A 41,407-nucleotide genomic window follows, 5' to 3' on the forward strand; every position below is an offset into this window, starting at 1 on the left:
TGGTTCTTATATTGTCAAAGCCAAATATCTGGATGATATTCAGGCATTACAAAAACTAAATGCGATATTAAATAAGCTGGTGGATGATGAAAACATTCCACCCAGAATCCGTCCTGCACTGGCTGATTTGATTTATCGTGTACTTTTGGAGAAGCCGTTAAAGCCACAGTATCGCCGAGTAATTTCAGCTTGGAGTCGATATGGTAATCGAGCTAATCGCTCTCAGAAAATCATCTCTGATTATCAAAAAGCAATTAAGTCACTAAAAAATGCCAAGAAGATTAAGGTAACAGAAAAAGAGCGCGAACAAGTACAGGTACAGATTGATTTACTAAAAAGAAGAGCTGATTCAGAGCGAAATCAATTGAGAAAATACGCTGAAGAAAAAGCACTGTCGACGATCGCTTGCCCCAGATGCAGAACAGTAGGTTCTCATCGTGGTGGAACATGCGGCACTTGTGATGGCAAAGGAGTGTTCAAACAAAGCTCAGAGCATATGTACAATCATTTCCGTCATTGTGATGTCAGAGTGTCCAAGTCTCAATTTATTGAAGATATTTACCCTATGATTGAGCGTACGCTAAATGAGTTGTATAGCCGAGAATCAGATGTCATTAAAGCTATTGATAAAAACCTTGCTTTAGAGCGTATGGTATAGGGTGACATTTGCGATAATCCCATAACTGGGGTAAATTTACCTCAAGATGGAAAGCTGACTTTAACGAGTCGGCTTTTTTTGTGCCTCACCTTTTTAGGTGGGGCTTTTTCGTTTTAGGGGTAATAACAATGCCAGACAAGGCTAACTCATATTTATCTTATTCAAGTGCTTGGATATTTACCGGGTTTGGTGCGCTGACTTTACAAGATTGGGTAAGCATTATCGGCCTGATATTTGTGGGGCTCACGTACTTCAATAATCGGCAACATAAAAAGAAAGTATTGAAAGAGTTAAAGAGACAAGGCTTAGCGGAAGAGAACTATGAAAAAATTAGCAGTTAAAACTGTATGTTCAGTGGCCGCAGTACTGGCCGTTGTATTTGGTATGAATGCTGACCTTGTTACTAGTCAGCGTGGGTTAGAGCATATTGCCAACCTAGAAGGGTGCAGAACACAAGCTTATCAGTGCAGTGCTAATAAATGGACCAATGGACTGGGCCATACTTCAGGCGTTTCAGAAGGTGATACGGTAACCATTGAAGAGGTGGCAACTAACTATGTAGAGGATGTGAAAGCTGCTGAACAGGTTGTGATATCCAATCTTAAGGTAGATGTCACCAATGCTCAGTTTGATGTACTAGTAAGCTTTGTTTTTAATCTTGGCCAGGGGAACTTTAAACGTTCTACATTGCTGAAGAAGTTTAATCATGGTGATGCTACCGGCGCTTGTCAGGAGTTTACTCGTTGGGTGTACGTGAATGGTAAAGATTGCCGCATCGATACGAGTAATTGTTCAGGGATAGTGAAGCGACGAGTAATAGAGCGGGATGTTTGTTTGAACGGGTGGCCACAGTAATGATGTTTCTAAGTAAGATAAAAACATTCTTTGTCATCGGCTTTATTGTCCTACTCGGCATTAGTTTGCTTGGGAACTGGTACGTTGTTGGCCAACTAGAAACGGAAAAGGAAAGGAGCGCGACTCTTTCTGCTGATCTACTAACTGCTAATACTGCAGCAACAAATCTTGCATCAACAATCGAAGCGTTAGAAAAGGAAAAAATAGCGGCTCAAGATAGAGCTGACGACTTTGCGCGTATGCGAAGTGAAAATGAAAAAGCGCAAGCTAATGTGATTACTGTATTTAAAGATAGGATTCAATATGAACCGTGTGCTGATACTCCTTTGCCTGATGATATTGACTGGTTGTGGGACAACTCCGAAACAAACGACGATAGTTCAGTATCAAGACCGCGAAATTAAACCATCTGCATCTCTACTTACTGAATGCCAACGTCCTTTTGACTCAAAACCTTTAACTTATGGTGAAGCAGCAAGTCGTGATCAAGTATGGTTGTGTGCTTGGGAACGCTGCGCCTGGCGAATAATGACATTAAGAAAGCAGTATGGTTATTCCGTGAACTATCAACCTCTTTGTGTCCTAGAGCCTGAGCAGACTAAGTAGTATTCGGTTAATACATGTCAAAACGAAAAGTGTATGACTGGGTGGCTCTTCAACAGGAGTATATTCAGGCATTCAATGCAACATCAATAACACTCTCAAAGTGGTGTCGTCAAAAAGGCATCAACCCTAACTCAGCAAGAAAACACATCCGATCCCAAAAAAACGAAACTGATCCGAAATGTGATCCGAAAGTAGTGGGAGGCGAGATAGGGCAAGGCGTTGAGGCGGGTAGAACGTGTTCGGATCGGGTAGTGGAAAATGTTCCCATGATGGCCGTTGGTGATGGGGCAATTGTTACTCCTTTTGTGGTTGGGAATAAGTACGCTGAGAAACATGGTGGGTACAGTGAGATTATCGATGCACAGCATTTTGCTAAGGCGTTGGATATACCGGTTAATAGTCTAGAAGCTGAGATTGTTTTTATGCGCTCGAAGTTGTTTCAAATATTTGAAAGCAAAGCCTCGGTTCAAAAACGATTAGCTGAGGTTATTGGCACTGACAAAACCGATGCTCTTGAATCATTGATGAATATGCAAACTGCTCTAGATGAATCTGAAGAACGAATTACCGCTCGCATAGAGTCATTACAAAAAACGGCAAAGAACAATGAGTCTATGACGATGTTGGACCCACTTAAGGCAGTCAAACTACAAACTTCAGCTGAGAAAGATAAAGCTCAGACAGATGCGGCCAAAGTAATGATTAGAGAGAAGAGTCAACGACTGGATATCCAAGAGAAAGGTGGGCAGGTTGTTTATGAAATTAATTGGTAGTAGCCAATTAATTGATATTGCCGTGTCTAATTTTCTCTTAAGTATATAGATTCATCATGCGAATAAAATATATAGCTTCACCAACATTTAAGACAAAGGTGCATAGGCTTAGACCACTTGTGACTGCAATTCGTGGTCCTATTGGCTCTGGAAAATCTGTAGGGTGCGTAATGCACATGAAGAAGATTGCCATGGAGCAGGAGCCAAATGAGGATGGTGTTCGTAAAACTCGTTGGGTCTGTATTCGTAATACCTATCCTGATTTAAAAGGTACGGTGATTAAAACCTTTCAGGATTGGTTGCCGCAAAGCATCTGCCCCATTGTCTACGATGCCCCTATACGGGCCATGTGGAAACAGCATCACCCAGACGGAAAGACTCGCATTGAATGCGAGTTTTTCTTTTTGAGCCTAGATAAACCTAAAGACATTTCAAAACTCATGTCCTTGGAATGTACCGGTGTCTGGATTAACGAAGCGCAGTTTATGCCTAAGGCTATTGTGCTTGAAGCGTTATCTAGAGCTGGACGTTATCCATCTATGCGAGATGGTGGCCCTACCTGGTATGGCATGATTATGGATACCAACTCACCTGATGATGATCATTGGTGGTATGACTTTGAAGAAGGTATCGATGAAGAAACAGGTAAGCGGCTATGTCCCGATAACTGGGAATTTGTTGTTCAGCCTGCCGGTATCACGGAGATATCTGGAATACCCGAAGGGGCGTTGTCAAAAGACCAACGAGAAATGATTCGAAAAGGATTGTTTGTTGATTATCTCGGTAAACGATTTGTCGCCAATCCTGATGCTGAGAATGTCGCTAACCATAAGAACGGTTTTGGTTATTGGTTAGAGAAGGTTCAAGGGCAGACGCTTAACTGGATTCGGTCACGGATGTGCAATGTATTTGCGACAGTCGCGGATGGAAAACCAGTGTTTGGGGACTCATTTAATCGTGAGATTCATGTTTCAGCAAATAAGCTGCTTCCGGTTAAAGGGTGGACCACATTAGTCGGTCTAGATTTTGGTTTAACACCTGCAGCTACATTCATTCAAATATCTCCTGTCGGGCAAGTTCGAGTTATTGACGAAGTTGTATCTGAGTCTATGGGTATTGAACGCTTTGCAGAAGAGCAGCTAAAACCGTTGATTGCATCTAAATATCAAGGCTGTGATGTTAAGTTCTTTGGTGATCCTGCTGGCGTTCAACGAGCTCAAACCAATGAAACTACCTGCTTTGAGATATTGGAGGAGGCTGGATTCGATGTGCAGCCAGCTCATAGCAATGTGATTACCGCTCGCCTTGAAGCTGTTCGTTACTTCCTCCACCGGCTTATTGGTCGTGGGCAACCTCAGATAGTTATCAGCCCACATTGTCGTCAACTTATTAAAGGTATGGAGACTGGTTATCAATACAAGCGAATGAATGTATCTGGTCAGGAGAAGTACAGCGATAAGCCTGACAAAAACATGTATTCACATCTTAACGATTCATTTCAGTACGTTTGTCTTGCGGCAATGCCTCAATTGCACCGTGAAAACGTCATTAAACAAGCATCCACTGGGCATAAAGCTCTCAATACAACTACAGGTTACTAATTCATGGAACAGCAATCAGAAGACAATTCCCTCGTTTCTGCGATGGAAGGGTTCGGTAATACGTTACTAAGACTACTTCAAACCCAGCTAGATGAACGACGTCCAATAGAAGAGCGTTGGGTAGAAGAAATGCGCCGGTACAAAAGTAAGTACGAAGACCAGGTGTATACCAATGCCAAAGAGCAAAAGCTGTCATCTGTGTTCGTTGGCTACACTCGTAGTAAAACGGATTCTTGGGTTGCCCAGATGACCGACATGCTCTATCCCGCTGATGATAAGAATTATGGGATATTGCCTACGCCGGTACCAGAGCTGGATAAAGAACTAGAACAAGATCCTGATTTGCAAGGTGATGCTGCTGCTCTCGCAAAAGCAGAAAAAGATGAAGCAGTCGCCATTGCGAACGCTATGGAAACACAGATAGATGACCAATTGCTGGAATGTGACTTTGCTACTGAAGGTCGTTGGATGCTGCATTATTCTGGTGTGCTAGGTACCGGTATTATTCGAGCTCCCGAAGTACAAGTGAAGTCAGAGGCGAAGTGGGCGCCAGTTGAGCATACCCAAAGTGGGGAATGGGCCGCTCAAATTGGCTATAAGCAAATACCCGTAGCTCGATGTGTTATGCCGTGGGACTTTGTGCCTGATATGAGTGCGACAAACCTAGATGATGCAGAGTTTGTGTTTGAACGTTCTTATGTAAATAAAAAATCGTTACGGTCAATGCTCAATGATGAGTCCAAAGAAAAAACCAATATCGTCAAGCTACTGAAGCAGGAACCTAAATCTACCCATGCACATACTGGTGATGTGTTGGGTTATGTAAATCAGCTTCGTATGATGACAGGGCTGCAGCCAACGTATAAAGAATCTCGATATGAGATGTGGGTGTATCACGGTCCAATTCCTCATATGGTGCTGGTTGAAGCAGGATTATTGGAGCCAGATGAACTGTCGGATGTAATGGAAATGGATGGTGTGGTCCACTTTGCAGGTGACGGGACGGTTGTTTCAGTAAATCTCAATCCATTTGATACTGAAGACTGGCCATATTCGGTTTACTGTTGCGAACCCGATGTATCGTGCATTTTTGGTTATGGTATCCCTCATCTTTGTAAAGATTCTCAAGACATTCTTAATACCGCCTGGCGTTCAATGTTAGATAACGGTGTCACGACAGTAGGTGATCAAATAGTAGTAAATAAATCAGTGCTGCAGCCTGCCGATGGTAACTGGGAATTTTCACCTAGAAAGGTATGGCAAACCACCGACTCCACTAAAAATATGGCGACCTTTGAAGCGCAAAAAGCGTTTGGGGTATTTAGCTTTCAATCACGACAACAAGAGTTTGCTAATGTGATATCTATGGCTAAATCGTTTATGGATGAAGAGTCTGGTCTTCCTATGATTTCGCAAGGCGAACAAGGACAAGTAACGCCAACATTAGGCGGTATGTCTATGTTGATGAATGCCGCAAATGCTGTACGTCGTCGACAGGTTAAGGAGTTTGATGATGCCGTAACGAAACCATTAATCAGCCGATTTTATGCCTGGAACATGCAGTTCAATCCTAGACCTGAAATTAAAGGAGATATGAACGTAGTAGCCAGAGGTACCAGTGCGTTGTTGGTTAAAGAGATGCAAACCGCTCAGATAATCGAAATGTTTGATAGGTTCTCAGGTCATCCGAATTTAGCACCAGCGTTTGATTGGTATAAGGGCGTTGAGTCGCTGGTGAAATCAATGAGTCTTGGTGTTCAGACAATGCTAAAACCTAAATCAGAATATGATCAGGTGATTAAGCAGCAACAAGAGCAGGCGCAAAATCAGCCGCAAGACCCAACCATTGTTAAGGCGCAAATGGATCTAGAGCTACAGCAGCTTAAACACCAGCAGTCTATGGAGCTTGAGCGACTGAAATCAGAAATGGATATGCAGGTTGAACAGCTTAAGATGCAAGGTAATGTTCAAACTCAAGAGCAGCGAAACCAAGAGATTATTATGAAGTATGAGCTGGAGCTGGCGAAACTAACCCAGCAGAAAGAAATCAAGCTTTATGAGCTATCTCAGCAAGACAAATGGAACACAGAAAAACTGGTGACAGAACTTAGGAAGCTGCGTTCGCAGCAAGAACTGGATATGAATAAATTTGTTAGTGAGCTGAAGCTTAAGCAGATGCCTGTTTCCAATCCGACGAGCAATTATGGGTTGGAGTAGTGCTTTATATGTTTCACAGTCCATTAACTAAATTCAAGCCAGATCCAGATTTAATTTGACTTGAATTTAGATTTATTAGCTAATGATAAACTTGATAGACGAAGAGTATTACCTTCTAGAGAAAACTATAAGCCCATTAAGCATTCACCATAATATTGTGATGGAATTAGCTTACCAAAACTGACAGTATTTCGACTATGAACTGATTCTCCCGAATCGATCACTATCGTTGTGGACATTACGTTTTTAACGCCAGTAACTTCCAAGAATGTTAGTTGCTCATCTGTACCGGTAGATATAACTTCTGCACTACCATTATTACCTAGTATATATGATTGGCCTGTTTTCTTATCGATGAGAAACTTTAAGTTGAAGTTTGACTCTGTTTTATGTAAACCGTCTGGTTGTGCGAATTCAGTATAAGTGCAGTCTATAGTAATAGTATCAGCGAGAGCTAATGAGGGGAGGAGTGCTAACAAAGCGATTAACTTTTTCATTTTTTACCTTAAAAACAACTCATATTTAAAGGCCAAGAATGTACATTATGTTCATGGTATGAAAATGTGATGAACGTTAAGGTATACAAAAATAGAGATGGTGATATTTCGTGGGTGTAGAAATAGAAGACCTATAAAACGCTTTGAATGCAAACCAGTGATGAAGGAATATACCGTTATATGAATTGGATAATTAAGATAGTACTGCTAGCTATGATGATGATTTGTTTTAATTTTGGGTACAATGAGTATAAAAAGCGAAGCTATTGTATTGCTCTTTCTGAGAGCCAAGACTTCCCTAGAAAGTCAGTATTACCAAGATATATTTATGAGGTTTCTGGAAAACTTGAACTTCCTGAAGAGCTAAAGAATCAATTGGATATTGAAAGAGAGCTTGTTTATAAAAAATGTTTGGTTGTACATTAGACTTCATAGTGGAGTTTCTTTAGTTTATGGATTGTATATTAAAAGCTTTATTGTGCAGGAATAAATCGCGATGACAAAACAGATGGCGTATTTGGTTCTGCGATACTGTGTCCAGTTTTATGTAGTGTACAAGGATTTTAGATGTTAAGTCATATTGATCATGTAGTGTTGACCGTTTCTGATATCGAGATATCGATGAATTTTTACTGTCGAGTTTTGCTTATGGAGAAAGTCACTTTTGCTCAAGGGCGTAAAGCGTTGAGATTTGGGAATCAGAAAATTAATCTTCAAACATTAGGGCAAGAACCTAGAAATCATGCGCAAACAGGTTCCGGTGATTTATGCTTCATTACCCAATGGACTCTAAACGATGTGGTTGCTCATCTTATTAAAGAAAAGGTAGAGATTGTAGAAGGTCCTGTTTGTAAGTCTGGTGCGGTAGGTGAAATTGAATCTGTTTACTTTCTAGATCCTGATAAAAATTTGATAGAAATAAGTACGTACATTCGTTAAATCTTTTCTAACAAGATACTTGTTATTATTTGATGCAATTGATTGAGAACCAAATTACTACTCAAAAATGAGTCAGAGTGAGTGGTTTTACTAGCTAAAGTAAGAAGTTGCATCGTGTTTAAACAAAACGGAAACCGAATGAGGACAGTGGAATGTATGTACGTTTTGTTATAGACGAACTGGATGAAGACTCAAACCAAAGAACAGGTGTGTTTCAGGCTATTAGACTGATGAAAAAAGAAGATTGCTTTTGTTCTTATGAACTTGATTATATTGAAGAGGTCATGAATTGGTTTGATGAAAACCTAGAATCACCTTTTGATTACCTTAATAAACATAGGCTTAGAAAATCAGGTGTGTCTATTAGTTGGTTTAAAGAGACCGTTCACGAACATATAGAGAAAGTCAGAGAGTTTGTTCATATTTTAGAAAATAATGGAGTTGTGGTTGACATGATTGTGACTGATAACCCTGGGAAAATAATTTATTCAGATGAGTTTCAAATTTTTGCTAACCCTTATAGAAAATTCTAATGAAAGCATTGCGTGTTTACAATTGTTAACATATTAAATACTTGTTGATTTGCTTGTTGATTCGGAGTAAAAATACACCAAAAATCACTATTCAAAGAGTTGCAATGAAATTTAGTCACAAAATAGCATTAGTGTCTTCTATTCTATTATTGTTAACGGTGAGCCTCTTATCCGTAAAACAATATTTGACAGTGAGTGCTACTATTGAAGAAAGGACAATAAGTAGCGTTAATGACATTATGGACGGTGTCAAAAATAATATTGCTGCTGACATAGAAGGTCGTGTTAGGTTAGCAGAATATTCTACCAGTCTTATTAATAATGACCTGAGCAAAGAAGCTATTGCTAAAGTTATTAACCAGCGACCACTAAAGGAAGCGTTTCCAATGGTTGGTGGTGGCTTCGAAGTAGATGGTAAAGCATTTTCTAATGATGCGAACTGGGTACCAGCATCGACCTATGATGCAAGGATTCGTTCTTGGTATATGGAAGCAAAAGCAAAAGACGGTCTTATTATCACAGAGCCTTATGCTGACGCTGTTAGCCAAACTATACTCGTCTCTATCGGTTTACCTATGAAAGATAAAGGTCGATTCGTTGGGGCCACTTTTTATGATGTTAGCTTAGCCGGCCTAGCAGATATTGTTAATAAAGTAGATCTGTTTGGTGCAGGTATATTGTTTATTGTTGATAAAGACGGAACTACGATTGCCCACCCAAATGAAGGGAATAACGGTAAACCATTATCTACTTACTTGCCAAATGTTCGCATAAGCGAGCAAGCTGAATTCCAAGAAATCGATGGTATTCGGTATGGCTTTCATTTTGTGAAAGTTCCAAATGTAGATTGGTATGTTGGCGTTCAAATCAATGAAGATATTGCTTTAAATGTGGTTAGTGAACTTCGAAATAACTCTATTATTTATGCGCTTATTGCTCTGATTATGTCGGTGGCCATACTCGTATTTGTGATTAACAAATTGATGGCCCCTCTTGGTACTCTTGACAATGCTATTCAAGATGTTGCTTCTGGGCAGGGAGATCTAACGCATCGTCTCAGCACAAATACAGATCCAGAATTTGCCCGATTAGCTGATGGTTTCAATCGATTCATTGAATCTCTTCAAGGACAGATCACTCAATTGAAAGGAATTAGTGGTGAAGTTAAACAAGGCATTACTCATACTATTGATGTTTCGGGAGAAGCTGCCAGCGCGATTACTACGCAGTTGCAAGAACTAGAACAGTTAGCTACTGCGATGAATGAAATGGCTGCTACTGCGAATGATGTGGCTGGTAATGCACAAGGAGCAGCTGCGACTACTCAGAAAGCTGATAATGCAGCAGAAAATGGGGTTGAAGCGGTTAATGCGACTACGGCGTCTATTCATCATTTATCAGAACGAATAGACCAAGCAGTCATAGAGGTTAAGGCATTAGAAACAGCGACTGGAAATATTGAACAAGTTCTACAGGTTATCAATGATATTGCTGATCAGACTAATTTACTTGCATTAAACGCAGCGATTGAAGCAGCTCGAGCAGGAGAACAAGGAAGAGGCTTTGCTGTAGTTGCTGATGAAGTACGCTCTTTAGCACAAAGGACGCAAACGTCTACAACAGAGATTCGAACAATGATCGAACAGCTTCAGACTGGTGCAAGCTCAGTAGCTTTGGTTATGGGTCAAAGTAAAGAGGGTGCAGAAGACACAGTTATTAAAGCTCAAGAAGCAAATAAAGCTCTTGATATAATTCGTGATGCTATTCGTAATATTACAGATATGACTTTGCAAATTGCCTCTGCAGCTGAAGAGCAGAGCTTGGTTGCGGAAGAAATTAATGGTAACACAATGAATATAAAAGATCTCTCGCTTCAAGTAGCAGAAGGGGCAAAAGCTTCGGCGAATGATATGCAAGCTCAAGGAGAGAATATAAATGAACAGAATCAGATTCTTGACAAGTTTATTGTTTAGCTTCACTTGAGTAATCCCGATAACTGATGTAAATTTACCCAAAGATGGAAAGCTGACTCTAACGAGTCGGCTTTTTTTATATCCAAATTTAAGCCCTGCCATTGAGCGGGGCTTTTTTGATCTGCGGTCTAAGGAAATGAATTATGGAACTCTATCTTGGATTAAAGCTGGTTAAAGCTTCCTTGATGACAAGAGAAGCATATAACCAGTATCGAGGTTGGGCACTGCCAGAGGACGAGAAACACTTGGCAAAAGAACAAGGCTATTTGGTGGAGTATCTTGATGGTGGGACAGCCAATCATCCTGATCATAAAGGTTATATTTCGTGGTCACCAATGAATGTGTTTTCTGTAGCTTATAAGCGCAGTGGTTTTCTTAATTTCTCTCATGCCTTAGAGCTAACTAAACAAGGTTATCGTGTTTGTCGTCCTCATTGGGGAAATAAATTTCTGTTTATGATGGATAACGTTGAACGGGTTCGTGGTCGCTTGGGTCTTGAACCTAATAACTATTTAACCATATCAGGCAAGAATACAACCAATCGACGATGGGACATTAATCAAGAAGATGTGATGGCTAATGACTGGGAGATAGTGCAATGAGTAATGGATTGCTGCAAAAGCCAATAGCAAGCTTGATTCAGGTTGCGCTTCATGAACGCTTGGGAGAGCAGTTCTTGGTGTTGTGTAACCCATTTAAAGAATACTCAGATGTGCGGGAGAGAATAACCGACCGTCAACGTATGGCCGAGCTCTGTATTGCGATGAAATTTAAAGGGACACGTGAATTAGAAAAAGCCGTATGCAGCTAAATGCATCGGTTAAGCGAGAGCTAAAAACGGCCCTTGATGCTGAAGTGAGCGCACTAAAAGACTCACTTGCCTTACCACAAAGTGAATTGGATACCGCGATGTTACGTGGAAGGATTCAAGCATTAGAAGAGTTTAAAAATAAGATTGACGCGTCTTAACTTGCGTCAGTTATCCAATCAGAGCCTCAGTATTTGCTGAGGCTTTTTCTTGACCGCTAACAACTAGCCGTCTTAATCATCTACTGCCGCCTTTAAAGGCCGCAAGGAGAACAGTCTATGTCGACTGAAATTGACCGCCAAGATGAACTTAATGAAACCGCCGCTTTTGAAGCCGCAGTATCAGAAGTTGAAGGCGGATCATCTGATGGACTTTCAGCCATCGTAAATGAGCCTCATACTCAGGAAGAAAGCAACGACAATAAACAGCATACAAGTGACGATACTTTAGACGATGGCCACGTCGAACATGCGCGTAGTGTTGATGTACTTCCAAAAGACGCTGATGACAATGAGCTAGAAAAACTGCAATCAGAAAACCGACGCTTAAATCACTCCTTATCTAGTCAGATAGGAAGAACAAAAGCCGCCGAAGGGCGATGGAAGAAGGCACAAGAACAGCTAGGCAAGTTAAAAGAAGCCGGCGCAGATATGGACAGCTTATCTTTGGTTGATGAAGAGTTTGCTGAAGATTATCCAGATCTTGCTGAAGTCATGGGCAAGACCATGACCAAAAGTCTTGGCGCAGTTCAGGAGCAGCTTAATTCCATCACCGAACCGCTGCAAACCATAGTAGATGGTCAGGTGGAGTCTATTGAAGAAACTAGAGATGCACAAAACCAGGAAGCAGTACTCGATGCCATTCCTAATGCATTCGAAATCGTTAATAACCCCGCATTTGATGATTGGCTATCTAAGCAGCCATCAGGAGTACAAAACATGGCTGGTGGCGATGATCCACAAGATGCCATTTATGTGCTTAATCAGTTTAACGCCCAATCTCCAGATAACTCTATTCGTAAGAAGCGAGACAATCAACTTAATGCCTTGACCAGTCTGCCAGCTGGTCGAGGTGGTCCTCGTAATACCGAATTATCAGCAGACGATGAAGATGCATTGTTTGCTGCAGCTGTTAAGGAGATTGAAGGGTAGTTTATTTAAAGGATTCATTACATGTCTACGACTGTATATGGTGATATCTCACCTCGCGTTGGTATTGTCTCCAAAGCGAAATTTTTAAAACACGCAGAGCCAATATTGGTTTTGTCTAAATTTGGTCAGACTGAACCGGTACCGAAGAACCGTGGTCAGATAATCAAATTTCGTCGTCCTGTGCCTTTTGCGCCAGCGACCACACCTATCACTGAAGGTGTTCGTCCTGCATCGCAAAAAATGCAGTTCCAAGATGTTACTGGCAATTTAAAGCAGTACGGCTCTTGGGCTGAAATCACAGATATTATTCAAGATCTCCATGAAGACCCTATCTTGAATACCCATGTTCAACTTAGCGGCGAGCAAGCGGCAGAAACTGCTGAGATATTACTATGGGGAGTTTTACAAGGCGGTACTGCCGTAGTATATGCCAATGGTGTGGCTCGAAGTGAAGTGAATAAGAAATTGTCACTGACTAAGCTTCGCCAAGCGACTCGTACTCTTAATAAGAACCGAGCTCGCAAGAAAACCTCCATGGTATCGTCTAGTGCCAATTACGGAACCGTGTCGATTGAAGCGGCCTATATTGCCGTGTGTCATACCGACCTTGAGCCTGATATTCGCGATTTGCCAGGCTTTAAATCAGTGGCTGATTATGGCTCTCGTAAAGTGTTGTGTCCTGAAGAGTTTGGTACTGTGGAAAATGTTCGATTCATTACCACTCCTTTATTGGACCCTGTTACTGATGCCGGTGGTACTGCGGCGACACACGCAACATTATCTACCACGGGTACCAAGTCAGATGTCTATCCGATTATTGTCTTCGGACAGGACTCATATGCCAACTGCCCTTTAAAAGGCAAGAACTCTCATGATCTTCTTGTTCGTAACCCGGGTAAACCTGAAAAAGGGGATGAACTGGGTCAAACCGGTTCAGTAGGTTGGAAAATGTACTGGCTGGCTATGCGTCTTAACGAAGCATGGATGATTCGTATAGAAGTTGCGGCAAGTAATCTTGCCTAATGAATTCCTGCCTGGACCGTAGGAACATTTGCCCCGTGTAATGCGGGGCTTTTTTATTGGAGACAAACCATGTCCAAATACAAATTTATAGATTTAGATAAGTCTCAAGAAGCAACATTAAAAAAGCACCTTAAAGAGGCATGCGGTGTTGAACCTGCTGCTGATGCGACTAGAGAAGCATTAGTAGAAGCGATAATGGTATTTGAAGAGAACAATGAGTTGCTTCGTCCTCAAGAGTTGTTGCCAAAAGAGATGAGAACCGACCTGGTTGAAAGTGCTGAAGCCACTATCAATACAGAAGAGGTTCATGTACCGATTGCAGCAAGACCTAAAGTCCGAGTGATTATTACGGTAAATGGAGAAGCACATAAGAAAACTCAAGAGTATTTTATGCTTAACGAGTGGAACGCCATTATTAAATTTGGTGAAGAAGTGGATATTCCTAAGCCTGTTTACGACATGATCCGTCAGGCCAAAGAAGTCCATTATGACCAAGAAAAAGATGGCACCATTACACCGAGAAAAGTAAACAGTTACCACATGGATTATATCGGGCTAGTGTCAGAACTTGACGCTAATGATGCGTAATTTATCGTGAACTTTTTAGAGCTTAGTCAGCGCCTGCATCGAGAAATGCGAGATTCAGGCACTGGCATGACATCGGTAGAAAATCAGCGGGGCCGATATTTAGAAATGGTTGAAGCGGTACAAGAAGCTTGGACCGGATTGCAGGGAAGTAAAGCGTGGGATACGACATTTTATGGGAATAAACCCGATATCACTCCAGTGACTCAGTATTCTCAATACGACCCACAGATCTTAACGAAAAGTCTAGATGTCCCTTACCTTCCTGAGCAGTATCAATTGGTGATTGTATGGAAAGCCATGATTGGTCCAGCGATTCGGATGAATGCCCCTGAGTTACTTCAAAAAGCGCAACTAAAGCACGATGAATTAATGATGCAACTTTGTAATCGTTATATTGGTGTTGGCTTTGGCGCTCAGTTGAAGCCTGGCATAGAGAGCATTCCTAAATGAATGGGCTTAAGAGTCAACATATCTCACTAAACGGTACTATCGATCTTGTTACACCACCTATCGCTAAGAAGTCAGGAAATGCCATTGTTGCTGATAATGTTCAGCCTAAATGGGGCGGTGGTTTTGGTCGCATAGAAGGGGTAGAGCCAATTGATGGTGCTTCTCCTGCGAGTGATTACAGTTACTATCGTGTGGTGCTTAAAGGTGATGTATCTATTGACTGGGTTGGTCGCATATTCACTTTAAATGGTAACTCAGGTGTTATTACTGGCGTTGAATTAGATTCGCAATCGCTTCGTGTTGCGGCAATATCATTTGAACTAATTGGTGAAGCTCTGGCGAGTATTTCTCCTGATATTTCTGTTACTGCTACTCGCATTGCGCCATTTGGGTTTGGCAGCAATGCTGAAGAGCAAGCTAGATATCTGGCTGAAGCACATAAAGTCATTATGGATAAGGTAACCCCACCGCTAGGTAGTGGTGTGTTAAGAGGGGTGGTAGAGCTAGATTACACACCACTAATTGCCTTTCGTGATAATGGTGATAGGTGTGCGGTCAGTATTGCTCAAGAGAATCATAATTGGCAGGCGGCACCGGCGACTTATAAATTAATGCTTGGTGAGGTAAGTAACCCAGCTCTGTTCGTGGAAGGAGCGACGATTGTCATTGGGGCAACAAGTCGAGTTTTAATTGCCAGTGCTTTTTCAGCAGATGGTCAATCTGGTCATTTGATACTTGATGGTGAAGTGACAGATGTATCTGGAAGTGATGTAAAAATAGATAACCAGCTGTTAGCCAAGTCTACGAGTGTTAGCACTGAAAATGCGTTAACCAGTGGACGAAGTTGGACGTTTATCTATCATAACTTTTACGCCAGCAGTACCACTCGCTATGCCTACGGCACCAATGGAAAAGAAGTCATTGAAGTGCGTCCAAATGGTGTGATTGTACCGATAATGATTAATGATAGCCGAGAAATAACGGATATTGAGGAGCATAAAAACCATCTCTTTTTGTCTTTTGTCGGTGGGCAATATGGTCATTGTGTGGTGGGCGAGCCACTTAATTGGCAGGTACTGCTGGGTGCTGAGCAATTTGGAACAGGGGATGAGATCACCGCTTTACAATCACTTGTAGGGAATTACCTGCTGGTTGGTTGTAAGCATGCCATCTACCTTTTAAGTGGCACAACGAAAGATGATTGGAAAATGAGTGCGCTTAACACTCGAATTGGTGTTACTGCAGGGACATTAACATCAACGTTTATTCCTATTGCTCATTCTCGTTATGGATTTATTAATGTTCAGCAAACTCAAGCATACGGCGATTTTGTGGCTAGCGAGTTAAGTGCGAACGAGCTATTAGGGGATGCTGCGTTAAAAGAAGGGCTGACACAGTTCTTTGCTCATTCCCACAATCGAGATAATAACCAGGTGCGTTTTTATCAAAAAGGCGCAAATAAGCATGTGGTTATTCAACTGCTCAAAGATGGTAAAACTCGAGCAACATTTTTCAAATACCATAAAGTCATCAGTGATGTATGGGATACCGTTAATAACACCTATCTTGCGTTTGATGACGGTCGAATTTACAGGCAAACCACAAAGGTACATTCATTCGCAGGGAGTGATATTTTCTGGGCGATTCGCTTTGCATATATTCATTGTGGTAGTCCTAAAGACATTAAGTCATGGGAAGACTTAGAGCTTCATATGTCGTCAGAAGGTTCATTAACTCTTAAATACACTCACTCTCTAGATTACGGCAGTCCAAATCAGGCGCAATCAAATAGTACGGTTGGTGTGGCATTTGGTGGTGGCGGTCGTTGGAATGAGTCAACGTGGAATGATTTTTACTGGTCTAGCCCTGATTACATCACCCCAGCGGCATACCTTGATGGACATAGCAAAAACATTTCTATTCTGTTGTCTGGAAAGAGTAATTTTGAAGCCAATTTTCAATTAGACGGTTACTCGATTTCGTATATCCCAAGGAGGCGTTTCCGTGTCTAAAACAAATGAATTCTATGAACGACAGAATGAGTTTGATCCATTCACTATTGCTCGTGGTGATGCAGTAGAAAATGAGCTTGATGCCATTCAGGTGGGCTTTGATAAATTACCGGAGCCAAGAAAAGATGGCAAGAAAGGCTTTGTTACGGCTTTTACGGTGGTGGAGCCCACAAGCGGTGAAGAGCCAGCACAAAAACAACAGCTTGATGCAGAGCATGAAAAAAATACTCAACAAGATGGCAGGCTTAATCAAGTTGAAAATACATTAAGTGGAATCGGGCCATTAGATAAACGTTTTACAACTCTTCGTTACGTGGCAACGCAAGGACAAGTGAGCATTGTTTTGCCAGCTCAATTTAACTCATTGGCTGCTGTTTATAAAAATGGAGACCGACAATTTCAAACCGTTGATTTTAACTATCTAGCAAGTAGTAAATCATTGAGCTTTACCTCGTCACTTTCTGTAAATGATGTTGTGCTTGTGGATGTAGGCTTTGTACCGGATACGGTCATGGTCAATTTAATAGCGCTGCAGGCATCGTGTAATACTAGCGAGATAGAGGCCAAAAATGCCGCTCAAGCGGCTAAGCAAGATGCTAATCAAGTAAGTAATGATAAAGACACGGTAGTCGGAAAAGCACAAGATGTAGAAGCCGCTAGGTCACAGGTTGAAAGTAATCGCCAGCAGGTCGCTTCTGATAAACAATTGGTCGCGCAAGATAAACTATCAGTAGCTGGTAACAGAACAGCAGCAGAAGAGGCGTTGGCACTGGCCATTCAAGAAGCCATTAGAGCTCAGTCTTATGCGAATAGTGTCCCGTTTCCTGCAGGAATCCCTTTGCCGTGGCCAACTGATATTGCACCGGCAGGTTATGCCATCATGAAGAATCAGGCTTTTGATAAAACAATTTTTCCTGAACTGGCAAAATTATATCCAAGTGGCATCATTCCAGATATGCGAGGGCTAGCCATTGTAGGGAAGGAAGACGATGAAGATGTTTTATTATATGAAGCGGATTTTGTAAAAAGCCACTTGCATACAGGTGTAGTTGGAGCAATCGATCTAGGCCGAAAACAGACGGATATTGCAGGTAATCATAGGCATTCATTTCCAAGTTATGCAGGCTCTGGAGGTGTTCCTGGCTCTGGTGGGTTTGGCTCAGGTTCCAAAGTAACCAGCTATGCAGGAGAACATAGTCATTATGTAGATATTGGCTCTCATGCTCATACGTTAGTTATTGATGCGTTTGGCGCTGCAAAAAATACCATAAGAAACCGAAAATATAACTGGATTGTAAGGATGATGTAGCATGAAACATTCATTTCAACGTAAAGATATCCTGCTGAATGTTTCTCGTTTTGATGCTGAAGGCTGGTGGATGGGCAACTTTAACGAGCATGTTGTTAAAGGTACCGCGCTAGGAAATGAGTTCACAGAGACGATTTATGTGCCTTCAAAAGAAGGGATGATAGGGCGATATGACAAAGAAAATGATGTGTGGACTGAGTTTAAAAACAACGCATTGTTAGAGTTCTGGGATGAATCGGGTAAAGGGTATGTTGTTGGGAAACCAATTGGCGATCGACCAGAAAATGCGATTATTGATCCTCCACCCGAATATGATAAATCGAAACAAACGGTCCTATATAGAGATGGAAAGTGGGCTGTGTTTCCTATTTTATTGGGAAAACCCTATTGGGATAGTGACGCCAACCCATTTACTGTCTCCGAATTGAATTTTGAATTACCGAGTAATTGTACCTGGAAGAAACCACCCAACCCTCACTCTGCTCATCATGCTGTTCGTCTTGATTCTGGAGATTGGATTCAGGTTGAAAACTACATCGGTAAACAGGTTTACAGCAAGCAAGATAAGTCGGCAATAACAGTGATGGAGTTGGGCCCCGTGCCGAATGGTTACACGTTAGATGAACCAACAGAGGTTCAACGGTGGCTTAACGGTAAGTGGGTGACTCAGCTTGATTTAGTCGTTAAAAAAGCACACTCATTAATATCGCTATGGCGTGATGCACAAGAGTTGTCTCCTGTAAGTACTGTTGAGGTCAATGGGGTTCTATGGAACTCTGATCCGAACTCAAGAAAGAGAATTGAGTCTGACTTGTTATCAAATTACGCTCCTCCCTACTGGACAGATGCAAACAATATTGATCAGACGCCATTTACCCTAGACATGCTAAAAGCGATTCATCAAGCGATATTAAAGCAAGGCTTTAAGATTCATGATCGACAAAGAGTGATGAAAAAAGAGGTGTCAGAAATAGCCTCTGTCACTTCAGATGATGCTGACGCTATTCAAAAAATAGAAGCCTATCCTATAGGTTGGTAAATCCACTCCTGTAAGCCAGCTTTTGCTGGTTTTTCTTTTATTAATAAAGGTTAATTATGAGCATCATATCCAGCATGCAATCTGGAGTGAAAGGTGTTGCTACGTCACCTCAAACTCAAAATGCACAAGTAAATAATGCCATTCCCACTCAAACCACGCCGTCACAAAGCCCCCCTAAAACGCTGAATGTTGCCGATGAGGTTGCGACAATTACAGGAAAGAACTCATTGGCAATGCGTAGCGCTCAGGCGAATGGTCTACGTAGTGCAGCAAGTAGAGGCCTGCAAAACTCCACGATTGGCTCTGAAGCGGCTCAACGTGCAATGGTGGATGCGGCATTGCCAATGGCACAGCAAAATGTACAACAGAGGCAACAAACGACCTTACAAGATGATCAACAACGCCATCAGCAGAAAATGCAAGAAGACAGTGTTCGAGCTAATACGGTCGGAGAGTACCTCAAGTTGGTGGGTAACATGAGTACAGGGTTTATGGATGCCTACAAAGATATACAGGCATCTGAGATTCCAGCAGACCAAAAGAAAAATGCCATAACGGATTTGGTCAAAAAACGCGATGAACAATTAAGCAGTATTAAAGATATGTTCAGCAATCTAAACACCACCAAGCAAGATTGGACAAGCTTTCCCGATTTGATCTAATGAGGCAACTATGAGTTTTACAAGCATGTTTAACGGAACAATGGATTGGTTTAAGAGTAACCCTGAAACCAGCAAGTTATTTGGTGGGGTTGCTGTTGGTGTCGGCAGTTATATGGCTCAATCTGCATTGCAGGATAGAAAGTACTCGCAAGATGTGGACCTAGAAAAATTGAGACAGAAAAACCGCTTAGAATTTTCGGATCATCAGCAAAATGTCAAAGATAAACGTACCGGATGGGCCACTGACATTGATACTCGCTTTGATGCCAATATCGGTGGTGAAAAAGGCGCATTAACTGGTGGTGGGTTGCTCGCTAGATTAAAAACAAGGGGGTAGCATGAGCTATGGACCGATAGGTGGCGCAAGTTCTTACGGTATGTCACGTGAGAGTTTTGACAATTCAATTGGTAAAAAACGACACGAGAGTCGTAGTGAAAGTGATCGCAACCGCAGAGAAAGTAATTACGTATCAAGACAAGAAACAAAAAGACGCCGAGAGGCTGAGAAGCGAGCGCGAGAAGCAAAGGAAAAAGCCGAACGTAAAGAGCGGGCAAAAGCCAGAAAATTAGCTCAAGAAGAGGACGATGCAAAAAAGGCGTTGGATAAACAGTCCGCTGAGAATGAAACAACTCTGGCCAGTGGCGGCGTGTTGGACAAAATGAAGCATCGCGACTTTAGCAACTATGGGTCTATTCATTTTAGGCCACCTACTAAAGAAGAAGCCAAACTTGGCTATACCCCTAATGATGCATTCTCCGCAAGACCAAGTTACCAAAAAGGCGAACAGGATATCGCTAATTATGCAAAAGAAGCCATTGATGAGAAACACACTGATATTGCAGCCGATGCAGTAGGAAGCATGATCAGTGCCGCATCGGGTGTGCCCTTTGGAGGCGCTGTAGCGAAGAAGGGTGTCGAAGTCGTTAGAGAATGGACTTCTGATGATACTGACTGGGAAAAACAGCTTAAAAGTAATATGAAGAGCAAAATGGAAGGCGATGGTTTGATTTCAACTGGTAAAACAGTTGCTGGAGCAGGCGCAGCCTACTCTGCCGCGAGAGGAAGCGCTGGTGCGGCATCTATTTCAAATGCGCTTAATACGCCTACAGTTGGGATTGGCCTTGGTATGGTAGACGATGTGGTTGGTTTGGAAAGCTATAAGAACCAGAACCGTGATTATTTGGCGAGTAAAGGGGTTGATATCACATCTGTACCGAGAGAGCCATCTTCTGGCGATAGTGGGAGACGTTCGTCGGGTATTTTGCCTGCTATGAAAATGCCTAATCTCAATCCTTCTCAAATACCCTCAAAGCCACAATTTGCGTGGATATCAGATATTGATACCAGTTGGAGTTTATAAATGATCAACCAAATGAAACAACAAGGCCAGCAACAAATGCAGCAGCAATTTGACGGATTGGCTCAGCGAAGTATGCAGCAATCTGGGGCATCACCTGATCCAAAAAATCCAGCACATACCATTGGAACGATGGTGGCGGGGTCGATATTTGCCACGCTGTCTTCTGCTAAAGAGAATGGTAAGTCTGTTCCTCCTCAAGTTGTGTTGCAAAGCGCAATGAACCTTACTCAACAATTGCTTGAACAGTACGGGTTAAATGAACAACAGTTGGATCAAGCGATGAGCTCCGTTTTTCTAGTGGCTATGCAGCTCATTTTGGATATGGGCCAAGGTGTATTGTCAGAAGATGAAATTAAAGCCTTCCAGATGTTTTTGCAAAAGCTAACTCAGGATATGAAAGGGCAATCTCAACCAATGGCTGAACCTCAAGCGCAGGAAATGTAGTTATGTCTTTAAGTGGTATTTTAGGTGCTTTAGTCGCAGGTGGTGGCAAAGCCATTAATGAAAATGCAGATGGTGTCATTGATGAACGTAAGCGCCAGGCTGACATCGATGAAGCCAATGCGACCTGGCAAACAAGAAGAGAGGAAGTAAAAGCAGATCAAGATGAGCTGTATACAAAGCAGCGAGCTGATCAGATTAGTGATAGAGAAGATGAGCAAGCATTTAGGTTAGCATTAGCCAAAGAAAATGGTAAGAAAACATCAGGTGCTCAAATGGCAAAACTAGTGAGTGATTTTGATGCGAATGCTACTGACATAATTAAGCAAATAGATAAAATCAATTCTAATACTATGTCTACTCATGCAGAGAAATTGGTGATGCTTAAACCTTTGTATGCTCGGTTAGATGATTATATGTCTAATAATTCTGAGGTGCTTAAATTGAGTACGCTTGGGGGCGTTTTAACAAATATTCGTAAGCAAGGCTTCGACCTATTTTCCGATCAACTTAATATAGAAACAACTCCTTCAGAAAAGGTACGTGAGGATACTGAAACGGCTTTCATTTCTCCTAGGCGTCGGAATAATACGCCAATGGGTACCAGTACCTTGGATGGAAGAGATGATGGACAGGTTACGTCGCTAATGACTCATGAGTACAAGGCTCGAACGCCAGGTATATTGAATCGAATAGCAGAGTCGTTTCGTTCTCCTGTAGGACAAAGCCAAAAAACGGCAGATTATAGCGGCTTAACAGTGAGACCATTTAACTAGCTTTGCTATACTAATGCTATTACCCATGATGTGATAAGTTCTATGTCTTTGCTCTATAAATGGTACCAACAGCCTCTGTATTGGATCAGTCTTATTTTTATCTCTTTTATGCTTTCTAAAGGTGTATTGATTGCGTTTGCACCAGAATATAGAGCATTAGTGGAGTATACCGGTGGTGGTTGGCCAGCTGTTGTCGAAATGTATGAATCATTAAAACTGGCCATAGTGTTATGGGGCAATTGACTAATCCTGTGACTGGGATTAATTAGCCCAAAGATGCCAAGCTGACTTTTATGAGTCGGCTTTTTTTATACCTAAATTTTATGCCCTGCCTTAGTGCGGGGCTTTTTTTTGTATGTAAGGAAAACTCATATGTATCGCAGTCCATTACACGATGTAGAAGTCGGAGTGACTACTGAAGGAAATAATCAAGGGGTGTTGGGTGATTTTATTGATAGTGTTCAACGTGGATGGTATCAGGGGATCGCGGGTGATGCTGAAACCATTAATCAGTTAACCGGATCGGGTGAAGGTGTCAGAAATTTTTTGATGGATAGAGCCAATAGCCAAATCAATGAAATGTCGGAAGAGGGCCAGAACTCACTGACTCAGGGAATTTTTAGTCAAGATGAAAATGGCAGTTTAACTCTGGGGGAAGGGGCTGGGAATGTTCGTACTTGGGTAAACTACATGGGGCAGGGTGTAGGAACGGTTGCTTCTTTTCTAACGACAGGGCTTGGTGTCGGTAGTATCGCCAAAGTGGGTGTCAAAACGGGCGTTAAAATGCTTGGTAAGCAGGTGTCAAAAGAAGCCTTAGAAGCCAGTGCAAAAAGAAAGGCGGCAGAGCTTGGGTTTAAAGGTCGAGCAAAGAATGCGGTTGCCAATGCAGGTATTAGTGTTGCGATGGGCAACGGCATGGTGGCTAACGGAGAGCGTGAGAAATACCAAAACCTTGATTGGAACACATTGAAAGACTCTCCGGCCTTTAGTGAGCTCTATTGGAACATGCGTGATGATCCAGAAAATGAGCATATAACAGACGTCGAATTGGGTGAAAAGGCTCGGTTCATGTTGGCTGAAAAAGCGGCAGAAAATGCATTCTTTAGTCCAAAATTAACAACAGCGAATGCGCTAAGCGGAATAACTGGTGCATTAGGTGGCCGAGGTTTTGGTATTACTGGCAATGTATTGGAACCTGGTAAAACACTAAAGTCTGGATTATTAAAAGGCTTCTTAACCGAAGGTGCTCAAGAAGCTGGTCAAGGTGGCATGGAGCAGTTTGTTTCCAATGAAAACTATAAAAATCTTATCAATCAAAATCATGACCTTTGGGATGGAGTAACAGCAAGTGCTGCAAATGAAGCCATTATTGGTGGTGTATTAGGAGCCGCCAGTGGTGGTGTAGAAGGGTATCGACACAAACCTATTGAAGCGTTACCTCAATCAACTGCAGAGCAATTTCAGCCGCAGGAGCAAACAAAACCGACCCCTTCAGCTGAAGAAAGAGCTGTTGAACAACCAATCACTGGAAATAGCCCTGTAGATACAGAGCTTAATCACCTCGATGATACCAAGGCCAGCTTTGCACAAGCATTGGCAGAGCAAGATGCCGTTGCTTTAAATAATCATCAAGAAAAAATCACAACAGACCTTTTGGCTGAAGCTGCAAAAAGACAAAGTGAACAGATATTGGTAGAGCCTACCCAGTCTGTTGAACAGACGGGCAATACGGATAGTACTGCAGAACCAAAGAGTAAACGACTAACGTCAACTCGTAGCGAATTAGTCAATAAAGGTGTACTGCCAGAGAGGAATCAAGACCAGGAGATTATTGAGTACGCCAGGGCGTTCAATCCGCAACGCGCAAAAGAAATTGAGACCATGCTGATGGATACAACGGTTTCAGAAGAAGATGCAATGCAGTTGGAGGGCGAATATATCGCTTTAGCAGAGCAGGCTAGGTCACTGTCCATTGACCCACTTCAAACCGCCATTACAGATACTCAACTGCGAAATAAAAAAAGCATGGCTGCTCGAGATAACCCTGCGCGAAAACAGGCTCGTTCAGTAGAGCGCTATGGCTTAAGTCATGCCAACGGTGCAGCCAAGAAACGAAAGCAAATACGAGAACAAGTTATTGCGAGACTGCTTCCTGAAGATCAGGGTAATAAAGTATTAATAGATCGCTTGGTAGAAAATGAATATCGTCGGTTAATGGACGATGGAGCTTTGCCAAAGAAGGATAAATATCAAGCGGAGCCTTATGATGATAAAGGCAGAGAGTTTAATAAAGCAGACTCTGACCAAGCTTTATCGGTGAAAGAACAAGAAGCTAAAAACGCAGCACTACTAGCTAAAGCGCAAGCAGAGCGTAATGCCCGGGAGCCAGAGCCGCAGGCAAATCCAAATTGGATAGATGAAGTTGAGGGAAAGCCGGTAACGAAAAGTTTTGCCTATGATAAAGCACATCAACAAGCTGAAATACGTGATGAAAAAGTGCAAGGGATCCAGAATCGAATAGATACTCCTGTATCGGGCTATTCCAACCGACCTAATTCAATGAAGTTACGTGAAGAAGGTATAAAACCAATCAAAGACTTTTCAGGAATTACTGCAAAAACGAAAGGAATGTCTAAACGTTTAAGACGCAAAATACAGAGAGCAAAAGGTTTTGATACTGATGCTGTGCTTAGTGAGTTTCAAAACAGTGAGAAACGTCTTCAGGCTTATGAGAAACAAGTAAAGCAGCAAGCTCAAAGAGAAGCACATAACCCAGATAACATTCAAAGACGGCAGTCAGCTGAGAAATTATTTGAAGACTATATGCAATCTGCCGAATCGAAACAATTTATTGAGAATGAAATTACGCAGACCATTAAGGCTGTAAATGAGCAGCTTGAAGCGTCTGCCGATACCGTTCTTGAGATAGATGAAAAAACAGTCTCTTTGCCAGAAGTGAAAAAAAGCTTTGAGCATAGTATTCGTAATCTAGCAAACAAGTTTTCAACAAAAACCGCTTCACTTGATGAGCAGATAAAACAGAAAAAATTGAGCAGTGAGCAGACGAAGAAGCAAGCTGAGAATGAAAATGATCAATCATTTCCAGATAAGAAAGCTCCTGGAACAAAGATAGAAGACTTTGGTGAGGAGTTAGCCGGTGCGCGTAAACACAACTGGGGGAAATTTGGCGATGTTATTCATGAGCAGATTGAGGCTCATGAACTAAAAGGAAAGTCATTATCAGAGTTGGTGCCTAAACCTAATTATGAAAAACTGCATGAGCAAGGTGTATCAAAATCTAGCTTAGTGTTGATGAGTCTTATTAGAGGAAGTATCCCAGCAAAGGGTCGATATGGCATACGGTTACAAAAATGGGTACAGGCGGTTCAACATGCCAGAGTCGTGTTTAAAACTGTACTGGATAACCCAGAGAGCGATATAGATCTATCGACTATGGCCACACCTACAGGAAAGATGCTGGTTGATCTTGCTGAAGAGATGACATTTAAGGAAATAGATGCTCTGCCTCACTTCTCATTGGGTAAAAGTCCCTTTAATAACAACTATATATTTAGTTTTAAGAAGCAGTATCGAAACAAGCTAGAAGTAAGCTCTGAAAAAGAGTTTAAAGAAAAGGCTTTGGCGTTCATTCGAGAAAATGTACCAACAGAAAAAGAAAAACAAACCAAATCAAAATCTAAAGCCAATCTGGGTATTTACACCAATCGATACGATCGCAGTAAAGTGATCATAGGTGCCAAAGTAGGAAGTCGAGTTGTCGATATTCAAACGGGTTTTAGTCGTTACTCAGAAGCTGCAGATTTTTTAAAAGAAAACCTATCGATGCTTGAAGGTAAAGTTGTTGCGGTACGTAAAGAGCTGAGTCGAGAACTGAGAACAGATAAAAACCGAATTCGCCAGGGAGAGAATGGACGAACCGTTGATGTTACACCAGAAATGTTTGCCAACAAGTTTCAGTTTAGGGGCGTCCAATTTGGTAACTGGGTGGAAGGTAAGCGCAGACAAAAAGATCTGAATGATGCGTATGATTCGCTGGTGGATTTAGCCAAATTGATAGGGGTTCCCACTCAGGCACTATCGCTAAATGGTGAACTAGGGCTTGCATTTGGGGCGAGAGGAATAGGTGGCAGAAACCCTGCTGCAGCGCACTATGAACCTAAGCAGGTTGTTATTAACCTAACCAAGAAAAGTGGCATGGGGTCACTAGCTCATGAATGGTTTCATGCATTGGATAACTATTTTGGTAAGCAAAATGGTCATTATAGTGATTGGATAACGGAGAATCCCAGAGTTGAACAGGTACAAATCCGTGAAGAGATAGCGCAAGCTTTTCTCGATTTGAGAAAAGCAGTTGATGCAACCAAAGTGGATGAGCGATCTTCTGAGCGGGACAAATTTCGCAGTCAGCCATACTGGGATACGACTATTGAAAAACTGGCGCGTTCATTTGAGGCGTGGGTAATAGAGCAAAATAGTATCAATGGCATTACTAATGACTATCTGGCAAATGTTATTCCTGAAGATAAAGCCGATCTTGAAACCTATCCTTACCCAACTAAAGAAGAGTTGGATAATGGACTCTCGTATGCGTTTTCTAACTTATTTGAAAAGATGTACAGCAGCATCGATGAAGAAACGGGTCGACATGTTCTTTATTCTTTAGAGTCGCTATCAGAGAAAACGCCTGGTAAGGGTATGGGGAAAAAACAAGCTGAGCTCTTTGTTAATGGCTGGAAGAAACGTCATAACCTCAATGAAGTACCAATCAATGTATTTGCGACACAAAGAGATGCAGAGGCATTTCTTGGCTTCAAACATGATGACCAAATAAATGCGTTTTATGGAGACGCAGAGGTGTATTTGGTGGCAGAAAACCTCAAAGATACTCAAGATCTAAAACGTAAATTAAGACATGAAGTACTAACACATTACAAGTTAGATCAACTGATGTCGGACGACGAGTCTTATGAGCTGCTTAATTTAGTTCACCAGACGAAAAACAGTAAACATCTTCAAGGGATCTGGGAGCATGTTGAAAAGGTATACGGTGATGAATCTGACTATATCAAGGCAGAAGAAGCAATAGCTTATGCTAATGAACACATCTCTGATTCGAGAGTAAAAGCATGGTTAGATAAAGCGATTGCCATCATAGCTAGAGTGTTGCGGCGTATTGGGCTAATGAGTCAGCAAGATATAACCCAAGCCGAACTAAACAATATTGCCCGAACCATTGCCAATAAGAGTGCCGGTGAGCCTGTCTATATTCCGATAAATGTTGAGGTAAGTTATTCAGGCGGCTCTGACGGCGAACAGTTTATACAGGGCTTGCTTCCTGCCTACTCTCGTGAAGTGAATAACCAGTACTTTGGGCGAGGAGATTTCAAGGCTGATTTGTACCGGTATATCAACAATAAGATGAGCCGACCTAAACCTTTGAAGGTGATGGATACGCCCGATGTTCTAAAGGCGATAGGTGTAGATAGCAGCGATATTGTCATTTCCAAAGATAAGATTCTAAAGGTGACTAATGGTGTAAAGCATGATGTCCCTTTAAGTGTTATTGAGCAGCTTCCAGAGTTAATCAATGATCCAGTTGCTGTATTTGACCCAGACCCGGCAACAAACAAAGCTCAGTATGATAATGGAGATAAGAATATCTTGGTGGAAGCTTTTGAAGGAAACGATCGAATCATGATTGCTCTTCAAGTTAACACTAAAGAAGAACGTGCATTATCTGTTCATTCAATAAAAAGTGTGTATGGAAAATCAGACAGAAAATACCAAAGGTGGATAGATAAGGGACTAGCTAGATATTTGAAAAGTAAAAACCCCGATTGGTTACGGCTGCGAGGGCTCCAATTGCCCAAGGGCGGTAATCAAGGCTTGTGGACCAAAGGTAATACGCCTAAGGGAGACAAACCCAATCGAGGTTCTATTGAAAATATACTGACTCAGGAAGATATTGTCAAAGACGATACGCCAGGGACTACGAACTCAGAAGTTAAATATTCAAAAGATAAATTGCCTTCTGCTGACCAGTTGTTAGCAGCAAAGCAGGGCAGTTTGATGAAGAAAATTAAAGAAGCATTAATGAGTGTGCCGGTTATTGGTCAGCCAATTGATGCAGTCGCTCGAAACAAATACGCCTTATTAACTCTTCGACAGATAGGAGAAGTCGCAGGCTATATTCATAAACCACTTGGCACAATGATTGATGAATATCAAAAAGAAATTAATTCCATGATAGTGACGCAAAATACGCTGGCCGAAGAAGCGGCTACGGTATCTGAAGAGCTTTCTAATTGGGCAAAGGAAAATAGAGAGCAAGCCGATAAATTGTTTGAGTTTGCCCACGATGCGACATTAGCGGATGTTGATCCAAGTGAAGCGTTTCAATCTAGAGAATTGGAGCTCAAAGAGAGTATCGCTAAAAAGCAAAACATGATTAAAGAATATGGTGGTGCGAATACAGAACGAGGAATTACTTTATTTAAAGAGCTAAAAGAAGAGCGGGACTTATTGAAACAAGAGCCAAGCAGACGTAAAGCTCATACTATGATGAAGCCGAAATGGGCCCGGCTATCTAAAGAACAAAAGCAACGATTTATTCAAATGCGTGACCACTATCGTGATCAATCAGCGAGGATGAACAAAGCACTGGAAGAGAATATTACTCGAGCGGTTCAAGACAATAAGACTCGCAAAGAGATGGTCACAAAACTAAGACAGCGACAAGAACGTGCTGCTAAAGGACTTTACTTTCCATTGGCTAGAATGGGGGATTATTGGCTAGATTTTGCAGATGAGAATGGTGAACGTCAGTACATGATGTTTGAGACAAAATCTGCAATGGAGTCTGCTAAAGAACGCTTGGTTGGGGGTGGTTATCACGTGGAATCAGGAATGAAGGCACAATTGGCTGGTGGCGAGAAAGTAACGTTGCCCTTTGTTGCCGATGTAATAAGTGAAATTCGTAAAACTAAAATGAATAAGGAGACTGCAGATACTCTTTCCGACCAGGTTTATCAGATGTATTTAAATACCCTGCCTGCACGTTCTCTAAGAAAGAACTTTATCCACCGTAAAGGGGTAGCAGGTTTTAGCCAGGATGCTATCAGGGTATTAGCTGACAATGGTTTTAAACAGTCTCGCCAGCAAGCAAGACTGGATCATATGGATATTTTGGATAATCACCTTGAAGGGATAAAAAAGTACGCTGAGCAGCTGCCTAATCATGTCGAGGTGGACCGAATGACAGAAGAGCTAGGTAAACGTCATGAGTGGGTAAATAACCCTCAGCGGTCATCGTGGGCGCAAAAACTCACAGGCTTGGGTTTCGGGTGGATGTTGGGTCTTACACCTGCAGCTGCGCTTGTGAACTTGACTCAGAACCTTCAAGTTGCGCTGCCTGTACTAGGTTCTAAGCATGGAATGGCTAATGCCAGTGGTGAGATGTTCAAAGCGAGTCAAGAGTTCTTGAAGGCAGCATCTAAAGGTAAAAAGGATAGAAGCGCAGGGATATTAGGGCGAATTCTAAAGGGGAGTGAACTTGAGGCCATGAAAATGGCGATTAAACAAGGTGTGATTGATACTACGCAAACAGCTGATCTTGTGGGTTTAGCTGAGAACCCTAATGCAAAATATTCAGGCAACTGGAACAAAGCAATGAATGTTATCGGTTGGTCATTTCATCACGCGGAAGTATTTAACCGTGAAGTCACTTTCCTAACCTCATACCGGCTAAACATGAAAAAACTGGGTGATCATAACCAGGCTGTTGACCAAGCAGTTAAGGATACCTGGGACAGTCACTTTGATTACACTTCAATAAACCGAGCTCGATTTATGCAAAGTGATATGGCTGCAGTGGCTTTACAGTTTAAGCAGTACAGCCAGAATATGACTTACTACTTGTGGTCGAATATGACTAAGTCCCTGAAAGGAGAGTCTACAGAAGTTAAATCTCAAGCACGAAAACAGTTATTAGGTACATTTGCTGCTACTTTCTTTATTGGTGGTGCCGGTGCACTGCCTCTATGGGCTATATCAACCAGTATTGATGCGGCTCAAGCAGCTTTTGGTGATGACGATGATCCTTTTGATGCTGAAACAGAAATGAAAAGCATGTTGTCAGGAATGGTAGGTAAAGAGATGGCAGCTCTCATTTGGTATGGTTCACTACCAAGTATATCAACCCGAATTTCACTAAATGACTTATGGGTAAGAAGCATTAATCGTGAAATGGATGCTGATAAAAAATACTTAGAGTATATGAAGCAGGCGTTGGGTCCTGTTCTTGGTGGTGTAGGAGTATCTTGGGCGCAAGGGTTAGCCGATATCTCTAACGATAATGTCATGCGAGGTAGTGAGAAGCTAATGCCCAAAGCGGTTAAGGACATGCTTAAAACATCTCGATATATTTATGAGGGAGGCATTGTTAGTCGTTCTGGCTCTGTGATTGTTGATGATATGAGTGTCGCTGAGTTAACAGGGCAAGCTATTGGCTTTACACCAGGCAGAGCAAATATTCAGTATGATGAAAATAATGCCGTCATGAACTATCAGACAGATATAACTGACCGTAGGAAAAAGCTGATGAATGCGTATTACAGTGCGTATCGTTTGAAAGATGAACGAGCGAAAGTGAACTTGATGCGTAAGATAGCTAAATTCAACCAGTCTGAGTATGGCCGCAAAAACCCAATCACATCTAAGTCTCTTAAACTTTCCATCAAAACTAGGCAAAGAAACCTTAAAGCATCCAGCAGTGGTATTCGTGTAAACCCTAAATATCAGCAGTTGGTGGAGAGGTATGATTTTTTCTAAGCGGATACCGTTTGATAAGTAATGAATCTCAATAGAAAATAGTATAATGTATTGAAATAAGTGGTTTTACAAAATTATAAAGACCAACCTCACTTCTTGTTTTGTGTCCAAATTGCGTCCAAATAAGTTGTGATTGTATTTTTTAGTTTAAAATATCAATGGATTAGGGGTTATGACTCATAATTGGGATAAATACGCAGCTAAGTGGGAAAGTAATCCTGCAAGCAGTGAATTTGCAGAGAAAGCATTTGCTGAGCTAAGTAAGTTGGTGAACCTATCAGGAAAAAGAGTCATTGATTTTGGCTGTGGAACCGGACTGCTTTGCCAAAAGATATCACCATTCGCAAAGGAAATTGTTGCGCTAGATAGTTCGGAATCTATGATTGAAGAACTGGACAAAAAGTTATTGGATAACGTAGAACCCGTGGTTGATCAACTGACTCGTGGCTTGATCGCACAGCACCCGGCATTTAGAGGGCAGTTTGATTGTGTTACAGCCTCTTCTGTTTGTGGCTTTTTAGATGATTATCAAGAAGCGGCGACGTTAGTCTATTCATTGCTGGATAAAGGTGGAGTATTTATCCATTGGGATTGGCTAGCGGGTAGCCACGATGATGGATTGACAACTGAAACCGTGAAGAAAACTTTGCGTAAAGCAGGTTTTTCATCCGTTCAGGTTTCACAACCGTTTGAAATAGAAACAGAGCAAGGAGTATTGCCTGTTGTAATGGGCTTCGGTCAAAAATAATCTGTCGACATATTGCAGTATAAAGCCTCGATTTATCGAGGCTTTATCATATGGCAGTGTCAGAGTTAATTAAGGCTGTTGACGTGTTGCGCAGATAACAATCTCACGAACACACACGCCTTGCGGTTGTTGGTATGCATACTCGACAGAGCGAGCGATATCATCAGGAACGAGAGCTCCGCCCATCGAATCTTTCCACTCTTCGTAACCGTCAATAATGTCATTAGAGGTAGTGTGAGACAGTAATTCTGTTTCTACAGCACCTGGTGCAATTGTTGTTACTCGTACATTGGACGCCGATACTTCTTCGCGTACGTTTTCTGAGATAGCGTGTACAGCAAATTTAGTTCCACAATACGCAGCATGATTAGGAAATGTTTTACGACCGGCGATAGAACTGATGTTAATAATAGTTCCGCTTTTGCGTTCTTTCATCGGCGCTAGTACCGCTTGCATACCGTTCATTAAACCGATGACATTAACATCAAACATCGTTTTCCACTCTACGGGATCTTGGACATCCAGTTCACTTAACAGCATAACGCCAGCATTGTTAACGATACAATCTGTTGGACCAAATGTCGCTTCTGCTTTAGTGATAGCGGCTTCAAATGATGCTCTATCTGTCACATCCACTTTTTCACATAGGGTATTGGGTAGTTCAAGTGCTTGTAAGCGGTCAATACGACGTGCCAAAAGTAGTAGCGGGTGGCCTGCTGCACTTAAACGACGAGCGATAGCTTCACCAATTCCTGAACTTGCGCCTGTAATAACGATTAGCTTTTTCATTTTTATACCCCATTTATCAATTTGATTAGATAAGCAACGTCTTTTGTTGCGATGGAGTCATAGTAAGAAATCGTGCGTTATTGATATATAGCCTTTAAGTTCAAAGTCTGTTGCACAGGAGAAACAATACGCCCAAACGATTGTAATATATAGGGTTTAATGTTTCACCGATGTACTCTATCTAAGAAACCTAACAGGATATGCCAATTTAGCGATCGAACTGTTGTTTAATGAAGTCGATAAACGTGCGTAAGCGTTTTGGTTGATACCTGTCCTTGTGGTATATCGCAGAAAAAAGAACTGCTGGAATTTGCCATTGAGGCAGTATTTTGACCAGTTCACCACTTGCCACTTTTTCAGTGCAATACATTAATGGTACGCGGATGATGCCATTACCGGACAGTGCTCCGGTAACTAAAGCGTGACCATTTTTGCAGACGAACTTACCTTCAATATTCGCATCGTAATGATCTTGGCTGTTTTCAACGGATTGAAAACTCCAGCGTTTCACCGAACCTGTCAGGCAGTTGTGTTGGGCTAACTCTTTCGGATGGCTTGGAGAGCCATATTTCTCTATATACTTAGGGCTGGCTAATGTCACCATCTCTATATCCATGAGTTTTTTAGCAACAAAACCTGCGTCGTCTATCTCACCCATTCGAAAAGAGATATCAAATTCATCTTGGATAAGATCCACGCGGTTGCTACTGAAGTCCAAATGTATCTGGATTTGAGGATGCAGAGACATAAATTCAGCGATGTAGTGAGATATGATCGCTTCACCTATGTAGCCACCAACGCAGTTTACTCGAATAAGGCCACGAACATCCTTGGTGTCGTCCACTGCCGCAATTAAAGCCTGATCAATATCGTTAAGTGCCTTCTCACATTGGTGATAAAAACGTTGTCCGGCAAGGGTAAGACTCAAAGTGCGTGTTGTGCGAGTAAGCAGGGTTACCCCGATCTGTTTTTCTAACGCACTGATTTGACGAGAAACATGAGATCGAGAGACAGACAGCTCTTCTGCTGCTTTGGTGAAGTTTCCTAACTGAGCAATCAATACAAAAGATCGAATATCAGCAAGATTGACACTGTTTAACATGGCGACTGTCCCTAGTTATCTTATTCATTGTTGCTTATAAGCAATAGTAAGCTAACTATAACATCATGTGTCAACAAAATATCTTTACTTTACTTCAAGGACACACACCGAAGTACCTCTACGGGACATACACCAAAAGTACTAAAATAGTTTGATTTTGTTATTTCCGCATTGTCACTAGCAATGCCGTTGAGTGATAACTGTTAGAGTGATTTAAATTTTCATGATAGAGCTTGCTGACACTATGACAACTGCTAGGAAACAACTTATCTCCGTTGATGCTACTGCGTATTACCATTGCGTTTCTCGCTGTGTAAGACGCAGTTTTTTGTGTGGTGAAGATGAATTAACACATACTAGTTATGAGCATCGTAGGGAGTGGATTGAGCGAAAAATCTACGCTCTTACTCATGTTTACTGCATTGACGTTTGTGCCTATGCCATCATGAGCAACCACTATCATCTAGTGCTGCACATTAATAAAGATAAAGCGCTGGCTCTGTCACGTCATGAGGTGGTTGAACGCTGGAGCTACGAGCACAAATTACCAGAACTTATACAACGTTGGCTCAATATGCAGTTGGTTAGCCAAGCTGAGGAGAATCAATGCCTCAAACTTATTGAAACATGGAGAGAAAGGTTATGGAACTTGAGTTGGTTTATGAAAGAACTCAACTACGATATTGCTTGTCGAGCTAACCGAGAAGATGACTGCACTGGGCATTTCTGGGAAAGTCGATTCAAAAGTCAGGCACTGTTGGATGACAAAGCGTTGGCGGCTGCTATGGTGTATGTTGATTTAAATCCTATTCGAGCGGGTGTTGCCAAAACTCCGGAAACATCTGAGTTTACGTCCATTAAGGCCAGAGTTGATGCTCTCAATAAAGATCTGGTTACCGCGCCTTGTTTGTATCCATTTGTGGGGAATTCAAGCAAAGAACATATAGAAGGACTACCGTTTCGATTAATAGATTATATTGAACTCGTGGATTGGAGTGCGCGTGCATGTCGAGATGGTACAGCCAAAATGCATGAAAGCGTTCCACCTATTTTGACGCGTTTGAACTTCAATCAAACACGTTGGTTAACGGTATGTACTGCACTAGAAAAAACTCGCTCGTCCGCAATTGGCAGTACCGACTGTATTGCAAAAGCAAAGGTCGCCTTGAATAAGAAAAAGATGCATATCTATCACCTAGAATAAACGTTTATGTTTAATTCATTCGTAACAACCTACACAAGTCTACATCTTGGAGAATTGCTGATTTCTCCAACTCCTCAGAGCAGGCTGATTTTTTGTAATATTTTCCTTTGGCAGAAAAATTGTTAGCGATTTCACTGAAACGATAACGAAAAAGCGACGATCGCATAATTATGACGTTTTGGAGTTTAAAGTGTGTGTCCTTTTTCTTTTCTTTTTCTTTTGGTGTGTGTCCCGATGTTTATCCTCCCGATGTTTATCCCGATGTTTATGTTTTATAGGACCTTAGACCAGTGGTTGTCCCACTGGACACTGCTAGTTCGGGTGTTTTTAGATTTGTTGGGGAGTTGTTCAACAACTTTTCCTGCTCCTGAACTAAGTCGAAATTCATTGTCATAGACCACGACTCCTGACGCATCGGGTAAAGCATTCAGCTCAACCAGTTTTCCGCTTGTTTTGGACCAAATTCCATAGCAATTTCCTGGGGGAGAGGTGGCTAAAATCCATTCTTCCGTTGCTGCTATGCTAGCAATGTAATGGTTAAATCGAGCCCATTGTTCTGGTTCGGCTTTTAATTCTTGCATGCCACTACCGCGGGTATGCATTGCGATTAATGCGGGGTATTCATCCGGTTCGCCACGATATTGTTGTCCACAAAGTATCGTTTCTGAACCATCATGAGCAAGGTGACGGATGCTGAGTTTATGATCTGATAATGTAACCTGATCCAGAAGTTCGCCATCTTGAGAAAGGTAGCTCAGGCTTGGCGTCATGGTATTTAGGTTAAGAGGTTGTCTACCATTGGTGTGTACGCCTCCAACACCAATTGCCAGAGCCCCATCAGGCATCAGAATGATTTCATGGGGGCCGACGCCAAAGCCAGATAATTCGTTAATCTTCTTATACTGATCACGCACATCATAGACACCAATAATACCTCTGCTGGTGCCTTTTTCCCCTTCAGTGACAAAAAGGTAATTACCATCATGAGAGTAAACACCGTGTCCGTAGAAGTGTCTTGCTTGCTGGGCGAGTTGTAGCTTGATAACTTGCTCCGTGTGGTAATCAAATACCATGAAGAAAGTACCTGGCCGTCGACCGATAACCGTTGCGTGTCCTTGTCGATTCGTAGCTACACCATGTCCACGTTCGGGGATGGGTAATTTAAAGAGAGGCTGACCATGCTCATCTGCTACTACAGCCGCATATTCATTGCGATTGATTATTGAACAACCAATCAATGCCGGTTCGCGTTTAGCGTCGTTAGCCAGTATAGAGGTACACCCAAAAGGGAGTATCGGAGTTGCCGCTCCAAAAAGAGCGGCTTTAAGTAAGGTTCGTCGATTAGTATTAGTCACCATCGGTAGCATTAAATCCTATTATTACGCCTAGTTCGATAGCCACTTCTTCATGAATAAGGTACTTCAGATATTCCAGCTTATTGTATTGAGCAAGTACCATTCGGTAACCTTCTTTTCTTTGTAGTGCGCTAAACAGGCTGCTATCTTCCGGCCAAGTTCTTAGAGCAATATCAAATTGATTCTTTATTCTGTCTGCTAATTGGACTTTGTTTTGATCTCTTAGTAGTGCATCCAGACCATTCCCGTTAGCAAAATAGAGGGTTTGCAGAGCTTGTAGATTGGCTTTTAAATTAGACAGTGACGTTTCTGAGCGCCACGACTCAGAAAAGTAAGGTCTTGGCTGACCGACATTGGCTAGGGGACGGCTAAGCTTTTTCATGCTGTACTCAAGTTGATTTGAGATTAATGAAATATACTCAGACTGCCATTCTTTCTCTTGCAGAGATTTCCATGGGTTTGTAGCCCATGCTTCGGCGATAATATGTGCTTTGTTGTGCAGGTTCTCGGCAATCGCTACACCGGTCGAACAGGTGGCATTACTGGTTTTTAGTGATGAAATGTCGTCATACAGCAACCATTCTAGAGCACCTAGTCCTTGTACCGTCACGCTCTGTTTAGATAGCAGCTCGGCGCTCCAATTAGTCTCCGAATTTATTAGTACGGACATTTTACGACCTGTGGTGTTTTTCTTATCAGGCCAAAACTGCACGTTCCAGCTCTGTTCCAATGCCTTTTCTTGTCCGCGTTCTTGGCCTTGTAGTGCCATCCATGCCAGCATTGTGTTGTGCCATTGCTGTTTTATTGGTGCCTGTCCCTGAATCGTTTTTGGTGCCTGTCCTTTTGTATCGTTTGTATCGAGAGAACAAAAATCGCGGAATGCTTGTTCCAGTGAGGAGGTCTGTTGCAGAAAGTTCTGTGCGGACTGAAATTGAACCTCATAGACTGCTTGTGAAATACTCGTTGTCTGCTCCGGAATGCTATTTTGGCTACTAGGGGTGGATTGGCAACCACTTATCCCCAGTATCATGAGTACTGCACTTGTTAGTAGAGTCTTTTTCATGCTCGCTTCCTTATAAAGAGTTTAGAAACGCAATCAGAGCATCACGATCTTTTTTGTCTAGCGCCAGAACATTCTGTTTCGCCGTTTCTGCTTCACCACCATGCCAAAGTACCGCTTCCATTAGGTTGCGTGCGCGACCGTCATGTAAGAAGTAAGTGTGGCCGTTGACTTCTTCTGTGTAGCCAATTCCCCATAATGGCGCGGTTCTCCACTCTGTCCCGTTCGCTAAGTACTCTGGTCGGTTATCAGCTAAACCTTCACCCATATCGTGTAACAACAGGTCGGTATACGGATGAATTAGCTGTTCAGAAAGAGCAGGTAGCTCCGGCCGTTTGGCTGTTTTTACGTTCGTCTTATGGCAGCTTTCGCAACCCGAAGAGGCAAACAGTTTTTGACCTAATTGAACTTGAGGATCTTTAACATTGCGGCGAATAGGGACTGCCAAGTGCTGGCTATAGAACTCCACAAAATCCAGTATGTTTTGGCTAACTTCAGGATGACCACCATTAGGCAGGTCGCTACATATACTTTGCTTAGTGGTGCAGTTTTCCTTGGAGAATAGATGGCTTGTTAGACCGATATCCCCGTTAAATGCTGCTGCGTTCTGTTGCATTAGGTTTGGTTGACCAGCTTTCCAGCCGAAGCGACCAATGGCGAAATCATTTTTTTCTACATCCCAGACTTTGTTTGCCTTGCCTGTAACGCCATCGCTACTGCTACGGCCTGCACTTTCCCACTCTAGCAGTGTGCTGTCAGGGATACTTTCCAGCAGGCCAAGGCCAATCATTGGAGGTGCTACACGAGCTGAAAGCTGAGTATCAGGATGCATCTCGCCATAGCCTAGATTGATGATTTCTAGCTTAGGTTTTCTTAATGTTACCGTGGTGCCATCTTTGAATTGAACAGGCACATCGGTGTAAGTAATTTTAATTTCGCCTTCTGGCGTTTGATCTTGCAGTGCAAAATCTTGCAATTGACCACCATAGGTTGGTTCTGGAATATTGCCATCCATAATGAAGGCTTTTTTCTGTTCTGGTGTCATGGCTGGAATACTTAAACGTACCAGCATAGATACTGCGTGAATATCATCTTCTTCCGGTGGGTGTCCGCGACCATCTTTGATATGGCAGTTCTGGCAACCATTGGTATTGAATAGTGGCCCTAATCCATCACGTGCTTCTGTTGATGCTGGTGCCTGTACCCAAGGATTTCTGAAAAAACTGTTACCAACGCTAAAGTCTAGGCGCTTGCTTAGTGGCAGGTTCGCGGCGGGTAGTGAGTAAGCATTAGCACCCTGCTTTTTTACACTGGTTTTGCCGCCCGACCTTATGTCGTAGGCCATAGCAGAGAAAGAAAGAATCGTGGCTAGCACGGGAATAAAGAATGTTTTCATGTTATTGCTCTATTAATACGTCTACTTCTAGTGTGATTACAACGAACTTAAACAGCAAAAGGGCTCCGAATGAGCCCTCTGATTAATTATTGTTTTAGCTGATTAAAATTCGTGGTCTGCAGTATCTGGATTTAAGCTGTCGATACCAACGATAGCCGCTGCTTTTTCAATGGCACTCGTTTGTGCGACTAAGGCAAAAATAGACTCATTTACCAGAGCATTACCTTGAGTGTTTCCTGCGGCGATTAATTGGTCAAAGTGCTGATTGTCTTTCTCAGCAGAAGAGACAAGAGTCCCTACTTGGTTACGAGTCTTATCAAACTGCTTTTGGATTTCTTTCGCTGCTTGTTTATCTTTTTGAGCAACAAGATCGGCGATACTAGGACCAGATAACAGCGTACCGTTTTCTCGCTTGTAAAGACCGGTGTAGACATTGTAAATGCCTTGTTCGTTATAGTAGTGAGAGTTATGAGTGTTGTCTGAGAAACAGTCGTGCTCATCTTCTGTTGAGTTTGCTTCTAGCGCCACCTTCATACGCTCACCAGCAAGTTCACCAAGAGATAGTGAGCCCATACCAAATAACATCTTACGAAGACCGTTATCCGCCGAATCTGACAGTAGTTCTTGACGGTAGTTGTCTTTTACACTTTCAGACCACTGGTTTTCCATCCACTCAAGGTCTTGAACAAGAAGCTCTGCGGCAGCTTGAAGGTACTCACCACGACGATCACAGTTGCCGTTTGTGCAGTCAGAGCCAACAACGAAGTCGGTGTAAGCACGTTGACCGGCACCTGCGCTAGTGGCGTTAAGGTCTTGACCCCACAGTAAGAATTCAATCGCGTGATAACCAGAGGCTACATTGGCTTCTGAACCTCCAATTTCGTTAAGATCTGCAATCAATTCCGGAGTGATTTTTGATACGTCTAGTTGAGTGGCACCCACCGTTAGGCTTGTGTTTGCAATGATATTTGCCGCCGCACCTTCATTACCCAGTTCATACTGGTAATCTGAAGAAACGTAGTCGATTAGACCTTCATCAAGAGGCCATGCGTTAAGCTGTCCTTCCCAATCATCAACGATGGCGTTACCAAAACGGAATACTTCAGACTGTTGATATGGTACGCGAGAATCAAACCAAGCTTGTTTTACTTCTTCAAACTTAGCCTTTGAAGGAGAAGCTAGAAATTGGTCGATCTTCATTTCTAGTGCTTTTGCAGTGGTTAACGAGTCAGCATAAACGGCGTGAGCAACGTCTGCGTAGTGTTCAACTACCTGTTGTTTAGTTACGTTAGCAGCGAGTGAACTGCCGCTGGCAATGAGTAGTGATGCAGTAATAGACTGGACTAGTACCTTTTTTGCATTCATCTGAGGCATCCTTGTTGAGCATTAAATTTATTATTTGTAATTACGAATTGTTATCATTAACATTCGCAGCAACACGCATAATACAAACTTTATACGTTTTTGCAACTTTACTGATAAAAAATCTGTATTGATGGTGTGTTGAGTAGCTATTTCAAAACTAGTTATTTCAAAATCAGCCTCAGAGATAACCTCCTTACTTAAGCTTACGTTCACTTACACACAACGGAAGATTAACCACTTATAATTTGATTCAAGTAGTCGTGATGTTGGTGACGAATGGATAAGTGTGTGTCCTGCATGAATAGGTGTGTGTCCCGTTATTCTTGTCTCGTTATTTCAGCTCTGTTATTCCTAATAAGTAGATGTTTTTATAAATGAAAAATTTAAGTATTGTCAGCGTTATTGTTGCGCTGAGTGGTTGTCAAAGTATGTTTATTCCGCCTGTAACTTTGGATACGGATGGCAGTATTTCTACCATGACAGGTGTTATTGATGGGGCGACGGCGTCTCAATTGTCTGAGGAACTGGCTGATAATTTGTCAGTAAATACCTTGGTGTTAAAAGGGATTCCGGGCTCAATCGATGATGAAAGTTCTTTAGCAGATGTTTATAAGGTCATTGATGATCACCAGTTGACTCTGATTGTGCCGGCCGAGGGGTATGTTGCGTCGGGCGGAACGGATATGTTGTTGATGAGCCGGAAGCGAGTGATCGAACCGGGAGCCTGTATCGGTGTGCATAGCTGGGCGATGGGTGAAGGAGGTGAGCTAGTTGAAGGTGGTCAGTTGCCACGCGATGCAAGCGAGCATCAAATGTATCTGGATTTCTATAAAAAAGCAGGCATTGATGCTGAGTTTTACTGGTTTACTCTGGAAAAAGCAGATTCAGAAAATATGCACTGGATGTCTGCGGAAGAGATTAATCGCTTTCATCTAAGTACGGTTGATGTACTTGATTTACAAAATGAAAATGAGCAACAACGTACCGCTCGTTGTGAGAATCGTATCGATGAAATGGAAATCTAGTTGGCGATGATCTAGCTGGTCATGAAATAGAATTTGCTCTGTTCGGTCTTGGTGAGGCGATATCCTTTGGCTCAAGAGCAAAAAGTAATCAACAGAGAGTAAAACTAAAGGAGCCATCGTAATGATGGCTCCTTTAGTTTGTTTTCAACCCTTAAACCACCTTCTAGGAAGGTGGTGATCGTCCATTAGGGCTTTGCCCGAAGGACGCTCATGTTCAATATATCCATGTTTGTAACCAGCA

Annotated in this window: 37 protein-coding genes and 2 pseudogenes (1 of these 39 running past the window's edge); 32 read left to right on the plus strand and 7 right to left on the minus strand. The window is 42.2% G+C overall.

Annotation, left to right across the window (positions count from 1 at the left end; genetic code table 11):
• From F0227_RS11925 to F0227_RS11955, 7 genes are all read left to right on the plus strand, one after another.
• Positions 1-658: the 3' portion of a TIGR02642 family protein gene (locus F0227_RS11925; RefSeq protein ID WP_171753430.1), read on the plus strand. 137 nt of this gene lie to the left of the window's left edge; the window shows 658 of its 795 coding nt (coding positions 138-795); its start codon lies off the left edge, out of view; it ends in the stop codon at positions 656-658.
• Positions 659-786: 128 nt separating this feature from the next.
• Positions 787-999, plus strand: coding sequence for an HP1 family phage holin (locus F0227_RS11930; RefSeq protein ID WP_171753431.1), 213 nt, complete (start codon positions 787-789; stop codon positions 997-999).
• Positions 980-1,513, plus strand: a complete 534-nt coding sequence (locus tag F0227_RS11935) for a lysozyme (RefSeq protein ID WP_171753432.1) — start codon at positions 980-982, stop codon at positions 1,511-1,513. The genes F0227_RS11930 and F0227_RS11935 overlap by 20 nt, the downstream gene beginning before the upstream one ends.
• Positions 1,513-1,917: a hypothetical protein gene (locus F0227_RS11940; RefSeq protein WP_171753433.1), complete on the plus strand. Its 405-nt coding sequence runs from the start codon at positions 1,513-1,515 to the stop codon at positions 1,915-1,917. The genes F0227_RS11935 and F0227_RS11940 overlap by 1 nt, the downstream gene beginning before the upstream one ends.
• Positions 1,918-2,133: 216 nt before the next feature.
• A complete protein-coding gene (locus F0227_RS11945) occupies positions 2,134-2,892 on the plus strand; it encodes a hypothetical protein (RefSeq protein ID WP_171753434.1) in 759 nt (252 codons plus the stop codon).
• Between the two features lie 176 nt (positions 2,893-3,068).
• Entirely contained in the window at positions 3,069-4,493 is a 1,425-nt protein-coding gene (locus F0227_RS11950) for a TerL (protein ID WP_216613403.1), read from the plus strand.
• A 3-nt stretch (positions 4,494-4,496) separates the two neighbouring features.
• Positions 4,497-6,710: a hypothetical protein gene (locus tag F0227_RS11955; protein ID WP_216613404.1), complete on the plus strand. Its 2,214-nt coding sequence runs from the start codon at positions 4,497-4,499 to the stop codon at positions 6,708-6,710.
• Positions 6,711-6,835: 125 nt separating this feature from the next.
• Here the strand turns inward: F0227_RS11955 and F0227_RS11960 are convergent, their stop codons facing one another.
• On the minus strand, positions 6,836-7,207 hold the full coding sequence (locus F0227_RS11960; protein WP_171753436.1) for a hypothetical protein: 372 nt from the start codon (positions 7,205-7,207) through the stop codon (positions 6,836-6,838).
• 147 nt (positions 7,208-7,354) lie between these two features.
• On the opposite strand from F0227_RS11960, the gene F0227_RS11965 reads away from it, so the two are divergent.
• The 23 genes and pseudogenes from F0227_RS11965 to F0227_RS12070 all read left to right on the plus strand — a co-directional run bounded on the left by F0227_RS11965 (position 7,355) and on the right by F0227_RS12070 (position 31,870).
• Positions 7,355-7,633: a hypothetical protein gene (locus F0227_RS11965; RefSeq protein WP_171753437.1), complete on the plus strand. Its 279-nt coding sequence runs from the start codon at positions 7,355-7,357 to the stop codon at positions 7,631-7,633.
• A 141-nt stretch (positions 7,634-7,774) separates the two neighbouring features.
• Positions 7,775-8,146: a VOC family protein gene (locus tag F0227_RS11970; protein ID WP_171753438.1), complete on the plus strand. Its 372-nt coding sequence runs from the start codon at positions 7,775-7,777 to the stop codon at positions 8,144-8,146.
• A 152-nt stretch (positions 8,147-8,298) separates the two neighbouring features.
• Positions 8,299-8,679 carry a hypothetical protein gene (locus tag F0227_RS11975; protein WP_171753439.1) on the plus strand — a complete coding sequence of 127 codons (381 nt, stop codon included), beginning with the start codon at positions 8,299-8,301 and terminating at the stop codon, positions 8,677-8,679.
• A 104-nt stretch (positions 8,680-8,783) separates the two neighbouring features.
• Positions 8,784-10,652: a methyl-accepting chemotaxis protein gene (locus F0227_RS11980; RefSeq protein ID WP_171753440.1), complete on the plus strand. Its 1,869-nt coding sequence runs from the start codon at positions 8,784-8,786 to the stop codon at positions 10,650-10,652.
• Between the two features lie 143 nt (positions 10,653-10,795).
• Complete coding sequence (locus F0227_RS11985; RefSeq protein WP_171753441.1) at positions 10,796-11,254, plus strand: MW1434 family type I TA system toxin; 459 nt, start codon at positions 10,796-10,798, stop codon at positions 11,252-11,254.
• A complete protein-coding gene (locus F0227_RS11990; RefSeq protein ID WP_171753442.1) occupies positions 11,251-11,463 on the plus strand; it encodes a hypothetical protein in 213 nt (70 codons plus the stop codon). Before F0227_RS11985 ends, F0227_RS11990 begins: the two co-directional genes overlap by 4 nt.
• The gene (locus tag F0227_RS11995) at positions 11,454-11,621 is read left to right on the plus strand and encodes a hypothetical protein (RefSeq protein WP_171753443.1); all 168 of its coding nucleotides are present in this window, start codon (positions 11,454-11,456) and stop codon (positions 11,619-11,621) included. The genes F0227_RS11990 and F0227_RS11995 overlap by 10 nt, the downstream gene beginning before the upstream one ends.
• A gap of 117 nt (positions 11,622-11,738) precedes the next feature.
• Positions 11,739-12,611: a hypothetical protein gene (locus F0227_RS12000; protein WP_171753444.1), complete on the plus strand. Its 873-nt coding sequence runs from the start codon at positions 11,739-11,741 to the stop codon at positions 12,609-12,611.
• A 21-nt stretch (positions 12,612-12,632) separates the two neighbouring features.
• The gene (locus F0227_RS12005; protein ID WP_171753445.1) at positions 12,633-13,634 is read left to right on the plus strand and encodes a N4-gp56 family major capsid protein; all 1,002 of its coding nucleotides are present in this window, start codon (positions 12,633-12,635) and stop codon (positions 13,632-13,634) included.
• Positions 13,635-13,703: 69 nt separating this feature from the next.
• The gene (locus F0227_RS12010) at positions 13,704-14,222 is read left to right on the plus strand and encodes a hypothetical protein (protein ID WP_171753446.1); all 519 of its coding nucleotides are present in this window, start codon (positions 13,704-13,706) and stop codon (positions 14,220-14,222) included.
• Positions 14,223-14,228: 6 nt separating this feature from the next.
• A complete protein-coding gene (locus tag F0227_RS12015) occupies positions 14,229-14,672 on the plus strand; it encodes a hypothetical protein (RefSeq protein ID WP_171753447.1) in 444 nt (147 codons plus the stop codon).
• Entirely contained in the window at positions 14,669-16,684 is a 2,016-nt protein-coding gene (locus F0227_RS12020; RefSeq protein WP_171753448.1) for a hypothetical protein, read from the plus strand. The genes F0227_RS12015 and F0227_RS12020 overlap by 4 nt, the downstream gene beginning before the upstream one ends.
• Positions 16,677-17,993 carry a phage tail protein gene (locus tag F0227_RS22095; RefSeq protein WP_345775805.1) on the plus strand — a complete coding sequence of 439 codons (1,317 nt, stop codon included), beginning with the start codon at positions 16,677-16,679 and terminating at the stop codon, positions 17,991-17,993. The genes F0227_RS12020 and F0227_RS22095 overlap by 8 nt, the downstream gene beginning before the upstream one ends.
• A gap of 1 nt (position 17,994) precedes the next feature.
• Complete coding sequence (locus F0227_RS12030; RefSeq protein ID WP_171753449.1) at positions 17,995-19,032, plus strand: DUF4376 domain-containing protein; 1,038 nt, start codon at positions 17,995-17,997, stop codon at positions 19,030-19,032.
• Positions 19,033-19,088: 56 nt separating this feature from the next.
• Positions 19,089-19,694, plus strand: coding sequence for a hypothetical protein (locus tag F0227_RS12035; protein ID WP_171753450.1), 606 nt, complete (start codon positions 19,089-19,091; stop codon positions 19,692-19,694).
• Between the two features lie 10 nt (positions 19,695-19,704).
• On the plus strand, positions 19,705-20,031 hold the full coding sequence (locus F0227_RS12040; RefSeq protein ID WP_171753451.1) for a hypothetical protein: 327 nt from the start codon (positions 19,705-19,707) through the stop codon (positions 20,029-20,031).
• 1 nt (position 20,032) lies between these two features.
• Positions 20,033-21,055, plus strand: coding sequence for a hypothetical protein (locus F0227_RS12045; RefSeq protein WP_171753452.1), 1,023 nt, complete (start codon positions 20,033-20,035; stop codon positions 21,053-21,055).
• Entirely contained in the window at positions 21,056-21,499 is a 444-nt protein-coding gene (locus F0227_RS12050) for a hypothetical protein (protein ID WP_171753453.1), read from the plus strand.
• A gap of 2 nt (positions 21,500-21,501) precedes the next feature.
• A complete protein-coding gene (locus tag F0227_RS12055) occupies positions 21,502-22,272 on the plus strand; it encodes a hypothetical protein (protein WP_171753454.1) in 771 nt (256 codons plus the stop codon).
• A 42-nt stretch (positions 22,273-22,314) separates the two neighbouring features.
• A complete protein-coding gene (locus tag F0227_RS12060; RefSeq protein ID WP_171753455.1) occupies positions 22,315-22,515 on the plus strand; it encodes a hypothetical protein in 201 nt (66 codons plus the stop codon).
• 3,255 nt (positions 22,516-25,770) lie between these two features.
• Positions 25,771-28,107 (plus strand): annotated as a pseudogene (locus F0227_RS21960) (LPD5 domain-containing protein); the annotation flags it as partial.
• A gap of 216 nt (positions 28,108-28,323) precedes the next feature.
• Positions 28,324-31,122 (plus strand): annotated as a pseudogene (locus tag F0227_RS21965) (PLxRFG domain-containing protein); the annotation flags it as partial.
• A 172-nt stretch (positions 31,123-31,294) separates the two neighbouring features.
• Positions 31,295-31,870 (plus strand): class I SAM-dependent methyltransferase, encoded by a 576-nt coding sequence (locus F0227_RS12070; RefSeq protein ID WP_171753457.1) that lies wholly within the window; start codon positions 31,295-31,297, stop codon positions 31,868-31,870.
• 69 nt (positions 31,871-31,939) lie between these two features.
• Here F0227_RS12070 and F0227_RS12075 read toward each other — a convergent pair whose 3' ends face one another.
• Both F0227_RS12075 and F0227_RS12080 read right to left on the minus strand, forming a co-directional pair.
• Positions 31,940-32,659 (minus strand): SDR family oxidoreductase, encoded by a 720-nt coding sequence (locus tag F0227_RS12075; protein WP_171753458.1) that lies wholly within the window; start codon positions 32,657-32,659, stop codon positions 31,940-31,942.
• Positions 32,660-32,867: 208 nt separating this feature from the next.
• Positions 32,868-33,761 carry a LysR family transcriptional regulator gene (locus F0227_RS12080; RefSeq protein WP_171753459.1) on the minus strand — a complete coding sequence of 298 codons (894 nt, stop codon included), beginning with the start codon at positions 33,759-33,761 and terminating at the stop codon, positions 32,868-32,870.
• Between the two features lie 244 nt (positions 33,762-34,005).
• On the opposite strand from F0227_RS12080, the gene F0227_RS12085 reads away from it, so the two are divergent.
• Positions 34,006-34,965 carry a transposase gene (locus F0227_RS12085; RefSeq protein WP_253822086.1) on the plus strand — a complete coding sequence of 320 codons (960 nt, stop codon included), beginning with the start codon at positions 34,006-34,008 and terminating at the stop codon, positions 34,963-34,965.
• A gap of 272 nt (positions 34,966-35,237) precedes the next feature.
• On the opposite strand, the gene F0227_RS12090 is transcribed toward F0227_RS12085, so the two are convergent.
• From F0227_RS12090 to F0227_RS12105, 4 genes are all read right to left on the minus strand, one after another.
• On the minus strand, positions 35,238-36,332 hold the full coding sequence (locus F0227_RS12090) for a DUF1513 domain-containing protein (RefSeq protein WP_171753460.1): 1,095 nt from the start codon (positions 36,330-36,332) through the stop codon (positions 35,238-35,240).
• Positions 36,313-37,383: an imelysin family protein gene (locus F0227_RS12095; RefSeq protein WP_171753461.1), complete on the minus strand. Its 1,071-nt coding sequence runs from the start codon at positions 37,381-37,383 to the stop codon at positions 36,313-36,315. Before F0227_RS12095 ends, F0227_RS12090 begins: the two co-directional genes overlap by 20 nt.
• Positions 37,384-37,393: 10 nt before the next feature.
• The gene (locus F0227_RS12100; protein WP_171753462.1) at positions 37,394-38,776 is read right to left on the minus strand and encodes a di-heme oxidoredictase family protein; all 1,383 of its coding nucleotides are present in this window, start codon (positions 38,774-38,776) and stop codon (positions 37,394-37,396) included.
• A 102-nt stretch (positions 38,777-38,878) separates the two neighbouring features.
• Positions 38,879-40,141: an imelysin family protein gene (locus F0227_RS12105; RefSeq protein ID WP_171753463.1), complete on the minus strand. Its 1,263-nt coding sequence runs from the start codon at positions 40,139-40,141 to the stop codon at positions 38,879-38,881.
• Between the two features lie 374 nt (positions 40,142-40,515).
• Here F0227_RS12105 and F0227_RS12110 point away from each other — a divergent pair, with 374 nt between their 5' ends.
• Complete coding sequence (locus F0227_RS12110) at positions 40,516-41,166, plus strand: alpha/beta hydrolase (RefSeq protein ID WP_171753464.1); 651 nt, start codon at positions 40,516-40,518, stop codon at positions 41,164-41,166.
• Positions 41,167-41,407: the final 241 nt, after the last annotated feature.

This window comes from Vibrio sp. 99-8-1 (assembly GCF_013114595.1).
In the GTDB taxonomy this organism is placed as follows: Bacteria; Pseudomonadota; Gammaproteobacteria; order Enterobacterales; family Vibrionaceae; genus Vibrio.

What these genes read in the sequence shown, in the direction of transcription:
- F0227_RS11930 (WP_171753431.1), top strand. Translation starts at nt 787, where the DNA reads ATGCCAGACAAGGCTAACTCATATTTATCTTATTCAAGTGCTTGGATA.
- F0227_RS11935 (WP_171753432.1), top strand. Translation starts at nt 980, where the DNA reads ATGAAAAAATTAGCAGTTAAAACTGTATGTTCAGTGGCCGCAGTACTG.
- F0227_RS11940 (WP_171753433.1), top strand. Translation starts at nt 1,513, where the DNA reads ATGATGTTTCTAAGTAAGATAAAAACATTCTTTGTCATCGGCTTTATT.
- F0227_RS11945 (WP_171753434.1), top strand. Translation starts at nt 2,134, where the DNA reads ATGTCAAAACGAAAAGTGTATGACTGGGTGGCTCTTCAACAGGAGTAT.
- F0227_RS11950 (WP_216613403.1), top strand. Translation starts at nt 3,069, where the DNA reads ATGAAGAAGATTGCCATGGAGCAGGAGCCAAATGAGGATGGTGTTCGT.
- F0227_RS11955 (WP_216613404.1), top strand. Translation starts at nt 4,497, where the DNA reads ATGGAACAGCAATCAGAAGACAATTCCCTCGTTTCTGCGATGGAAGGG.
- F0227_RS11960 (WP_171753436.1), bottom strand. Translation starts at nt 7,207, where the DNA reads ATGAAAAAGTTAATCGCTTTGTTAGCACTCCTCCCCTCATTAGCTCTC.
- F0227_RS11965 (WP_171753437.1), top strand. Translation starts at nt 7,355, where the DNA reads ATGCAAACCAGTGATGAAGGAATATACCGTTATATGAATTGGATAATT.
- F0227_RS11970 (WP_171753438.1), top strand. Translation starts at nt 7,775, where the DNA reads ATGTTAAGTCATATTGATCATGTAGTGTTGACCGTTTCTGATATCGAG.
- F0227_RS11975 (WP_171753439.1), top strand. Translation starts at nt 8,299, where the DNA reads ATGTATGTACGTTTTGTTATAGACGAACTGGATGAAGACTCAAACCAA.
- F0227_RS11980 (WP_171753440.1), top strand. Translation starts at nt 8,784, where the DNA reads ATGAAATTTAGTCACAAAATAGCATTAGTGTCTTCTATTCTATTATTG.
- F0227_RS11985 (WP_171753441.1), top strand. Translation starts at nt 10,796, where the DNA reads ATGGAACTCTATCTTGGATTAAAGCTGGTTAAAGCTTCCTTGATGACA.
- F0227_RS11990 (WP_171753442.1), top strand. Translation starts at nt 11,251, where the DNA reads ATGAGTAATGGATTGCTGCAAAAGCCAATAGCAAGCTTGATTCAGGTT.
- F0227_RS11995 (WP_171753443.1), top strand. Translation starts at nt 11,454, where the DNA reads ATGCAGCTAAATGCATCGGTTAAGCGAGAGCTAAAAACGGCCCTTGAT.
- F0227_RS12000 (WP_171753444.1), top strand. Translation starts at nt 11,739, where the DNA reads ATGTCGACTGAAATTGACCGCCAAGATGAACTTAATGAAACCGCCGCT.
- F0227_RS12005 (WP_171753445.1), top strand. Translation starts at nt 12,633, where the DNA reads ATGTCTACGACTGTATATGGTGATATCTCACCTCGCGTTGGTATTGTC.
- F0227_RS12010 (WP_171753446.1), top strand. Translation starts at nt 13,704, where the DNA reads ATGTCCAAATACAAATTTATAGATTTAGATAAGTCTCAAGAAGCAACA.
- F0227_RS12020 (WP_171753448.1), top strand. Translation starts at nt 14,669, where the DNA reads ATGAATGGGCTTAAGAGTCAACATATCTCACTAAACGGTACTATCGAT.
- F0227_RS12030 (WP_171753449.1), top strand. Translation starts at nt 17,995, where the DNA reads ATGAAACATTCATTTCAACGTAAAGATATCCTGCTGAATGTTTCTCGT.
- F0227_RS12035 (WP_171753450.1), top strand. Translation starts at nt 19,089, where the DNA reads ATGAGCATCATATCCAGCATGCAATCTGGAGTGAAAGGTGTTGCTACG.
- F0227_RS12040 (WP_171753451.1), top strand. Translation starts at nt 19,705, where the DNA reads ATGAGTTTTACAAGCATGTTTAACGGAACAATGGATTGGTTTAAGAGT.
- F0227_RS12045 (WP_171753452.1), top strand. Translation starts at nt 20,033, where the DNA reads ATGAGCTATGGACCGATAGGTGGCGCAAGTTCTTACGGTATGTCACGT.
- F0227_RS12050 (WP_171753453.1), top strand. Translation starts at nt 21,056, where the DNA reads ATGATCAACCAAATGAAACAACAAGGCCAGCAACAAATGCAGCAGCAA.
- F0227_RS12055 (WP_171753454.1), top strand. Translation starts at nt 21,502, where the DNA reads ATGTCTTTAAGTGGTATTTTAGGTGCTTTAGTCGCAGGTGGTGGCAAA.
- F0227_RS12060 (WP_171753455.1), top strand. Translation starts at nt 22,315, where the DNA reads ATGTCTTTGCTCTATAAATGGTACCAACAGCCTCTGTATTGGATCAGT.
- F0227_RS12070 (WP_171753457.1), top strand. Translation starts at nt 31,295, where the DNA reads ATGACTCATAATTGGGATAAATACGCAGCTAAGTGGGAAAGTAATCCT.
- F0227_RS12075 (WP_171753458.1), bottom strand. Translation starts at nt 32,659, where the DNA reads ATGAAAAAGCTAATCGTTATTACAGGCGCAAGTTCAGGAATTGGTGAA.
- F0227_RS12080 (WP_171753459.1), bottom strand. Translation starts at nt 33,761, where the DNA reads ATGTTAAACAGTGTCAATCTTGCTGATATTCGATCTTTTGTATTGATT.
- F0227_RS12085 (WP_253822086.1), top strand. Translation starts at nt 34,006, where the DNA reads ATGACAACTGCTAGGAAACAACTTATCTCCGTTGATGCTACTGCGTAT.
- F0227_RS12090 (WP_171753460.1), bottom strand. Translation starts at nt 36,332, where the DNA reads ATGCTACCGATGGTGACTAATACTAATCGACGAACCTTACTTAAAGCC.
- F0227_RS12095 (WP_171753461.1), bottom strand. Translation starts at nt 37,383, where the DNA reads ATGAAAAAGACTCTACTAACAAGTGCAGTACTCATGATACTGGGGATA.
- F0227_RS12100 (WP_171753462.1), bottom strand. Translation starts at nt 38,776, where the DNA reads ATGAAAACATTCTTTATTCCCGTGCTAGCCACGATTCTTTCTTTCTCT.
- F0227_RS12105 (WP_171753463.1), bottom strand. Translation starts at nt 40,141, where the DNA reads ATGAATGCAAAAAAGGTACTAGTCCAGTCTATTACTGCATCACTACTC.
- F0227_RS12110 (WP_171753464.1), top strand. Translation starts at nt 40,516, where the DNA reads ATGAAAAATTTAAGTATTGTCAGCGTTATTGTTGCGCTGAGTGGTTGT.